The organism is Streptomyces sp. NPDC102441, from assembly GCF_044765585.1.
Lineage (GTDB): Bacteria > Actinomycetota > Actinomycetes > Streptomycetales > Streptomycetaceae > Streptomyces.
The window spans coordinates 1-57,671 of record NZ_JBIWKH010000001.1 but is presented as its reverse complement, the minus strand read 5'-3'; the positions used below and the strand labels follow the sequence as shown (position 1 = coordinate 57,671).

The 57,671-nt window shown below is 69.0% G+C and carries 48 protein-coding genes (1 of these 48 running past the window's edge); 29 read left to right on the top strand and 19 right to left on the bottom strand.

The genetic code is table 11. The features are described 5' to 3' along the window. From nusA to ACIREO_RS00200, 9 genes are all read left to right on the top strand, one after another. A protein-coding gene (nusA, locus tag ACIREO_RS00240; RefSeq protein WP_404102846.1) for a transcription termination factor NusA crosses the window boundary here: on the top strand, window positions 1–404 show its 3' portion. Its footprint begins 637 nt before the window's first position; only the last 404 of its 1,041 coding nucleotides appear in the window; its start codon lies off the left edge, out of view; it ends in the stop codon at window positions 402–404. A gap of 150 nt (window positions 405–554) precedes the next feature. After that, window positions 555–833, top strand: coding sequence for a YlxR family protein (locus tag ACIREO_RS00235; RefSeq protein ID WP_014153747.1), 279 nt, complete (start codon window positions 555–557; stop codon window positions 831–833). Between the two features lie 148 nt (window positions 834–981). After that, a complete protein-coding gene (gene infB / locus ACIREO_RS00230; RefSeq protein ID WP_404102843.1) occupies window positions 982–4,116 on the top strand; it encodes a translation initiation factor IF-2 in 3,135 nt (1,044 codons plus the stop codon). A 201-nt stretch (window positions 4,117–4,317) separates the two neighbouring features. Then, window positions 4,318–4,614 (top strand): DUF503 domain-containing protein, encoded by a 297-nt coding sequence (locus ACIREO_RS00225; RefSeq protein WP_056792835.1) that lies wholly within the window; start codon window positions 4,318–4,320, stop codon window positions 4,612–4,614. Between the two features lie 25 nt (window positions 4,615–4,639). Then, window positions 4,640–5,110, top strand: a complete 471-nt coding sequence (gene rbfA, locus ACIREO_RS00220) for a 30S ribosome-binding factor RbfA (protein WP_404102840.1) — start codon at window positions 4,640–4,642, stop codon at window positions 5,108–5,110. Further along, the gene (gene truB, locus ACIREO_RS00215; RefSeq protein ID WP_404102838.1) at window positions 5,107–6,057 is read left to right on the top strand and encodes a tRNA pseudouridine(55) synthase TruB; all 951 of its coding nucleotides are present in this window, start codon (window positions 5,107–5,109) and stop codon (window positions 6,055–6,057) included. Before rbfA ends, truB begins: the two co-directional genes overlap by 4 nt. A gap of 227 nt (window positions 6,058–6,284) precedes the next feature. Beyond that, window positions 6,285–9,845: a trypsin-like peptidase domain-containing protein gene (locus tag ACIREO_RS00210; RefSeq protein ID WP_404102836.1), complete on the top strand. Its 3,561-nt coding sequence runs from the start codon at window positions 6,285–6,287 to the stop codon at window positions 9,843–9,845. 43 nt (window positions 9,846–9,888) lie between these two features. Next, complete coding sequence (locus ACIREO_RS00205; RefSeq protein ID WP_404102833.1) at window positions 9,889–10,842, top strand: bifunctional riboflavin kinase/FAD synthetase; 954 nt, start codon at window positions 9,889–9,891, stop codon at window positions 10,840–10,842. A gap of 76 nt (window positions 10,843–10,918) precedes the next feature. Next, entirely contained in the window at window positions 10,919–12,022 is a 1,104-nt protein-coding gene (locus ACIREO_RS00200) for an XdhC family protein (protein WP_404102831.1), read from the top strand. A gap of 33 nt (window positions 12,023–12,055) precedes the next feature. Here ACIREO_RS00200 and ACIREO_RS00195 read toward each other — a convergent pair whose 3' ends face one another. The 9 genes from ACIREO_RS00195 to eccE all read right to left on the bottom strand — a co-directional run bounded on the left by ACIREO_RS00195 (window position 12,056) and on the right by eccE (window position 23,872). After that, the gene (locus tag ACIREO_RS00195) at window positions 12,056–13,054 is read right to left on the bottom strand and encodes an oligopeptide/dipeptide ABC transporter ATP-binding protein (protein WP_404102828.1); all 999 of its coding nucleotides are present in this window, start codon (window positions 13,052–13,054) and stop codon (window positions 12,056–12,058) included. Further along, complete coding sequence (locus tag ACIREO_RS00190) at window positions 13,051–14,112, bottom strand: ABC transporter ATP-binding protein (protein ID WP_404102825.1); 1,062 nt, start codon at window positions 14,110–14,112, stop codon at window positions 13,051–13,053. The genes ACIREO_RS00195 and ACIREO_RS00190 overlap by 4 nt, the downstream gene beginning before the upstream one ends. Next, entirely contained in the window at window positions 14,109–15,029 is a 921-nt protein-coding gene (locus tag ACIREO_RS00185; RefSeq protein WP_404102823.1) for an ABC transporter permease, read from the bottom strand. The genes ACIREO_RS00190 and ACIREO_RS00185 overlap by 4 nt, the downstream gene beginning before the upstream one ends. After that, a complete protein-coding gene (locus ACIREO_RS00180) occupies window positions 15,026–16,117 on the bottom strand; it encodes an ABC transporter permease (RefSeq protein ID WP_404102821.1) in 1,092 nt (363 codons plus the stop codon). Before ACIREO_RS00180 ends, ACIREO_RS00185 begins: the two co-directional genes overlap by 4 nt. Window positions 16,118–16,120: 3 nt before the next feature. Then, window positions 16,121–17,995, bottom strand: a complete 1,875-nt coding sequence (locus tag ACIREO_RS00175; RefSeq protein ID WP_404102819.1) for an ABC transporter substrate-binding protein — start codon at window positions 17,993–17,995, stop codon at window positions 16,121–16,123. A 197-nt stretch (window positions 17,996–18,192) separates the two neighbouring features. After that, window positions 18,193–21,174: an SCO5717 family growth-regulating ATPase gene (locus ACIREO_RS00170; protein ID WP_404102816.1), complete on the bottom strand. Its 2,982-nt coding sequence runs from the start codon at window positions 21,172–21,174 to the stop codon at window positions 18,193–18,195. Between the two features lie 332 nt (window positions 21,175–21,506). Then, window positions 21,507–21,740: a DUF397 domain-containing protein gene (locus ACIREO_RS00165; protein ID WP_124274972.1), complete on the bottom strand. Its 234-nt coding sequence runs from the start codon at window positions 21,738–21,740 to the stop codon at window positions 21,507–21,509. 84 nt (window positions 21,741–21,824) lie between these two features. Beyond that, window positions 21,825–22,535 carry a hypothetical protein gene (locus ACIREO_RS00160; protein ID WP_404102814.1) on the bottom strand — a complete coding sequence of 237 codons (711 nt, stop codon included), beginning with the start codon at window positions 22,533–22,535 and terminating at the stop codon, window positions 21,825–21,827. Next, window positions 22,532–23,872, bottom strand: a complete 1,341-nt coding sequence (gene eccE, locus ACIREO_RS00155; protein WP_404102811.1) for a type VII secretion protein EccE — start codon at window positions 23,870–23,872, stop codon at window positions 22,532–22,534. Before eccE ends, ACIREO_RS00160 begins: the two co-directional genes overlap by 4 nt. 183 nt (window positions 23,873–24,055) lie before the next feature. Here eccE and eccB point away from each other — a divergent pair, with 183 nt between their 5' ends. From eccB to ACIREO_RS00115, 8 genes are all read left to right on the top strand, one after another. Next, a complete protein-coding gene (gene eccB, locus ACIREO_RS00150) occupies window positions 24,056–25,585 on the top strand; it encodes a type VII secretion protein EccB (RefSeq protein WP_404102808.1) in 1,530 nt (509 codons plus the stop codon). Between the two features lie 11 nt (window positions 25,586–25,596). Further along, complete coding sequence (gene mycP / locus ACIREO_RS00145) at window positions 25,597–26,844, top strand: type VII secretion-associated serine protease mycosin (protein WP_404102805.1); 1,248 nt, start codon at window positions 25,597–25,599, stop codon at window positions 26,842–26,844. A gap of 164 nt (window positions 26,845–27,008) precedes the next feature. Continuing rightward, window positions 27,009–27,446 (top strand): hypothetical protein, encoded by a 438-nt coding sequence (locus ACIREO_RS00140; RefSeq protein ID WP_404102802.1) that lies wholly within the window; start codon window positions 27,009–27,011, stop codon window positions 27,444–27,446. Then, window positions 27,443–29,167, top strand: coding sequence for a hypothetical protein (locus ACIREO_RS00135; RefSeq protein WP_404102799.1), 1,725 nt, complete (start codon window positions 27,443–27,445; stop codon window positions 29,165–29,167). The genes ACIREO_RS00140 and ACIREO_RS00135 overlap by 4 nt, the downstream gene beginning before the upstream one ends. A 25-nt stretch (window positions 29,168–29,192) precedes the next feature. Then, entirely contained in the window at window positions 29,193–30,449 is a 1,257-nt protein-coding gene (locus ACIREO_RS00130) for a S8 family serine peptidase (RefSeq protein ID WP_404102796.1), read from the top strand. Between the two features lie 76 nt (window positions 30,450–30,525). Then, window positions 30,526–30,879 (top strand): WXG100 family type VII secretion target, encoded by a 354-nt coding sequence (locus tag ACIREO_RS00125; protein WP_404102794.1) that lies wholly within the window; start codon window positions 30,526–30,528, stop codon window positions 30,877–30,879. A gap of 63 nt (window positions 30,880–30,942) precedes the next feature. Next, entirely contained in the window at window positions 30,943–31,242 is a 300-nt protein-coding gene (locus ACIREO_RS00120) for a WXG100 family type VII secretion target (protein ID WP_404102792.1), read from the top strand. Window positions 31,243–31,469: 227 nt separating this feature from the next. Further along, window positions 31,470–31,856, top strand: coding sequence for a hypothetical protein (locus tag ACIREO_RS00115; protein ID WP_404102789.1), 387 nt, complete (start codon window positions 31,470–31,472; stop codon window positions 31,854–31,856). Between the two features lie 27 nt (window positions 31,857–31,883). On the opposite strand, the gene ACIREO_RS00110 is transcribed toward ACIREO_RS00115, so the two are convergent. Further along, window positions 31,884–32,669 carry a helix-turn-helix domain-containing protein gene (locus ACIREO_RS00110; RefSeq protein WP_404102787.1) on the bottom strand — a complete coding sequence of 262 codons (786 nt, stop codon included), beginning with the start codon at window positions 32,667–32,669 and terminating at the stop codon, window positions 31,884–31,886. A gap of 69 nt (window positions 32,670–32,738) precedes the next feature. Here ACIREO_RS00110 and ACIREO_RS00105 point away from each other — a divergent pair, with 69 nt between their 5' ends. The 3 genes from ACIREO_RS00105 (at window position 32,739) to ACIREO_RS00095 (ending at window position 34,846) form a co-directional block, all read left to right on the top strand. Continuing rightward, window positions 32,739–33,548: an SDR family oxidoreductase gene (locus ACIREO_RS00105; RefSeq protein WP_404102784.1), complete on the top strand. Its 810-nt coding sequence runs from the start codon at window positions 32,739–32,741 to the stop codon at window positions 33,546–33,548. Window positions 33,549–33,806: 258 nt separating this feature from the next. Then, a complete protein-coding gene (locus tag ACIREO_RS00100) occupies window positions 33,807–34,658 on the top strand; it encodes a helix-turn-helix domain-containing protein (protein ID WP_404102782.1) in 852 nt (283 codons plus the stop codon). After that, window positions 34,655–34,846, top strand: coding sequence for a DUF397 domain-containing protein (locus tag ACIREO_RS00095; protein ID WP_404102779.1), 192 nt, complete (start codon window positions 34,655–34,657; stop codon window positions 34,844–34,846). The genes ACIREO_RS00100 and ACIREO_RS00095 overlap by 4 nt, the downstream gene beginning before the upstream one ends. Window positions 34,847–34,986: 140 nt before the next feature. Here ACIREO_RS00095 and ACIREO_RS00090 read toward each other — a convergent pair whose 3' ends face one another. The 7 genes from ACIREO_RS00090 to eccCa all read right to left on the bottom strand — a co-directional run bounded on the left by ACIREO_RS00090 (window position 34,987) and on the right by eccCa (window position 45,192). Further along, complete coding sequence (locus ACIREO_RS00090) at window positions 34,987–36,057, bottom strand: (+)-(1(10)E,4E,6S,7R)-germacradien-6-ol synthase (protein WP_404102777.1); 1,071 nt, start codon at window positions 36,055–36,057, stop codon at window positions 34,987–34,989. Window positions 36,058–36,409: 352 nt separating this feature from the next. Next, the gene (locus tag ACIREO_RS00085) at window positions 36,410–36,997 is read right to left on the bottom strand and encodes a hypothetical protein (RefSeq protein WP_404102774.1); all 588 of its coding nucleotides are present in this window, start codon (window positions 36,995–36,997) and stop codon (window positions 36,410–36,412) included. Between the two features lie 106 nt (window positions 36,998–37,103). Further along, window positions 37,104–37,466 carry a hypothetical protein gene (locus ACIREO_RS00080; RefSeq protein ID WP_404102771.1) on the bottom strand — a complete coding sequence of 121 codons (363 nt, stop codon included), beginning with the start codon at window positions 37,464–37,466 and terminating at the stop codon, window positions 37,104–37,106. Window positions 37,467–37,673: 207 nt separating this feature from the next. Then, window positions 37,674–38,219, bottom strand: a complete 546-nt coding sequence (locus ACIREO_RS00075) for a hypothetical protein (protein WP_404102768.1) — start codon at window positions 38,217–38,219, stop codon at window positions 37,674–37,676. A 79-nt stretch (window positions 38,220–38,298) separates the two neighbouring features. Beyond that, entirely contained in the window at window positions 38,299–40,605 is a 2,307-nt protein-coding gene (locus ACIREO_RS00070; protein ID WP_404102765.1) for a hypothetical protein, read from the bottom strand. Next, the gene (locus ACIREO_RS00065; RefSeq protein WP_404102763.1) at window positions 40,605–41,075 is read right to left on the bottom strand and encodes a hypothetical protein; all 471 of its coding nucleotides are present in this window, start codon (window positions 41,073–41,075) and stop codon (window positions 40,605–40,607) included. Before ACIREO_RS00065 ends, ACIREO_RS00070 begins: the two co-directional genes overlap by 1 nt. Window positions 41,076–41,223: 148 nt before the next feature. After that, window positions 41,224–45,192 (bottom strand): type VII secretion protein EccCa, encoded by a 3,969-nt coding sequence (eccCa, locus tag ACIREO_RS00060; protein ID WP_404102760.1) that lies wholly within the window; start codon window positions 45,190–45,192, stop codon window positions 41,224–41,226. Between the two features lie 246 nt (window positions 45,193–45,438). Between eccCa and eccD the strand changes: the two genes are divergently transcribed. From eccD to ACIREO_RS00030, 6 genes are all read left to right on the top strand, one after another. Beyond that, entirely contained in the window at window positions 45,439–46,941 is a 1,503-nt protein-coding gene (gene eccD / locus ACIREO_RS00055) for a type VII secretion integral membrane protein EccD (RefSeq protein WP_404102757.1), read from the top strand. A gap of 176 nt (window positions 46,942–47,117) precedes the next feature. After that, window positions 47,118–47,408, top strand: a complete 291-nt coding sequence (gene rpsO, locus ACIREO_RS00050; protein ID WP_003965855.1) for a 30S ribosomal protein S15 — start codon at window positions 47,118–47,120, stop codon at window positions 47,406–47,408. A 269-nt stretch (window positions 47,409–47,677) separates the two neighbouring features. Beyond that, window positions 47,678–49,891 carry a polyribonucleotide nucleotidyltransferase gene (locus ACIREO_RS00045; protein WP_404104427.1) on the top strand — a complete coding sequence of 738 codons (2,214 nt, stop codon included), beginning with the start codon at window positions 47,678–47,680 and terminating at the stop codon, window positions 49,889–49,891. Further along, the gene (locus ACIREO_RS00040) at window positions 49,888–51,267 is read left to right on the top strand and encodes a M16 family metallopeptidase (RefSeq protein ID WP_404102754.1); all 1,380 of its coding nucleotides are present in this window, start codon (window positions 49,888–49,890) and stop codon (window positions 51,265–51,267) included. The genes ACIREO_RS00045 and ACIREO_RS00040 overlap by 4 nt, the downstream gene beginning before the upstream one ends. Before the next feature lie 23 nt (window positions 51,268–51,290). Further along, a complete protein-coding gene (dapB, locus tag ACIREO_RS00035; protein ID WP_404102751.1) occupies window positions 51,291–52,043 on the top strand; it encodes a 4-hydroxy-tetrahydrodipicolinate reductase in 753 nt (250 codons plus the stop codon). A gap of 14 nt (window positions 52,044–52,057) precedes the next feature. Then, window positions 52,058–52,510, top strand: a complete 453-nt coding sequence (locus tag ACIREO_RS00030; RefSeq protein ID WP_404102749.1) for a hypothetical protein — start codon at window positions 52,058–52,060, stop codon at window positions 52,508–52,510. A 43-nt stretch (window positions 52,511–52,553) separates the two neighbouring features. On the opposite strand, the gene ACIREO_RS00025 is transcribed toward ACIREO_RS00030, so the two are convergent. Together ACIREO_RS00025 and ACIREO_RS00020 are read right to left on the bottom strand one after the other, a co-directional pair. Beyond that, window positions 52,554–53,105: a hypothetical protein gene (locus ACIREO_RS00025; RefSeq protein ID WP_404102746.1), complete on the bottom strand. Its 552-nt coding sequence runs from the start codon at window positions 53,103–53,105 to the stop codon at window positions 52,554–52,556. A gap of 93 nt (window positions 53,106–53,198) precedes the next feature. Then, window positions 53,199–53,438, bottom strand: coding sequence for a hypothetical protein (locus ACIREO_RS00020; protein ID WP_404102743.1), 240 nt, complete (start codon window positions 53,436–53,438; stop codon window positions 53,199–53,201). Between the two features lie 175 nt (window positions 53,439–53,613). On the opposite strand from ACIREO_RS00020, the gene thyX reads away from it, so the two are divergent. The 3 genes from thyX to ACIREO_RS00005 all read left to right on the top strand — a co-directional run bounded on the left by thyX (window position 53,614) and on the right by ACIREO_RS00005 (window position 57,219). Further along, window positions 53,614–54,351: an FAD-dependent thymidylate synthase gene (gene thyX / locus ACIREO_RS00015; RefSeq protein WP_404102740.1), complete on the top strand. Its 738-nt coding sequence runs from the start codon at window positions 53,614–53,616 to the stop codon at window positions 54,349–54,351. A gap of 152 nt (window positions 54,352–54,503) precedes the next feature. Beyond that, entirely contained in the window at window positions 54,504–55,403 is a 900-nt protein-coding gene (gene dapA, locus ACIREO_RS00010) for a 4-hydroxy-tetrahydrodipicolinate synthase (protein ID WP_404102737.1), read from the top strand. Between the two features lie 130 nt (window positions 55,404–55,533). Further along, on the top strand, window positions 55,534–57,219 hold the full coding sequence (locus ACIREO_RS00005; RefSeq protein WP_404102734.1) for a ribonuclease J: 1,686 nt from the start codon (window positions 55,534–55,536) through the stop codon (window positions 57,217–57,219). Window positions 57,220–57,671: the final 452 nt, after the last annotated feature.

The following is a 57,671-nucleotide window of genomic DNA, read 5'->3' as shown; positions in this document are numbered from 1 at the left end:
CCAAGATCGCCGTACGTTCCACCCGGGCCGGTCTCAACCCGAAGGGTGCCTGCATCGGCCCGATGGGCAGCCGTGTGCGCAATGTCATGGCCGAGCTGCACGGCGAGAAGATCGACATCGTGGACTGGTCGGACGACCCTGCCGAGATGGTCGCCAACGCGCTTTCACCCGCACGGGTGAGCGAGGTCGAGGTCGTGGACCTCGGGACGCGCTCCGCCCGGGTGACCGTGCCGGACTACCAGCTGTCGCTGGCGATCGGCAAGGAGGGGCAGAACGCCCGCCTGGCGGCCCGTCTCACCGGCTGGCGCATCGACATCCGTCCGGACACCGAGACGGACGAGGAGCGGGACGTCGCCGACCGCGAGCGCGCCGAGCGCGCCCGGGAGCGTTCCGAGCGCGGCTGACCCCCGGACCTGCGTCGGGGCCCGCCCCGGGCGGGCCCCGGACCGGCTCCGAAGGAATAGATCGAGGCGAATTGCCGCTGAGATCACGACAACATCCGTTCGATTCTTACCCCCATGGGGTGAGGTCGGTGCGGGGAGGTAGACTTAAACGTGTCTGGCCGGACGCACGCCCGCGCTTGCCCCGAGCGAACCTGTGTGGGATGCCGGGAGCGAGCGGCCAAGAGCGAGCTGCTGCGCATCGTGGTGGACGAGGGAGAAGTTGTCCCTGATCCACGCGGTACGCTGCCCGGCCGGGGTGCGTATGTTCACCCCGCCTCTGTCTGTCTCGACCTGGCGGTCCGCCGCCGGGCATTCCCCCGGGCCTTCAAGGCCAAGGGGCCGTTCGATTCCGCGGCACTGCAGCGGTTCGTCGAGCGGGTGACACCGTAAGAAAGTGAACGGCACGGGTCCCCGTGCGGTCAGGTACCTCGCGAGTTGGAAGTAGGTCGAGATTGCGATGAGCACTCGATGAGTACGCGATGAGTACGCCCATGAAGTAGCGACGGTCCGGCGGTAACCCGGACCTAAAAGGAGCGAAGTGGCTAAGGTCCGGGTATACGAACTCGCCAAGGAGTTCGGCGTCGAGAGCAAGGTCGTCATGGCCAAGCTCCAAGAACTCGGTGAATTCGTCCGTTCGGCGTCCTCGACGATCGAGGCGCCGGTTGTACGCAAATTGACTGACGCACTGCAGGGTCCCGGCGGCAACGCCGGCAAGTCCGCTGCCAAGCCTGGCGCGCCTCGCAAGGCCGCCCCCTCGAAGCCCGCAGCGCCCTCCCCGGCCGCTGCGGCACGTCCTGCTGCCCCGAAGCCCGGCGTCCCGGCCCCCAAGCCGGCCGCCGCGGAGACCCCGGAGAGCAGCACCCCCGCAGCAGCGCCTTCCGCGCCGTCGGCGGGCCCCCGTCCGGGCCCCAAGCCCGCGCCGAAGCCCGCCCCGGTCACCCCGGTGCCCGCCGCGGAGTTCTCGGCTCCGGCTCCGGCCCAGCAGCCGGCCGCGCCGCAGCAGCCTGCCGCACCGCAGCAGCCGGCCGCACCGCAGCAGGCCCCGCGTCCCGCGGGTGCCACCCCCGGCCCCCGCCCCGCCCGTCCGGCTCCGGCCGGCGGTCAGCGTGACGGCGGCCGCGACGGTGGCCAGCGTGACGGCGGCCGTGGTGGCGAGCGTGGCGGCGACCGCCCCGCGCGTCCCGGCGGCGCACGTCCGGCCGGTCCCCGTCCGGGCAACAACCCCTTCACCTCCGGCGGTTCCACCGGCATGGCGCGCCCGCAGGCGCCCCGTCCCGGCGGTGCCCCGCGCCCCGGTGGCGGTCAGGAGCGCCCCGGCGCCCCGCGCCCCCAGGGTGGTCCCGGCGGCGCCCCGCGCCCCCAGGGCCAGGGTGGCGCACGTCCGTCTCCGGGCGGCATGCCCCGTCCGCAGGCTCCCCGTCCGGGAGGTGCCCCCTCGGGTAACCGTCCGAACCCCGGCATGATGCCGCAGCGTCCCGCTGCGGGCCCCCGCCCCGGCGGTGGCCCCGGCGGTGGCGGCGGTCGTGGTCCCGGTGGCGGCGGCGGTCGTCCCGGTGGCGGTGGCGGTCGTCCCGGTGGTGGCGGCTTCGCAGGCCGTCCGGCCGGTCCCGGCGGTGGCGGTGGCGGCTTCGCCGGCCGTCCCGGTGGTCCCGGTGGCGGTGGCGCTCCCGGTCGTCCCGGTGGCGGCGGCTTCGGCGGTCGTCCCGGCTTCGGTGGACGTCCCGGCGGCCCGGGTGCCCGTGGTGGCACACAGGGTGCGTTCGGCCGTCCCGGCGGTCCCGCGCGTCGTGGCCGCAAGTCGAAGCGGCAGAGGCGCCAGGAGTACGAGTCCATGCAGGCCCCGTCGGTGGGCGGCGTCATGCTGCCCCGCGGCAACGGGCAGGCTGTGCGGCTGTCCCGCGGTGCCTCCCTCACGGACTTCGCGGAGAAGATCAACGCGAACCCGGCGTCTCTCGTCGGCGTGATGATGAACCTCGGCGAGATGGTCACGGCCACGCAGTCGGTCCCCGACGAGACGCTGAAGCTTCTCGCGGACGAGATGAACTTCGTCCTCGAGATCGTCAGCCCGGAGGAGGAGGACCGCGAGCTGCTCGGGTCCTTCGACATCGAGTTCGGTGAGGACGAGGGCGGCGAAGAGGCCCTGGTCTCCCGTCCGCCGGTCGTGACCGTCATGGGTCACGTCGACCACGGTAAGACCCGGCTGCTGGACGCGATCCGCAAGACGAACGTCGTCGCGGGCGAGGCCGGCGGTATCACGCAGCACATCGGTGCGTACCAGGTCGGCGCCGAGGTCAACGGCGAGGACCGCAGGATCACCTTCATCGACACCCCGGGTCACGAGGCGTTCACCGCCATGCGTGCACGTGGTGCGAAGTCCACCGACATCGCGATCCTCGTGGTGGCGGCGAACGACGGTGTGATGCCCCAGACGATCGAGGCGCTGAACCACGCCAAGGCGGCCGAGGTGCCGATCGTGGTCGCGGTCAACAAGATCGACGTCGAGGGTGCCGACCCGACCAAGGTGCGCGGTCAGCTCACCGAGTTCGGGCTGGTGGCCGAGGAGTACGGCGGCGACACGATGTTCGTCGACATCTCCGCCAAGCAGGGCCTCAACATCGAGTCCCTCCTGGAGGCCGTCGTCCTCACCGCCGACGCCTCGCTCGACCTGCGGGCCAACCCGGAGCAGGACGCGCAGGGTATTGCGATCGAGTCCCACCTCGACCGCGGCCGCGGTGCCGTCTCGACCGTCCTCGTCCAGCGCGGCACGCTGCGCATCGGCGACACGGTGGTCGTCGGCGACGCGTACGGCCGTGTCCGGGCGATGCTCGACGACAACGGTCAGAACGTCGAGGAAGCGGGTCCGTCGACCCCCGTCCTGGTCCTGGGTCTCACCAACGTCCCGGGTGCCGGCGACAACCTCCTGGTTGTCGACGAGGACCGTACGGCCCGTCAGATCGCTGAGAAGCGTGCCGCCCGTGAGCGCAACGCCAACTTCGCCCGCAAGGGTGTCCGGTTCTCCCTGGAGAACCTGGACGAGGCGCTCAAGGCCGGTCTGGTCCAGGAGCTCAACCTCATCATCAAGGGCGACGCGTCCGGTTCGGTGGAGGCTCTCGAGTCCTCGCTGCTCCAGCTCGACGTCGGTGAAGAGGTCGACATCCGGATCCTGCACCGCGGTGTGGGTGCGGTGACCGAGTCGGACATCAACCTGGCGACCGGCTCCGACGCCATCGTGATCGGCTTCAACGTGCGCGCCGCAGGGCGTGCCGCGCAGATGGCCGACCGCGAAGGTGTGGACGTCCGGTACTACTCGGTCATCTACCAGGCGATCGAAGAGATCGAAGCAGCCCTCAAGGGCATGCTCAAGCCGGAGTACGAAGAGGTCGAGCTCGGCACGGCGGAGATCCGCGAGATCTTCCGCTCGTCCAAGCTGGGCAACATCGCCGGTGTGCTGGTCCGCTCCGGCGAGGTCAAGCGCAACACGAAGGCGCGCCTGCTGCGCGATGGCAAGGTCATCGCGGAGAGCCTCAACATCTCGGGTCTGCGTCGCTTCAAGGACGACGTCACCGAGATCCGCGAAGGCTTCGAGGGCGGTATCAACCTCGGAAACTTCAACGACATCAAGATCGACGACGTCATCGCGACGTACGAGATCCGCGAGAAGCCGCGAGGCTGATCCACGGGGAACCCCGGGGGGCGACCCCCGGGCTCTCCAGCACGGTCGGGGCCGGTCGACGGGTCGTTATTTCCGTCGATCGGCCCCGGCCGTTCCGTGTACGGTTCGGATGTCCCGCCGAGTGACGGCGGGGCGTGGCTGTGCCAGCCCGGGGGCGACCCCCGGGCCCCGAACCCGAACCGGCGGGACATCCGGACATACATGTATGTGGGGACTCTGTCCTTCGATCTGCTCCTCGGCGACGTACGGTCGTTGAAGGAGAAACGCTCCATCGTCCGCCCGATCGTCGCGGAGATCCACCGCAAGTTCGCGGTGAGCGTCGCGGAGACGGGCGGCCAGGACCTTTACCGCAGGGCCCAGATCGGTCTTGCCGTGGTCTCCGGGGACACCGGGCACCTCACAGACGTACTCGACCGGTGCGAGCGCATGATCGCGGGCCGGCCGGAGGTGGAGCTGCTGTCCGTACGACGGCGGCTGCACAATGACGAAGAAGACTGAGCATGTTCAAGAAGGAGACGGACCAGTGGCCGACAACGCGCGGGCAAAAAAGCTGGCGGACCTCATCCAGGTGGTGGTCGCCGAGAAACTGCAGCGCGGCATCAAGGACCCGCGTCTGGGCACGCACGTGACCATCACGGACACCCGTGTCACCGGCGACCTGCGGGAGGCCACGGTCTTCTACACGGTCTACGGCGACGACGAGGAGCGGGCCAGTGCGGCCGCCGGCCTGGAGAGCGCCAAGGGCATCCTGCGTTCGGCGGTCGGTGCGGCTGCGGGGACGAAGTTCACCCCGACGCTGGCCTTCGTGGCCGACGCCCTGCCGGACAACGCCAAGGCGATCGAGGACCTGCTCGACCGGGCACGTGCCTCGGACGCCAAGGTCCGCGAGGCGTCCTCGGGTGCCGCGTACGCCGGCGACGCGGACCCGTACCGCAAGCCGGAGGACGAGGACGACGAGTCCGGCGAGAACGGCGAGGGCTCACCTTCCGCATGACGCAGAACAAAACGCAGGATCAGGGCGGTGGGAGCGCAGCGACCTCTGGCAAGGGTGGTGGTGGGCGACGGGAGGGCCTTGTCATCGTCGACAAGCCGTCCGGCTTCACTTCGCACGACGTCGTGGCCAAGATGCGCGGCATCGCCCGCACCCGGCGGGTCGGCCACGCCGGCACGCTGGACCCGATGGCGACCGGTGTCCTCGTACTCGGCGTGGAGCGCGCGACCAAACTGCTCGGTCATCTCGCGCTGACCGAGAAGGAGTACCTGGGAACGATCAGGCTCGGTCAGGACACCGTCACCGACGACGCGGAGGGCGAGATCACCTCGTCCGCCGACGCCTCGGGAGTGACCCGTGAGGGCATCGACGCCGGGGTCGCCGCGCTGAGCGGCGCGATCATGCAGGTGCCGTCCAAGGTCAGCGCCATCAAGATCGACGGCAAGCGGTCCTACGCCCGGGTGCGCGGCGGCGAGGAGTTCGAGATCCCGGCCCGCCCGGTGACCATCTCGTCCTTCCGGGTCCACGACGTCCGCGAAGCGGTCGCGGAGGACGGCACCCCGGTCGTCGACCTGGTCGTGTCCGTCGTGTGCTCCTCGGGTACGTACATCCGGGCCCTGGCCCGTGACCTCGGCGCCGGGCTCGGTGTCGGCGGGCATCTGACCGCGCTGCGGCGCACCCGCGTCGGGCCGTACGGCCTCGACGGGGCGCGCACCCTCGACCAGCACCAACAGGAGCTGACCGTGATGCCGGTGGCCGAGGCGGCCGCCTCGGCGTTCCCGCGCTGGGACGTGGACGAGAAGCGCGCCAAACTGCTGCTCAACGGCGTCCGGCTGGACATGCCGTCGTATCCGCCGGGGCCGGTCGGGGTCTTCGGGCCCGACGGGACCTTCCTCGTGCTCGTCGAGGAGCAGAAGGGCAAGGCCAAGAGCCTCGCCGTCTTCGCCTGACGGAGGCCTCAGTGGGCCGGCCTCCCCGTGTGGCCGGCCCATCGTGGAGCGGGCAGCCCCCCAGGTGCGTGCCCGCTCCACAATCCCCCTCCGGTGACCATCCCTGTCCACGAGGACCCGCCGATTCACCCCAATGGACGGGCGCTCGGAGTGACAGGGGGGTGCGAGGGGGGCGCTTTCGCCCCGTGCGTTTCCCGTGCCGATCACCTGGGACCTACCGTCGGACCATGGGCACCGGGGACCGGTCGAAACTTGTGAGAATCTGCGATCAGGCCGGCCGGCCGCGGGGGACCGGCTTCGTCGCGGACGACCGGGGCACGGTCGTCACCAGCCATCAGGCCGTCGCACGCTCCGTGCCCCTGACGCTGTACTCCGCCGACGGCCGCAGTTGCCCCGTCGGCCCCGACGACATCACCGCGCTGCCCGCTCTCGGCCTCGCCCTGCTGCGCACCGGCGGCCCCGGGACCCTGGGGGTGGAGCCGCTCCCCATCGCCGTACGTGAGGAGATCGGGGCGGGCACCTATGTGCGGATCGCCGCACACGGCTGGCGCGAGGCGCGGGTGCTCGGGACGACTCCCGCGACGTACTCCGAGGACGGACGCGAGCACCACGTGGGCGAGGCGCTGGAGCTGGCGCTCGGTACGGACGGGCGCGACGCGCTGCGCTCCGGCGGAGCCGCTGTCGGCGGGCCCGTGACCGACCCGCGCACCGGAGCCGTCCTGGGGGTTCTCTCGACCGCCCTGAGCGCCGGGCGCGAGACGGCCGGGCTCGCGGTGCCGCTGACCCCCCAGGACGCCCCGGGGCCGCTGGCCGAGGTGCTCCGGCGCAACGCGAGCGCTGTCCCGGGGTACGGCCAGGATCTCAACCTCGCCGGGGCGCTGCAGCTGACCGCCACCTCGCTCGGCCATGCCGACAGCCGGCCCTGTGGCACGGAGGCTGTCGAACGCCCTGACGTCAGCGCGGAGTTCACCGCCTTCGAGACCGGCACGGGGCCCGTGCTCGGCCTGGTCGGCGCCCCCGGGACGGGGCGCACCACGGAGCTCGCGGCCCTGGCCGACCGCAGGGCCCGCGGACCCGTGCCCGCCCTGACGCTCTGGTTGCGCGGAGCCGATCTGCTGGCCGACGACACCTCGGTGACCGACGCGATGACCAGGGCGCTGCAGCGCTCCGGGAGGATCATCACCGCTGCCGGGGCCTGGGGGGAGATGGAGTCCGCCACCCCCGAGCGGGTGGCCCGCCTCGCCGCGGCCTCAGGGAACCCGCTCCTGGTCGTCGTGGACGGCCCGGAGGAGATGCCGCCCCTGCTGGCCCACCGGCTGGCGGCGTGGGCCGGGGCGAGCGCGGAGTGGCTGCCGGCCCACGAGGTGCGGATGGTCGTCGCCTGCCGCCCGGAGCACTGGGAGACCGCCGGCGCCCTGTACCCCCCGGGCGCCCTGCACCGTCCGGAGCGGCCTGCCCGGGGTCTGCCGCCGGCCGTCCGGCTCGGCGACCTCACGGAGGAACAGGCCGAGCGGGCCTGGGAGCGGTACGGCATCCCGCCCGGCACGATCGCGCCGGGCCACGACCGGCACCCCCTCACTCTGCGCCTGCTCGCCGAGGTCCGGGCGGCGCTGCCCCCCGACGTACCCGGCAGGCCCGGCACCGAGGAGGTCTTCGCCGCCCATCTGGACCTCGCCTGCGTCCGGATCGCCGTCCGGATCGGGGCCCAGGCCGAACCCCGGCTCAGGGGCACGGCGGTGCGCAGACTGGCGGCGAAGGTGGCCGGCCAGGTCCACGAGGCGGCCAGGCGCTGCCTCGGACCGGGGCAGGGCGAGCTGGACCGGGCGGCGTTCGAGGAGCTCTTCCCCTGGCGCACGGGCTGGGCGTCGGCCGTACTCACGGAGGGCCTGCTGGTCCCGGCGGGCGCGGGATACAGGTTCGCCCACGAGGAACTGGGCGACTGGGTGCAGGGCGCGCACCTCGACCTGGACGCGGCGCTCCACTCGCTGGTCCACCGCTGGCACGCGGAAGGGGCCTCCGAAGAACCCGCGCCCGCCCCGCAGGATCCGGCGCAACCTCACAACCTTCCTGTGCCGCGCCATCGCATCGGCCCCGTGCTCCAGGCCATGCTCCTGCTGGAGCGGCGGCAGGGGCACGCGGCGCTGGCCCATCGGATGGCGGATCTGATCGAGGCGATGGACCGCCTGCCGACCGGTCCGGGCGCGCAGCGGCGGCTCACCGACGCGGCCTGGTGGGCGGCACACCTGCTGCGGGAGAGCCTGCTCAGGGTGGACGACGCCCGGCCCTGCCTCGGGGTGCTGCGGGTGCTGGCCGGACGGATCACCCGGCGTTCGCTGTCCGGCGGCGGCCCGGCCGTGCTCGGGCCCTACGCCGGATTCGAGCCGTGGTTCTGGCGCCGGATCCGGCTCCCCGAGGACAACCGTATCGATCTCCTGCGCCGCCTCCTGCCCGCGGACGGCACCCCACGCCCGGACGGCGGCGAACGGTATCTGGACGCTGTGTCCCGGCGCCTGGCCGCTCACCCCAGGGCCGTGCAGGTGCTGCTGTGCCGCTGGTTCACCGACGAGAGCCCCCTGCCGGCCGAGGAGGGCCTGCCGATGCGGCTCACCGTGGCCGCCGCCGCCCAGGCACTCCTGTACGCCCGCCGGGACCTCGCCGTCGACGACCTGGCCGAGGCGCTCGTCGACACCGTCCACCCGCGTGCGGCCGAACTCCTCACCACCCTCGCCGAGGACGAGCCGACCGCCCTCTGCAGGGCAGTCGACCGGTGGGCGTGCGACGAGGAGCGGCCCGCGCGGCGCGCCGCCGCGGCCGTCCACGCCGCGCTCGCCGCCGCCCGCACCCTCGCGGCCTCCGACCGCGCCCTGCTGCGCGGGGCGGCGCTCACCCTGCTGGCCCGGCCGGACGACACGGCCCTGCACGCCCAGGCACTCACCGTGCTCGTACGGGACCCGGCCACCGGGGGCCGCTATCTGCCGCAGGCCCTGAGGCTCTTCGCGGCCGGAGACCCCCGGCTGCCGGTGGGGCTGCTCACGAGGGTGTTCCCCGAGCACCCCGAGCCGGTGCTCGCGGCGCTGCGCGCCCGTCTGGCACTGCCGGGGGAGGCCGCCGACGGAGTCCTGCGGGAGCTGGCCTCCCTGGATGCCCCGGCTCTGGCGCTGCACGCCCCGGGGCTCGTACGCGACTACGTCGAGAGCCGCAGCCGCCCCGGTGAGGACGCCGGGGTGCAGGCCGCCGCCTATGTGGACCTGCGGCTGGAGCACAGCCCTGCCGCCCGGGCGCTCCTGCTGCCCCTGATGACCGGGCTGCTGCGGGGCCGCCCCGTGCCACCACCCGTACGCGCCGCGCTGGCCCAGGTGCTCGCCGCTCCCGGAAGCGCGGCTTCGAGGCCGCTGCGGGCCGAGCTGCTGGAGGTTCTGCTGGACTTCGAACAGGAGACCGGGAAGGACCCGGAGGTCCTCGACGCCCTGCTCCGGGCAGCCGCGGCCGGCTCCGGACGCCGCCCCGAAGCCCGCACACGGGCCCTGGTGCACCGCACCGGGATGCTCCTCGTACGCACGCCCGAGGGCGCGGCCCGCTTCGACCGCGGCCTGGTCGAACTCGCCCGGGACGTGCCCGGATTCGCGGCCCTCGTCACCCGCTGGCTGGCGGACGCCCCGCAGGAGTGGGCCGCCGTCGTGGGTCCAGGCGCCCGGCGGACGATGGAGACGCTGGACGGCTCGCGGCCCGGGATCCCGATGCCGATGCAGGCCGCGGGACGTGAGCATGGCAGTCTTAGACCTGCGTAATGGACATACACACGTACACAGGTTCGGGCGAGGAGCGGTCACAGTGCACTGCTGGCGTGGCTTGGAGGACATCCCTGAGGGCTGGGGACGCAGCGTCGTCACCATCGGCTCCTACGACGGGGTGCACCGCGGACACCAGCTGATCATCGGCCGTGCCGTGGAGCGCGCGCGCGAGCTCGGCGTGCCCTCCGTCGTCGTCACCTTCGACCCGCATCCCAGCGAGGTCGTCCGCCCCGGCACGCACCCGCCGCTGCTCGCACCGCACCACAGGCGTGCCGAGCTCATGGCCGGGCTGGGGGTGGACGCGGTGCTGATCCTGCCGTTCACCGCCGAGTTCTCGCAGCTCTCGCCCGAGGACTTCGTCGTGAAGGTGCTCGTCGACAAGCTCCACGCGAAGCTGGTCATCGAGGGCCCCAACTTCCGTTTCGGCCACCGGGCGGCGGGCAACGTCACCTTCCTCGCGGAGCTGGGCCCGACATACGACTTCCAGGTCGAGGTCATCGACCTCTACGTGAGCGGCGACGCGGGCGGCGGCGAGCCGTTCTCCTCCACGCTCACCCGCCGCCTGATCGCCGGGGGCGACGTCGAAGGGGCCGCGGAGATCCTCGGCCGCCCGCACCGCGTCGAGGGCGTCGTCGTGCGCGGAGCCCAGCGGGGCCGCGAGCTCGGCTTCCCCACGGCGAACGTGGAAACCCTTCCGCACACCGCCATCCCCGCCGACGGCGTCTACGCCGGCTGGCTCACGGTGGACGGCGAGGCGATGCCCGCCGCGATCTCCGTGGGCACCAACCCGCAGTTCGACGGCACGGAGCGGACCGTCGAGGCGTACGCCATCGACCGCGTCGGCCTCGACCTGTACGGGCTGCACGTGGCGGTGGACTTCCTGTCGTATGTACGCGGCATGCTGAAGTTCGAGTCGATCGACGACCTCCTCGTGGCGATGGCCGCCGACGTGAAGCGGTCCAGCGAGCTGATCGCGGCGTACGAGCAGGCCTGACGCCTTCCTGTGGTGCGCACGCCGGCACCGGGGCATGGTCGGGGGCAGGAGCCGTCGAGCCGGGAGGACGCCCGCCGTGCGTGAACTGCTGTCGGAACTGCGTGACTGGCACTCCGCCGGTACGCCCTTCGCCCTGGCCACGGTCGTCGCGGTGCGGGGCAGCGCGCCACGGGCCCCCGGCGCCTCGATGGCGGTCACCTCCACGGGAGCGGTGGCGGGCAGTGTCTCCGGGGGGTGCGTGGAGAGCGATGTGTACGAGGTCGCCACCGAGACGCTCACCACCGGCAGGACGGAGCTGCGGACCTACGGCATCAGCGACGACGAGGCCTTCGGCACCGGGCTGACCTGCGGCGGCACCATCGACGTCCTGGTACGGCCCTTCGTCGAGGCGGCCGACCGGGACGGACTGATGGAACTCGCCGGCACCATCGCCGCCGGGGAACCCGTCGCACTCGCCACCGTGGTCTCCGGAGCGGCCCGGCCCGGCGCCCGCAGGATGGTCCTCACCGGCCTTGTCAGCGGTTCGCTCGGCGACGAGGGGCTCGACGCTGCCGTCACCGACGACGCGCGGGGCATGCTGGCCCAGGGAGCCACCGGCAGCATCCGGTACGGCGCGCACGGCGAGCGCCGGATGCAGGACGTCACCGTCTTCGTCCAGACGTACACCCCCGCGCCCCGCATGCTCGTCTTCGGCGCCATCGACCACGCGGCGGCCACCGCGAGGATCGGGTCCTTCCTCGGCTACCGGGTGACGGTGTGCGACGCGCGCTCCGCCTTCGCCACCCGGGAGCGCTTCCCCACGGCCGACGAGGTCATCTGCGCCTGGCCGCACACCTACCTGGAATCGACCCCGGTGGACGCGCGTACCGTCGTCTGCGTCCTGACCCACGACCCTAAGTTCGATGTGCCCCTGCTGGTCGCCGCGCTGCGCACCCCCGCCGCGTACATCGGTGTGATGGGCAGCAGACGCACGCACGCCGACCGGATCGCCCGGCTGCGGGAGGCAGGGGTGGACGAGGCGGAACTGACCCGCCTCGCCTCACCCGTAGGCCTCGACCTCGGAGCCCGTACACCGGAGGAGACGGCCGTCTCCATCGCCGCCGAGATCATCCAGCACCGCTGGGGCGGCACGGGCCGCCCGCTGGGTGAGCTGGCGGGCACGATCCACCACACGTCCTGAGCGCGGGGCAGGCGGGAGTTGGACGACAGGCCCCTAGGAGACGCCGGCCCCCGCCGCCGCCCAGTGGCAGGCGACCTGGGTCCGGTCGCCCCCCTCCAGCACCGGCAGATCCTTCGTGCGGCAAGCGTCCGCGACGCCCGCGCGCTCCGCTTCTCCCGAGGCGAGGATCTGGCACCGGGCATGGAAGCGGCAGCCGGACGGGACCTTCGAGGGGTCCGGCGGTTCACCGGTGAGCAGCACCGGCTCGCCGTCCGCCTCCGGCAGCACGGAGAGCAGCGCCTGGGTGTACGGGTGCTGGGGAGCCGTGAGGATCTGCTCGACGTCACCCGTCTCCACGATCCGGCCGAGATACATCACCGCCACCCGGTCCGCGATGTTCCACGCCAGCCCCAGATCATGCGTCACCACCAGTGCCGACAGGCCCAGTTCGTCACGCAGCCGCAGCAGCAGGGCAAGGATCTCGCCGCGTACCGAGGCGTCCAGCGAGGCCACGGGCTCGTCGGCGACGATCAGCTCCGGCTCCAGGACCAGTGCGCCCGCGATCACCACACGCTGCCGCTGACCGCCCGAAAGCTCATGCGGATACCGCAGGAAGAACCGCTCCGGAGGCCGCAGCCCGGCCCGCGACAGCGCCCCGGACACGGCCTCCCGCTCGTCGCCCGCGTAGCCGTGGATGCGCAGGCCCTCCGCCACCGCGTCGTACACCGTGTGGCGGGGGTTGAGGGATCCACTGGGGTCCTGGAGCACCAGCTGCACCCGCTTGCGGTAGGCCTTGAGCGCCCGGCCCCCGTAGTCCAGGGGCTCGCCACCGAAGGTGACCCGGCCGGCCGTCGGCTCCACGAGGCCCAGCAGGGACCGGGCCAGCGTCGTCTTTCCGCAGCCCGATTCGCCGACCAGGGCGACGATCTCACCGCGGCGGATGTCGAGGTCGACGCCGTCGACCGCCCGTGCGGTCGCCGCCCCGCGCCGGCCGGGGAACGCCACCTTCAGCGCCTGGGCGCTGAGGAGGGAAGCCGGGGGAGTGGTCGTCATGGGGTGCTCCTTGCTTCCTCGGTACCGCCGTGCGGACCGGGCGTCGCGGTGGCTTCCGGCTCGACCAGCACACAGGCCGCCCGCCGGGACGGGCCGGCCGGCCGCAGGTCCTGGTCCTCGGTGGCGCAGGATTCCAGCGCGGCAGGGCAGCGCGGATGGAACGTACAGCCGGAGGGCAGCGCCGACGGGTCCGGGGGATCGCCCGGCAGGCCTCGTGGCGCGTGCCGCGACGAGAGGTCGCCGATGCGCGGGAAGGCAGCCGACAGGGCGCTGCTGTAGGGGTGGCGGGCCTTCTCGTACACCTTCTTGGCGGGGCCCTCCTCGACGACACGGCCCGCGTACATCACCGACAGCCGGTCGCAGGTGTCGGAGAGCACCGCCAGATCGTGGCTGATCATGATCAGCCCGAGGTCCTGGTCGCTGACGAGCTGTTCGATCAGCCGCAGGATCTGCGCCTGGATCATCACGTCGAGCGCCGTGGTGGGTTCGTCGGCGATGATCAGCCGTGGGTCGCAGGCCAGCGCCATCGCGATCATCACGCGCTGGCGCTGACCGCCGGACAGCTCGTGCGGATAGGCGTCCGCGCGCGCGGCCGGAAGCCCCACCTGCTCCAGCAGCTCACGGGCGCGCCTGTGTGCGGCAGCCGGGGTTCCCTTGCCGTGCAGCAGGATCGGCTCGGCGATCTGGTCCCCGACGCGGTGCACCGCGTTCAGTGAGTGCATCGCGCCCTGGAAGACGATCGACGCCCCCGCCCAGCGCACGGCGCGCAGCCGCCCCCACTTCATGGTGAGGATGTCCTCGCCGTCCAGCAGGATCTCGCCGCTCAGGGTCGCGGACGGAGGCAGCAGACGCAGCAGGGCGAGCGCCAGCGTCGACTTCCCGCAGCCGGACTCCCCGGCGATACCCAGCTTCTGGCCCGCCTCGACCCGCAGGTCGACTCCCCGTACGGCGGGGACCGCCGAGGCCCCCGAGCCGTATGTGACATGCAGGTTCCGGACGTCGAGCAGCGGCTGCCCGGTCTCCGGCTTCGGAACGCTCTCGGTCTTCACGGCGGTCAACGGGACACCCCCAGCTTGGGGTTGAGCACGGACTCGATGGTGCGGCCGCAGAGCGTGAACGCGAGGGCGACGACCGCGATGGCGAGTCCGGGCGGAGCGAGGTACCACCAGTTGCCGGAGCTGACCGCTCCGGCCTCACGGGCGTCCTGGAGCAGCCCGCCCCAGGAGACGATCGTGGGATCGCCGAGCCCGAGGAAGGCGAGGGTCGCCTCGGTGAGGATGGCGGTGGAGATCACCAGCGTGGTCTGCGCGAGCACCAGCGGCATCACGTTGGGCAGCACATGACGGGACATGATGTGGCCGTGTCCGCCCCCGAGCGCCTTGGAGCGTTCGATATAGGGGCGGGACTCCACGGACAGCGTCTGCGCACGCACGAGCCGCGCGGTCGTCGGCCAGGTCGTCACTCCGATGGCGAGGACGGTCGTCCAGAGGGACCGCGAGAGCACGGTGGCGAGCGCGATGGCGAGCACTAGCGTCGGCATCACGAGGAACCAGTCGGTGATCCGCATGACGATATTGCCGTACCAGCCCTTGAAGTGACCGGCGGTGATGCCCACCAGGGTCCCGATGGCCACCGAGAGGAACGCGGCGAGCAGTCCGACGGTCAGCGAGACCCGCGTCCCCCACACCAGGAGGGCGAGCAGGCTGCGTCCGAACTGGTCGGTGCCGAGCGGGAACTCGGCGCTCGGCGACTCCAGGGGGCCGCCCGGCGCATTGGTGACGCTCTGCGAGTCCGCGCCGACCAGCAGCGGGGCTGCCAGCGCGGTCAGGGCGATCAGCGCGAGCACGGCGAGGCCGGCCAGGCCGGCGCGGTGGCCGCGGTACTGCCGCCAGAAGCGGGCCGCCGCCTGGCGCCGGCGGGTCCAGGTCAGCGCGCGCGGGCCGATGGGCGGCGCGGCGTCGGTCGTGGTCGTCATCGGCCCACCCGGGGATCGAGGAGCGGATAGATCACATCGGCGAGCGTGTTCATCAGGATCACCGCGGCGGCGAAGATGAAGAACAGCGCCTGCACCAGTGGCAGATCGGGCACGCTCAGCGCCTGGTAGAACAGTCCGCCGAGGCCGGGCCAGGAGAACACCGTCTCCACCAGGATGGCACCGGCCACCGTGTTGCCCAGGTTGACGAAGAGGAGGGTCACCGTCGGCAGCATCGCGTTCGGGACGGCGTGCCGGCGGCGTACGAGATCGTCGCGGAGCCCCTTCGCGCGTGCCGTCGTCAGGTAGTCGCTGCCCATCTCGTCCAGCAGCGACGAGCGCATCACGAGCAGGGTGCGCGCGTACTCGACGGCTACGAGGGTGATGACCGGCAGCACGAGGTGATGGGCCACGTCGAGGACGTAGCCGAAACCGCTCTCGCTGCCGGACTCCATACCCCCCGTCGGGAAGAGACCGGGGATGGGGCCGATGCCGACCGACAGGGTGATGATCAGGAGCAGCCCGAGCCAGAACGAGGGCACCGAGTACAGCGTCAGCGCGAAGGCCGTGTGGAAGCGGTCGCCCGCCGAGCCGTTGCGCCAGGCGGACCTGGCTCCCAGCCAGATGCCGATCGCCGTGTAGATCACGAACGCGGTGCCGGTGAGCAGCAGCGTCGCGGGCAGCGCCTCGGAGATCTTGTCCATGACGGGGGCGCGGAACTGGTACGACGTGCCGAAGTCCCCGGTCAGGGCCTTCCCGCAGTATTCGGTGAACTGCTGCCACATCGGCAGGTCCAGGCCGAATTCCCTGCGCATCGCGGCGATCTGTTCGTTCGACACCTGCCGGCCGCCGGTCATGTGCTTGACCGGGTCGCCGGGGATCAGACGGAACAGGAAGAAGCTGGTGACGAGCACGGCGAACAGCGAGACGGCCGCACCGGCCAGCTTGCCCGCCGCATAGCGGAGGTACGCGGTCGTGCTGCGGGCGCGTGGGCTGCGGGCCGACGGCCCGGCCGGAGCCGGGCCGTCGGTCTGCACAGCGTCCACGCCCGCCGCGCCCTTCAGGAGCGCGGGAGTGCTTTCTGTGCTCATGGACTATTCACGGTCTTCCGCGGTGGAACGACGACGCATGGCGAACAGCAGCCCGCCACCGGCGAGGACGACTACAGCGATCCCGACACCGATGAGGACACCGGTGGAGCTGCCGCTGTCGCCGGACGAGTCGCCCGACGCGCCGGCGGCCGGGACCGCCGACCACCAGCTCCAGTAACCGTCCTGACCGTAGATGTTGCCCGCGTCCGAGGGCATGGTCGTGATGGACTCGATCTGGTCGGTGCGGTAGGCCTCGACGGCATTCGGGTACGCCATGACATTCATGTACCCCGTGTCGTACAGCCGCGACTCCATCTGCTTCACGAGGTCGGCCCGTTTGGCGGGGTCGTATTCGGCCAGCTGCTTCGCGTAGAGCTCGTCGTACTGCTTGTCGCAGATGAAGTTGTCGGTCGCCGCCGTCTGCTTCGCCTTCGCCGGAAGAGCGGCACACGTGTGGATCGACATGACGAAGTCGGGGTCCGGGTTGACGGACCAGCCGTCGAAGGCGAGGTCGTACTCACCGGAGTACCAGGGGTCGGAGACGTTGTCGCGGCAGTCGACCTTCAGGCCGACGCCGAGCTCGCCCCACCACTCCTGGAGGTACTTGCCGACCGCCTTGTCGTTGGGGTCGGTGGCGTGGCACAGGATGCGGAAGTCGAGCGGCTTGCCGTCCTTGCCGGTCCGCTTGCCCGCGCTGTTCTTCTTGTAGCCCGCCTCGTCGAGGAGGGCACCGGCCTTCGCGGGATCGTGGGCGAGCTTCTGCTCGGCCGACGGCTTCCAGAAGTACGAGCCGTAGCGGGGCGGGATGTAGCCCTCGCCCTCTATGGCGTAGCCCTGGAAGACCTTGTCGATGATGGCCGTGCGGTCCACGGCCAGGAACAGCGCCTGGCGGACCTTCTGGTCCTGGAGCGCCGCGTGTCCGTCACCGAACTTCTTGCCGTCCTTGGTCTGCGCGCCGGGGTTGGCGGCCAGCGCGTAGAAACGCCGACCGGGGGCGTCGTTCACCTTGATGTTGTCGGCGGTCTTCAGAGACGCGGCCTGCGCGGGGGTCAGACCCGGACTTCCGGCGACGAAGGAAACTTCACCCTTTCGGAGGGCGGCGACCGCCGCGTCCTGGTCCTTGTAGTACCGGAAGACGATCTCGTCGAACTTGGGCGAGCCCCGCCAGAAGTCCTTGTTGGCCTTCAGCTTCACATAGCTGTCGACCTTGTAGTCCGTCAGGATGAACGGCCCGTTGCCGACGATCGGGAACTTGGTGTCGTTGTTGAACTTCGAGAAGTCGCCGACCTTCTCCCAGACGTGCTTGGGGACGATGGGGACGTCCAGCGCCGTCATCGTGGCCTGAGGCTGCTTCAGCTCTATGACCAGTTTGTCCGGGCTGGGCGCCGTCACCTTCTTGAAGTTGGAGACGAAGCTGCCGTTGGACGTGGCGGCGCCCTCGTCGGTCATCATCTTGTTGAAGGTCCACGCCGCGTCCTCGGCGGTGGCCTTCTCGCCGTCCGACCACTTCGAGTCGTCCCGGATGGTGTACGTCCACGTCAGCTTGTCCGCCGACGGCTCCCACTTCGTGGCGAGGCCCGGGACCGTGTGGTTGTCCTTGGCGTCGTAGTTGGTCAGGAAGTCGTACATCAGCCGGCTGATGCTCGTGGAGACCAGCCGCTGCGCGAGGAACGGGCTCAGGGAGTCGACGCTCTGCGCGACCGCGACCGTGAGGGTCGACTTGCCGTCGGCGGCCTGCGCCTCCTGCGGGGCGGGGCCGAACGGGTTTCCGGGCACGACCGATCCGGCGGCCAGCGCCAGGGCGGCGGCTCCGGAGGCCAGGAGGACACGCAGGCGGCCGCGTGGGCGGTGAGGGCGTGGAGGGAATCTTGTGACCATGGACGTGGACCTCGCGTCATGACTCGCACGGTGAAGGCGGGCAGATCTCTGGTTCGCCAGCTGGTGAAGCGAAGGTTTATCAGCGGCGGTCGAGTCGCGTCAACGGTCCGCCAAACCGCGTGTGGTCTGCGGGAATACGACGAGGGCCCGCACCGTGTGAACGGTGCGGGCCCTCATTGGTTTAGACCTCTACTGCCTTACTGCTGAGGCGCCGACGGCGGCTGCGGGGGGTGCTGCTGCCAGCCGTCGGGCGGAACGGGGCCCTGCAGCTCGGGCTGTCCGGGCTGATGTCCCTGGCCATCGTGGTGCGCGGGCTGCGGAGGCGGTCCGGCCGGGCTGCCGCCGGGCTGCCCCTGGGAGGGCACCGACTGCTGCCATGCGTAGTTCGGCGCACCCTGGCCGGGGGGCGCCGGGTAGGCCTGCTGAGGCGCGGCGGCCTGCTGGGGCGGAGGCTGCTGCCCCCCGTAAGGCTGTTGCCCGCCGTACGGCTGCTGTCCCCCGTACGGCTGCTGGGGCGGATACGGCTGCCCGGGCTGCCCGGGGTAGGGCTGCTGCCCCGGGTACGGCTGACCGGGCTGCGGCTGGGGCGCGTACGGCTGCTGGCCGGGCACCTGCTGACCGGGCGTCTGCTGGCCCGGCATGGGCGGGGCGAACTGCGGCGGCGGGTTGCTGCCGGCCGCCGTCCACAGCCCCTGCTGCTGCTGGGCCCGCTGGAAGTCCTCAGCGACGAGCGCGGAGAGGTTGAAGTAGGCCTCGCGGGTCTTCGGGCGCATCATGTCGAGGTCCACCTCGGCGCCCGCCGACAGATGTTCGTCGAACGGTACGACCACGACGCCGCGGCAGCGGGTCTCGAAGTGCTGCACGATGTCGTCCACCTTGATCATCTTCCCGGTCTCACGGACACCGGAGATGACGGTCAGGGAGCGCTGCACCAGTTCCGCGTAGCCGTGCGCCGACAGCCAGTCCAGGGTGGTGGACGCACTGGAGGCGCCGTCGACCGACGGCGTCGAGATGATGATCAGCTGGTCGGCGAGGTCCAGCACACCGCGCATCGCGCTGTAGAGCAGGCCGGTGCCCGAGTCGGTGAGGATGATCGGGTACTGCTTGCCCAGGACGTCGATCGCCCGGCGGTAGTCCTCGTCGTTGAAGGCCGTGGAGACCGCCGGGTCCACGTCGTTGGCGAGGATCTCCAGACCGGAGGGGGCCTGCGAGGTGAAGCGCCGGATGTCCATGTACGAGTTGAGGTACGGGATCGCCTGGACCAGGTCGCGGATCGTGGCCCCGGTCTCGCGGCGCACGCGTCGGCCGAGCGTGCCGGCGTCCGGGTTGGCGTCGATGGCGAGGATCTTGTCCTGCCGCTCGGTGGCCAGGGTCGAGCCGAGCGCCGTGGTCGTCGTGGTCTTGCCGACGCCGCCCTTGAGGCTGATGACCGCGATCCGGTAGCACGACAGCACCGGCGTACGGATCAGTTCCAGCTTGCGCTGCCGCTCGACCTCCTCCTTCTTCCCGCCCAGCTTGAAGCGGGAGGCGGCGGACGGTGTGCGGCTGCTCTTGGCCTTCTGCTTGCCCCGGACCAGCCGGTCCGACGACAGTTCCACGGCGGCCGTGTATCCGAGCGGGGCGCCCGGCACGGAGCGCTCGCGCTGGTCGTGGGTGACCGGTGTCGGCCAGGCGGCCCCGGTGCGCGGGTCGACGGGCGGAGTCTGGGGCGCGGGCGCCTGGGGCTGGTAAGCCACGGGCTGCTGCTGCTGCTGCTGCTGCTGGGCAGGCAGGTTCGGCGTGCCCTGGGCCGGCGGCTGAGGTGCCTGCGGGGGGAGAGGGGCACCCTGCGCGGGGAACTGCGGCTGCTGGCCGGCCTGGGGAGCCGGGAACCCGTAACCGCCCTGCGGCTGCGCGCCCGGGGGAAGTTGGGGCGCGCCCTGGGCGGGGAACTGCTGCTGCGGTGCCTGGGGGAATCCGTAACCGCCCTGCTGCGGCGCCTGCGGAAAGCCGTAACCACCCTGCGGCGCGGGGGCTTTGGGCTGGACTGGCGGCTGGGGCGCCGGCGGTGCCGGCTGCGGGGCCGATGCCTGAGGGAATCCGTAGCCGCCCGCCGCGTCGGCCGCCGGAGCGGGCGCGGACTGCTGCGCGGGCCACTGCGGTGCGGGCTGAGGCGCGCTCGGCTGCGGCGCGGCCGGCTGAAAGGCGGGCGGCAGGGGAGGGAGCGCACCCTGCGGGGGCGGCGCCGGTGACCACGGAGCCGGTGCGTTCGAAGGCACGGCGCCCTGAGGCGGTGCGTCGGCGGGCGGTGCGTCGGCGGGCGGCGCACCGTCGGACGGTGTGCCCCCCGGCGGTGTACCTGCCGGAGGTGTGTCCTGGGGCGCCGCGTCCGGCACGGAGTCCGAGGGCTCGTCGGTCTCCTCGTCGTCCGTCTCCGCCCGGCCGCCGGCGTCCCCTACGGGAGCCTGCGCCACGTCCGCCCCCGGGGTGCCGGTCTCACCGGCGTCTTCTTCGGAGTCCTCGGACGCTCCGGGCGCTCCGGACGTCTCGGGTTCCTCGTCGGATGCTGCGGAGTCCTGCTCCTTCACGGGGCCGTCCGGGGCCGAACCGCCGGCATCGGACGGGGCGGAGCCAGGCGCGGATCCGGCGGAACCGGAGCCCGTGGGCTCGGCCTCCGCACCGGCCTTGGCCGCCTCGCGCTCGGCGATCTCCTGCTTCAGCGCGGCAGGTGAGAACCGCATGGTGGCGCCGCTCTCCACATCGCCGCCACCGAAGGGGTCCGGCGCGGCGGCAGGCTCCTCGGAACCCGCTGCGGGGGAAGCCGACGCCGTCTTCGGGGGCGCGGGCTCGTAGGAGGACGCCTGCACCGGTGCCCGGGGAGCGGGCTCGTAGGAAGGCGAGGGCGGCTCGGACGAGGCGGGCGACGCCGCCTCGGACGGTGCGGCCGGAACCGGCGGCCAGCCGTATCCGCCGGAAGCCTGCGGCCCCGGCACGGGCAACGGCGCGCCCTGCGGCGGCGGGGGCGGCGCCAGGTGCGACCCCGTACCGCCCGAGGGGTCACCCGGCGCGTTCTGCGTGTACCAGGCGGGCGGGGTGTAGTCGATGGTGAACTCACCCGTCATCTCGGCGGGATCCGCGTCGGACGACTCGTCGACGGGCGTGTTCCATCCCCCGTTGATCTCGTCCCGATCGCCGTTCACTTTGCCTCCTGGTGTGGTCGAGCACCCTTGTGCCGTGGTGGGTGGGGGCGACCGTTCCCGTTTTGTCCGGTCCGCCCGGCTCTCCCCCTTGCGACGCGCAGTGCCTGCCCGCAGGTTCCTCTGCCGTGCCCCCACCCACCCTAATCGCCATGGGGCGCACTACGGCAGGCCGTATCGCTCGCGACAACTGTCCAGTAGGTCACGCGCGGCTCCCGCACGGAGCGAGCGCGGCAGAACATGAAGGAACGGGCCAATTGTCGCGCACCGGGATATGGCCGGACACGGCGGGAGGGCGGCAGTCACGGACAGCCGCCCCCGCACCGTGCGGTTGCCTACTTGAGGTCGAACTCCCCGTCCCGGGCGCCCAGCACGAACGCGCGCCACTCGGCCTCCGTGTAGCGCAGTACGGTCTCCGGATCCAGCGACGAGCGCATGGCGACCGCACCTCCCGGGAGGTGCGCGATCTCGACGCGTTCCTCCACATTCTCCGTACCGGGTGCGCTCAGCCACTCCACATCCGAGATGTCGAGAGCGTAGAGCTCGTCCTTTTCCTGCTGGGTGCCCATGCGCACGTCCCTTCGGTCGAACTGTGTCGTTCCCCCGCCATGATCCTGAAAATCGGCCGGTCCGGGGAGCGAACGGGACAGGATTCAGTCCATCCTGCGAGCGGTGCCCAGCAGTCCGGTCTCCACGTCCGTCGCACTGGTCATCACCCAGTGGTGCTCACGGCCCGCAACCCACAGCGTGACACCGTCCGCGAGGGTGGGCAGCGCCTCGCTCTCGGCCCGTGCCAGACCCAGGATCCGGCCGATCTGCTCCGCCTCCGTCGGCGACACCCGCTGCACACCCACGAGCGTCGCCGCCCGCATCAACCGGGGTGCCACGGGGCTCAGATAGGGCAGCAGTGTCAGCACCGACTGCCACGGCGAGGACACCACCCGGCCGCGCGGCGGGCGCATACCGCAGTCGCGTACGACCACCACGGGGCTGCCGACCGTCGCGCCGGTCGGCGGAACCCGGCCCACGTCATGGAGCGAGATGCACTCGAGACCGGCGCCGGCAGCCTGCGCCAGCGTGGTCCACGCCTGGGTACGGCCCGTCTCGACCGCGACCCGCGCCCCGGTACCGGCCGCGCGCAGCGCCAGAACCTGCGCCGTCCACAGACCGCCGATCAGCAGCACGTCGTACGGTGCCGGCCGGTGGAACCCGATCATCTGCGGGCGTCCTTCGGCGTCGTCGCCGATGATCACGCCGTCGTCCCCCACCGGCAGCGACAGTGCGCCCAGATGGTCCGCCGCCAGGGTGTGGCCGGCATGGCGGGGACCGAGGAGCCCCCGCCTCGGAGCGATGTGCTTCGTCACCGCGCGCCTCCCAGCGGGAGCGTGGCCAGGACACCCGGCAGCTGTTCGCGGTCCAGCCGTACGAGACCGACCTCCGCGTGCCGGGCGGCTTGCTCCAATATCCTTCGTACTCCGACCAGTTCGGTGTCGGAGCCGCCGGTGATCCGCACATGGCCACGCACGGACATGTGCCCCTGGTGTGCACCACGGCGCACCGTCAGGCTGAACGTCGTCGCGTATGCGGGCACCGAGGTCAGCAGCGCGACGAGCCGCGGGAGCGGAGTCGCCCCCCGGCCCAGCTCGGGCCAGCGGTCCACCGCGTAGGTCGTGTGCCAGCGGTCGTCGCAGCGCCAGACGCGCGTGGTCTCCGTCGTCCGCCGCTGCGGCGCGGCATCCGGACGCCCGGCGCGCGCCGACAGGATGGGGTTCGCACACGCGGACGTGGCGACGGCGGAGTTCAGCTCGTCCTGGTCCAGCACCGATGCACGGAACCCCGCGCCGGTGATCCGGCTCGCCACATGGTCCGCGACCCGCACCAGGCAGCGCTGCGCTCCTCCGATCCCGCCACCACGGGCCTCGACGGCCTCCCGGCACAGCTCCGGATCCAGCTTCACCGCCACCCAGGTCATCCGCAGCGCGGGCGCCCCGGTCCGGTCCTGAAGGGGGGCGTACGAGAGCCTGGCCACCGACCGCTCCGGCAGATGCGGCGCCGGAGCGGGCCGTACCTGCTGCACGAGCTGCGCCGACTCCAGCACGATGTCGTCCACGGCGAGCGCGTCACCCAGGAGGGACAGCGGAAGCGACCGGGCGCCCATGGCCTGGCGGAGCGACTCACCGCTCGCCTCCACCCGCACGACCGCCGTCAGGAACGTGCCGTCCCCGATCATGCCCACCGTGCGGCGGGAACCGTCCACATAGATGTAGGGAGCGAACCCCGGAACGTTCTCCGTCACAGGAGCCAACTGCGGCTCCGTCTCGGCGGGGGACGCCACGGCGGTCCGCCTGCGGCGGCGGAGGGACGACACGGTCGACAGCCAGTCCTGCACTGCCCTGCCCCGGCGGCGTACCACCGCGAGAAGGATCAGCAGAGCGGCGATCACGCCGGCGGGAATCATCCAGGCGCCGCCGAGCGCGGCACCCACCACGGCGACTGCCAGGGCCGCCTCGACCAGCACCATCTGCCGCAGCGCGGGTCCGACGCGGCCGGTCCTGGAGATCGAATGGAGGGTGGTCGCAGCAGGGGTGCCCGCCGACTGACGGGGAGCCGGTCCGTCCGGCCCGTTGCTGCGTTGCCGCCGGGAAGGGCCGGGCGTTTGCCGGGTGGACCGTCTGGTGCGTTCGCCCGTCGCTGCAGCCATCGCCGCGTTGCCCCCTCGTGTCCGTATTCACCGTTTTTTTCACGGGCGTTGATCGGGCGATCACCCTACCTGAGGGGTGAGAGCCAAGTGCCAACAGGCATAGTAGGGGTCCCGGTCGGCGGCAGCGGTCCACGGCGGGTGTGGGAACCTGGTCGCCCACAGGGGAGAAGGGGCAGCGCGCACATGGCATCACGGCGGGACGAACTCAATGCCTACACCTTCGCGAAGCGGAGGTTGGTCGCACAGTTCCTGCAGCCCCACCCGTCCGGCTCGGAAGAGGGGGCGCCGCGTCCTCTTCGCGCGGTGGTGCCCGGAGCGATCGTCGGCGTGGTCGTCCTGGCGGTGTTCGGAGCCTGGGGGATGTTCAAGCCGGTGGCGCCCCAGAAGTGGGACACCCCGTACGAGAACGTCATCATCGCCAGCAAATCCACCACCCGCTACGTGGTGTTGGTGACAGACGGCAAGAAGCAGCTCCACCCCGTCCTGAACATGTCCAGCGCCAAGCTCCTCCTCGCCCCGGACAAGGGCACCGTCGTCAACGTCGACGAATCGGTCCTCGACGGCGGCAAGATCCCGCACGGGGCGACCATCGGCATCCCGTACGCCCCGGACCGTCTGCCCGACGCGAAGGAAGCCGGCTCCACCAAGCGGTGGGCCGTCTGCGAGCGGCCCGGTGAAGGCGGCAGGGCCATCCAGAAGGCGGCGTTCGTCTTCGCCGAGCGCGAGCAGCAGAAGACCGAGGGCACAGGCAAGCTGCGGGGCGGCGAGGTGACGTACGTCGAGGGCCCGGGACCCGACAAGACCCGCTACATCGTGGACGCCACGGGCACGGCGTACCCGGTGGAGAAGGACGAGCTGCTGCTGCGCGCCCTGTTCGACCGGAACGCCCCCCAGCGGGTGTCCGCCGACTGGCTCGCCACGCTGCACAAGGGCGACGCGGTGAACTTCCCCACCATCGAGGGATCGCCCGGTGACGCAGCGGGTGTCCCCGGGGTGCTTCAGGACGAGGACAACAGGGTGGGCATGGTCCTCGCGGCGACCGCCGGCACCAGGACCCAGCAGTACGTCGTCCTGCCGGGCCGGGTCGCCCCGGTGTCGGACTTCGTTGCCAAGCTCCTGCTCAACAGTCGCGCCCTGGTCGGCCTCGACCAGGACGGCAAGACGAAGCACGTCAGCGCCGGAGCGTTCAAGCCCGGTGCGGCCTTCGGGCAGAAGTGGAACTGGCCCACGAGCGAGTCGAAGGCCGTCAACTCGGCGAGCACGGCGAGCGGAAGCCGTAACACCGTCTGCAACGTCCTGCGCGGAGTCTCCGACAAGGGCGGTGCCAGCACGCTCAGCACCTGGGCGGGCACAAGCTTCCCCGCGACGCTCCCCACCGGCTCCAGCAGCGCCTACGTCACCCCCGGATCCGGGCAGCTCTTCCGGCAGTTCAAGGGGGCCAGCCCCGAATCCGGTCCTCTCTTCCTGGTGACCGACACCGGGCTGCGCTATGCGATGCAGTCCAACGGCGACAGCGTGGAGGACGACTCCGGAATCGGTGAGTCCGGCACGAAGGAGGAGAGGGAGCAGAGCCAGCAGGAGGCGCAGCAGGCGCAGAACCATCTCGGGTACAAGGACGTCGAGCCCGCGCCCGTTCCTGCCGTCTGGTCCGCCTTCCTGCCGACGGGACCCCGCCTCTCGACCGGCGCAGCCCGCCAGCCGCAGGGTTCGTGAGGAGCGACCAGGTGACCACGCACCCCTCGTACCGGCGGCGCCTCCTGACAGCCGCAGCCGCCACCGCCGTCGTCCTCGTCACGCTGCCTGTGCTCCCCGCAGCCGCGGAGGACTCCACCCAGTGCACCTTCCCCTCGAAGAAGTACGCGGGGCGTCCCTGGGCACTGCAACGCGTGCTGATGGACGAACTGTGGGAGCAGTCCACCGGCAAGGGCGTACGGGTGGCGGTCATCGACACCGGCGTCGACGTCAAGAACCCGCAGCTCACGAAGGCCGTGGATGCCGGGAGCGGGCGTAACTACCTGCCGAAGAACCTCAAGGACGACAACGGCACCAAGATCGAACGTGGCAACGAGAAGGGCACCACCGACGTCGTCGGCCACGGCACCAAGGTCGCCGGCATCATCGCCGCCCGAGAGGTGAAGGGCACCGGCTTCACCGGCCTCGCTCCGGACGCGACGATCATCCCGATCCAGCAGAACGACGCCGAGGGACACGGCACGGCGGAGACGCTGGCAGAGTCCATCCGCTACGCCGCCAACGAGGCGAACGCGGACATCATCAACATCTCCCAGGACACGGCCAACGCCGTGAAGCCCGCCCCTGTCCTGCAGCAGGAGGTGAACGCCGCTCTGGCCAAGGACATCGTGGTCGTCGCCTCGGCGGGCAACGACGGGCTGGGCGGAAACGTCAAGGAGACCTACCCGGCCTCCTTCGACGGTGTCCTGGCCGTCGCCTCCTCGGACCGCAACAACGAACGAGCAGCCTTCTCCCAGTCCGGCGAATTCGTGGGCGTCGCAGCACCTGGCGTAGACATGATCTCCACCGTTCCCGGCGGGGGACACTGCTCCGACAACGGCACCAGCTTCTCGGCCCCGTACGTCGCTGGGGTCGCGGCCCTGGTCAAGGCCAAGCACAAGGACTGGACACAGGAGCAAATCGTCGCCCAGATCGAGCAGACTGCGGAACGCTCGATCGCGGGCCACGACCACCTGGTCGGCTGGGGCGTCGTCGACCCCGTGCGCGCCCTGACCGAGGACGACAAGCCCCTTGAGGAGCCGGTGGCACACGAGGGCGTGAGCAAGGGCGAGGCACCGGTCCCGGCCGCCCTCCAACTGGGCGAGACCGCCGACGAACGCAACGCGCGACTGGCGACCTATGTCGTGGTGGGCGGGGGCGTCCTGGTGGCCGCCATCGCGGGCGCGGCAGTGGCCGTACGCGACAGGCGAAGGCGGCTGGGGCGACCGGGCGGTGCGTGAGGGCCGGCGGCAGGTGGCGTCCGGGAAGTTACGTGACGGACAAGACGGTTGGCCCTGTCAGTGCCATTGGCTACAGTGATGCTATGGGGTCAGTGCTGTTCACGCGCGTGCGATAGCAACGCGAAACGGCCTGAGCAAACGGGGAAACGGGGAAGGGCAGCAACGTGGCCAAAGGAAAGGGAGATCTCCGGCGCGGGGTAGGCGCATTGGAGCAGTTCCAGAAGCGAGTGAACGCGTTGCTGGCAGACCTCGAGGGTTCGCCGGCCGGCAAGTCGAAGGTCGCGGCACAGACGGTGTCGCGTAACGCCCTGAGCGGCGGCAATACAAACTTCGCGGAAGCGGACGGGCTCTACACCCAGTACAACCGCGTCCACGATTCTCTCGTCACGCTCTCGAAGTCGCTGGGCGACCAGATCGAATACCTGAGCCTGGGCGTGCACGCGGCGGCGGTCGGCTTCGACAACGTGGACGACGACACGCGGCGGCGGTTCTACGCGATCGAGACGCGTCTGAACGCGGAGCACGACAAGGCGCGGGCGGACAAGCCTGGCAAGCCTGAGAACGCTGACAAGCAGAGCGACGCGGGGTGGGCAGCCGAATGAGTGAACCGAACAAGCCGGAACTGACCCCCGCAGAACAGCAGCAGCAGGACACGGAACGGGTCCAGGGGCAGTTGATCGTCACGGACGTCCAACGCCAGATGCAGGGCATGATGGAGGCGTTCGGCTTCGGGAGCCCCGGCCCCTCGGGGCGGACGTCCTTCGAGGGCCATGACCTCAACGCGATGATCGACCTGATCGAGAACTCCAACCCGGAGCATCTCGAGGAGGCCGGCAAGGCGCTGCTGAAGGCGCGGACCGCGATCAGTGACGCAGCAAAAGAGCTGGGCGACTTCATCGCGGAGGTGGACTGGGAGGGTGAGTCCGGAATCGCCTTCCAGGGCTGGGGTAAGGGCTTGGTCGCTCATGCCGAGAAGCTGGGCGACTTCGCGCAGGCGGCCGGCACGCAGATCACGGTCGCGGGCACGGGCCTCGCCTCGGTGCGGAATTCCCTTCCGCCCAGGGACAGCCGCTTCATCCGCAAGTCCCCGGACGATATCGAGAGCCCGGCGCGGGTCGAGACGAACCCGGAGTACGCGGCGGCGCTGAAGGTCGAGAAGGACCGCCAGGAGGCCATCAACCAGGCGAACCGGCTGGCCTCGTACTACGCGGTCGCGGGGGAGACGCTGGCGGGGCAGGAGCCGCCGCGGTTCGACAAGAAGCTTGATGTGGCGATGCCTCGGCCGGGTGGATACATCAATCCCACGACCGGCTCGGAAAGCTCATCAGCGGGTCCCGGAGCGGCGGGAAACGGCGTGTCACAGGAGGCCGCGAGCCATGCTTCCGCAAGCAGAGCGGAATCTAGTGGCACCGGCGGCCAAGCAGCGATCGAGCCTCGTGTAACACCGCCCGTCCTGGACAAGGGTGTTTCGACAGAGATCAATAGCGTCTACACCGCGCCGCCGCCGGTGACCTCTCCAAACACACCTTCTCCCGTACCGACTACCGGTCCGGCCGTGTTTGGGGGAGGACCGAACCTTCCCATGGGGCCTGGCTTTGTGAACCCCGCCACGAGTAGTTCGCGGGGGCCTCAGGGCACTACAGGTGCGCCCAGAGCTGTTGGCCAGCCAGGGGCCGGTGGTACCCGAGCAGGTAGCGGTCCAGCGGCAAACGGTCGCACTGCGCCTCCGGTGGGGCGTCCATCGCCCATGAGCGGGGGCTCGGCCTCCGGCGGACGCGGAGGCGGCGGGCCACAGTCCCCCGCTGCTGGCCGGTCCGGCGTCACCGGCGGTAGGCCCACAGCAACAAGCCGCACAGGTACGCCCGGAGCCACCGGCCCGCGTGCCGGCCGAGGCGGCATCGTCGGCGGGAACCCTCAGCGTGCCGCTCCCGGCGCGGGGGCACCCGGGAGCACTCGTGGTGTCCCGCGCGGCACGGTTATCGGAGCCGGAGGAACGTCCAAGACAGGTGGCCCTGTCGGCGGCGTCGGCCAGCGGGGTGTAGTCGGAGCCACCGGAACGGGCAACACATCGCGTCCCGGTGGGCGAGGCACCCCCAGCACTAAGGGAGTTGTTGGCACGCCTCGTGGAGGCGCTGCAGGGCCAGGCGCGGGCGCGAAAGGCTTCACCGCCGGAGGCGCAGGGCTCGTGCGCGGCCCGGCGGGTCGGAAGGATTCCCGCGACGAGGACCAGGACGACGGCACGCCGCGCCCGGACTACCTGACGGAAGACAGAGAGACATGGGAGGCGGGCCGGCGTGGAACCGCACCGCCGGTGATCGAGTAGGTACAGGGAAGGTTCGGAAGTCAGGATGACAGCAGGAATGAGCCAGACCCGGAAGCGCGGTATGCCTCTCGGATTGAGAGGGCGCCTGCTCGGCACGTTGACTGTGGCCGCCGCCTGGAGTGTGGGATTCGCGGGGGCCGCTCCCTCTGCCTTTGCCGCAGATGTGCAGTCGAAGCAGTGGTACCTCAGCGCGATGCAGGCCGAGGAGATGTGGAAGACAGCCACGGGTGAAGGCGTCAAGGTTGCTGTCATCGACTCTGGCGTTAACTCGTCGTCACCCTCTTTGAAGGGGCAGGTCCTCGAAGGCTTTGATGCTACGGGAGCCGATGGCGATGAGCATGACGATTATCGCGGGCATGGCACGACCATGGCTGAGCTAATTGCTGGAACTGGCGCAGGCGGTGGTCTGCAAGGTCTTGCCCCCGACGTCAAGATCATCCCCTTGCGGATCACTGATACGGAGTTCCAGAACCAACACTCGGTTAATGCGCATGACACCGAGGACGCTATCCATGCAGCTGCTGACAGTGACGCGAAGATCATTAGCATGTCCTTCGCTAGCGATTTCCCGACTGATGGTGAGCGTGGGGCCGTCGAGTATGCGCAGAGTAAAGGGAAGCTATTTTTCGCTGGTGTGGGAAATAATGCCAAAGAAAATAACAAGGAGCAGTACCCCGCTGCATACCCGCAGGTAGTGGGTGTGTCCTCTGCTGATCGTGAAGGCAAAGTGGCCGAGTACTCGCAAAGCGGCAACATTGTGGATATTGCGGCTCCGGGTAACGATATCCCTCGCTGGTGTGATTCGACCTTCCAGAGCTATTGCGATGGAGATGGTGGCACCAGCGCAGCCACCGCGATCGCCTCTGCCTCGGCAGCCCTGCTATGGTCCGCGCACCCCGACTGGACTGCGAACCAAGTCCTCAACGTACTTTTTGACACTGCCAGCCGGGACTGGGACAAGGGCACGCTCAGCAAGTACCTCGGCCACGGCCTGATTCGCCCTTCTATGAACATCCTGAAGGGTAAGGGGGCGCCTGGCGACCCGGACATCAGCCCTCTCACCAACGAGAAGACGTCCGGCTCCACAGGCTCACCCGCCGCATCCGCATCAGCTTCGTCACAGCCTGAGAAGAAGGAGAAGGCTGAGGACGCCGCTATGGCAGGCTCCAGCACGGAGAAGGATGACGACAGTCAACTCGGCCTGATCCTCGGCGGAGTGGCAGTAGTGCTCGTGCTCGGCGGAGGCGCCTTCGCGCTGGTTCGCAAGCGCCGTACCGCCTGACCGACCGTAGTTCCTCGTATGTACCCCCGGCGGGAACGCCGGACCGAACAAGAGCACCAGAAAGGAAGCCAGAACTATGGCAGATCAGAAGCTTTCAGATGACGCGCTCCTCAAGCTCGAGGGTGAGCTCGGCAGGCGATTCGAGTCGGTGAGGGGCCAGCTGAAGACGCTGAACGCGACGATCGACAGTCTGGAAGGTGCCTGGAAGGGCATCGGGGCCAACGCCTTCAACGCCAAGCAGAATGACATCAACCTGCGGATGAACGGCATCGCCGTCCGCCTGACCAACTTCCAGGAATCCATCAAGGCGGCCAGGACCATCTCGGGCAACAACGAAGACGAGATCAGGCAGGCTCTCCAGGGCGTGGACGTCGTCCCCGGCCACTCGGGCGGCCAGGAGGCCAAGACCTCCGCTCTCAACTCTCTCTGAGCCTCGCTCTGCCCGTACGCCGTGCGGGCAATCACACCGAACTAGATTGAACTGGAGGACCGTATGCCGACCGACGACGGCACGATGGTTGTCACCTACGCGAGCCTGGAGCAGGCAGCCGGGGACATCGACCGGCAGAGCAAGCAGCTTCAGGAAGACCTTGCGGCGATCAAGCGGATGATCGCCAACGTCTCCGAGCTCTGGCAGGGTGAGGCCAAGTCTGCATACGACACGGCGCAGGCCGGCTGGGACAGCGAAGCCACGGGGATCCACACCGCCCTTTCCGAGATCTCTCGCAAGGTGCGCGACGCAGGTGCTGCTTACCACGCTGGCGACAAGCGGGCGCGGGCCAACTTCGAGTAGAAGTCGGCAGAGAACAAACAGATCAGGGTGGGCACGCACGGGAGGTGCCCACCCTGACGTGCGTCGTGAGACCGTCCTGACTGCCGGCTCTGCTGATGGTCGAAGTAGGTACAGGGAAGGTTCGGAAGCCGGGATGACAGCAGGAATGAGCCAGACCCGGAGGCGCCGCATGTCTCTCGGAATGCGAGGACGCCTGCTCGGCACGATGGTTGTGACCGCTGTGCTGAGTGTGGGCCTCGCGGGGACCGCTCCCACCGCGGTCGCCGCAGACGCGCAGTCGAAGCAGTGGTAAGGGCACACTCAGCAACTACATCGGGCACGGCATCATTCGCCCGGCCGTCAACATCCTCAGGGGCACGGGAACTCCCGGCGCCCCGGACATCAGCCCTCTCACCAACGAGAAGACGTCCGGCTCCACAGCCTCACCCGCCCCGTCCGCCTCACCTTCGGCCAAGCCTGAGAAGACAGCGAAGGCTGACGACGCCGTCGCGGCAGGCGCCAGCTCGGACAAGGGCGACGACAACCAACTGGTCTTCATCCTCGGCGGAGTAGCAGCGGTACTCGTGCTCGGCGCCACCGCTCTAGCCCTCGCCCGCCAGCGCCGCAGAACCTGAACACCTCGCGGCGGCCGTTGGCCTCCGTCACGGAAGCCGGGCGAGCGCGGCCTCGGAGGGACTCCCGGGCAACGCCTGGTAGACGATGACGACTTGCTCCTCGGCGCCGCCCACAGTGAGCGCCTGCCGGCGCAGGGACAGCTCCCCGACGACCGGATGCGCGAACCGTTTGAGCTCGTCGCGCGAGGGCCGCGCCTCGTGCCGCGCCCACAGGCGGCGGAAGTCCTCGTTCGCCTCCAGCTCGGCGACGAGCGCCATGGTCCTGGGATCGCGTGGGTCTGCCTCGGCACGCAGAGCCGCTGCGGTCTGTGCAGCGATCTCTGCCCAGTCCGTGAGCAGTTGACGGACCTCGAGGGCGAGGAACATGTCCCGGGCCAGGTTGTGCCCGGGTTCATACATCGGGGCGAGTGCGCGTGCGCGCTTGTTCGCGGCCAGCACGTCGAAGCGCCGGTTGCGTACGTACGCGGGGCTGTCCACCCAGGCGTCGAGCAACTGGTGCACGTCCCGGGTGACCTCGGTCTCCGAAGGCCGTACAGGGTCCGGGGCGGCGAGCGCCAGGACGTACGCCGTGGCGTCGGCGTCCAGTTCCAGCGCCCGCGCGAGCGCCCGCAGGACCTGTGGTGACGGGTGTCGGTCGATGCCCTGTTCCAGCCTGGTCAGGTACGGCTCGCTGATACCGGCCAGCCGGGCCAGCTCCTCCCGGCGCAGCCCCGCGACCCGGCGTCGGCCAGAGGTGGGCAGGTCCGCGTGCGAGGGCGGAACCTGCCCCCGCCGGGCCTTCAGGAACTTCCCCAGGACGTTGTCGGTCGCCATAGCCGGGAGGGTAACCGTAACCCTCCCGGGGTGCTGGCTGCGGACCGGCGGAGGGCGCAGGGTCGAGGCATGAAGAAGACCTGGTTCATCACCGGCGCGTCCCGCGGCTTCGGCAGGATCTGGGCCGAAGCCGCCCTCGCCCGCGGCGACCGCGTCGCCGCCACGGCCCGCCGCCCCGAGTCCCTGCGCCCCCTCGTCGACGCCTACGGGGACAGCGTCCTGGCGCTCCGTCTCGACGTCACCGACCGGGCCGCTGTCACCGCCGCCGTGCAGTGCGCGGCCGACACCTTCGGCCACCTCGACGTGGTCGTCAACAACGCGGGCTACGGTCTGTTCGGCATGGTCGAGGAGACCACCGAGGAACAGGCCCGCGCCCAGATCGACACCAATCTGTTCGGTCCACTGTGGGTGACGCAGGCCGCGCTGCCGCTCCTGCGTGCCCGGGGGAGTGGGCACATCGTGCAGGTGTCCAGCATCGGCGGTCTCGCCGCCTTCCCCACCCTCGGGCTGTACAACGCGTCCAAGTGGGCACTGGAGGGAATGAGCGAGGCGCTCGCCCAGGAAGTCGGTCCGCTCGGCATCCACGTCACGATCGTCGAACCCGGCCCCTACGGCACCGACTGGTCCGGCGCATCAGCGGTGCACACAGAGCCCATCGCCGCCTACGAACCCATCCGCGAGGCCCGCCGGGCCGGCGCCACCGCCCGCGCACCTCAGGATCCGCAGTCGACCGCCGACGTCATCCTCGAACTGGTCGACACCGACGAGCCGCCTCTGCGGCTCTTCCTCGGTGAATATCCCTATCCCGTGGTCGAGGCCGCCTACCGACAGCGACTCGACACCTGGAATGCCTGGCGGCCTCTCGCCAGTCGGGCTTGAGAGGCGTTACGGCGAATCAAGCGGGCAACGGCAGTTCGCGCCGAAGACGCACCAGCGCGAAGCCCCACACCGGCTGGGTGACTCGGACGCAACCGAAGGTCCACAGGGCCCGCGCTGATACAGAATCCGTTGTATTGGTCGACCCTGTGGACTGGGTGGGTAACTGCCCGTGACCGCAGGCGGCGTCAGCGTTGTACCAGGCAGCACGGTCGGGTCCAGCACTGAGCGGGCACGGGCACGGAAAGGTGGACGGTGGCTATGCGGGCGGACAACGGGGCCGGGGACGCGGCCAACAACGAGCCGGAGTTGTCGGACAGCCTCAAGACATTCGGGGCGGTACTGAAGGCGCTACGGGACGAGGCCCACCTCACCCAGGAGCAGTTCGCGCCGCTGGTCCAGTACTCGGCGGCGTACATCGCCAAGATTGAGCAGGGGAAGAGGTTCCCGCCGAGGGACCTGCTGGACCGCTCGGAGGGGGTGTTGGGAGCGACGGCTGCGCGGGTGCTCGCGGCGGCGGCGAGGAGCCTCACGCGGAAGGTGGGGCTGGCGTCGTGGTTCCGGCAGTGGGCGGGGATCGAGGAGGAGGCGATCACCCTGTACGCGTACGAGTGCCGGGCGATCCCAGGGTTGTTGCAGCCGGAGGCGTACATCCGGGCGATCTTCGAACGACGGTTGCCACCCCTGTCCGGTGAGCAGATCGAGGATCAGGTGACCGCCCGGCTGGAACGACAGCAACTCCTGACCGACAGGCCGAACACTGCATTCAGCTTCATCATCGAACAGGCGCTGCTGGAAAGGCACATGGGCGGACCCGATGTCATCCGCGAACTTTTGGAGCATCTGCTTGAACAGAGCATGCGGCGAAACGTCGAGATCCAGGTGATGCCCCTGCGCCAGTACGACCACGCTGGTATCGATGGCCTGATGTACCTGGCCGAGACCCAGCAGCACGAGTGGGTGGGCTACTCCGAGGGTCAGCAGTCCAGCATTCTCATCACGTCACCGAAAGACGTGAGCGCCATGCTCCAGCGCTATGGCAAGCTGCGCTCGCAGGCCCTCGGCCGCGAAGCCACCGTAAGCCTGCTGGAGCAGATGCGAGGAGCACTATGAGTACTACAGAGCCGGCCTGGTTCAAGAGCAGCTACAGCGGCAGCTCCGGCGACAACTGCGTCGAAGTGGCGGCACACCACGCGACCGTCCTCGTCCGGGACTCGAAGTGCACGCAGAAGCGTCCACTGAGCGTGTCCCTGGGTGCCTGGTCGGCATTCACCACGCTTGCAGCTGGCTCATCGGTCTGAACGAGTCTGGTGGGGCAGCCCCTTGACCTGCTCCCCGCCACCGCCCACGGTGGTGCCTGCCGAGGAAGCCCCCCAACCCATCCGGTACGGCCGACAGCCTGCTGGCCGTACCGAACGAGATGACGTCGAACCCGTGGTGACTAGTCCTTTACGAGATTCCACCACCAGGCGATGCTGGCGATCGGCAGAGGCTGGTCCGCTTCCCGTTCCTGGAAGGGGGACGTGGCGCTGCCGGCGGGCAGGTCGGCAGGGTTCTCCGGATTGACGTAGCGATTGGTGGTGAGGGACCAGTCGTAGTCGGCGCGGATCCAGGAGTCGCAGTCCGCGATCCACCGACGGAGGTCGGGACCGGCGTCGCGCAGGATCTGGTCACGGAGGCGGAGGTAGAGGGCCATGGCACGGGTGTGCATCATGGCGGTCTCGCTCACCGCCTCGTCGAGCGTGCACTTCCGCTCGTACGCGATCAGGTCGACGATGTTCCCGTATCCCTCCTGACTGCGTTGACGCTCCTTGTGGTACGAGACCAGGTCGTTGGACCAGCCGATGATCGAGGCGAAGATCTCGACGAACCCCCGGACATCGTGGCGTTCGTAGTCGGCCGCAGGGAGGTCGTATCCGTGGATGATCTCGCTGAGGGTCGAGAAGATCTTGACTCCGGAGGAGTCGAGCCGGACCGCCAGGTGGTCGGAGAGGGTGGGAATCCGCCCTGCTGCGCTGTTGGCGGCCATCCAGATCTGGCCTTGGAGGTAGGCGCGGAAACTGGCCGCCCAGCGGGCGGTCTGCACGGGTGTGGTGAAGTCGTCCAGCCGCAGGCGCAGTTCACGTAACGCGGCGCTGTAGTTGTCGTCAGCGGGTGCTGCCCAGGGGACGTCCACGATGCGTTGGAGTTTGGTGATGATGAGCAGGGTTGCATCAGGGGACGCCGCGACCGGCCCCTCGTCGCAGAACTCGTCGTCGAACGCGAAGAGCCACATCAGGAAGTCCGAGGTCCACTGCAAGGCCGCGACGCGACCGGAGGGGGCGCCGCGGCTGGTTATCTCGCCTACGGAGATACGAGTCAGCCGTTCGCGCTGCGCTCGGTCGGAGAAGAGGCCGAACCGATCGAGCCAGGCGGCCGAGCGTTCGTCGATCTCACGCCAACTCGGGTGGATCCCCGAGGGGAGCGGAACCCACAGTTGCGGGATCTTCGGCGCTGGAGCTGGGGAGGTCATGTACCGCCCTTTCACATGTGCTTTTCAATGCCTCTGAGACCCGGAAGTTAGCAAGGTGTACGGGGAACGGGTACAGCCGTTTCCAGCCTGGTTGGCCGGTGGGCCCCTGCCGTTTTCAGCCTGGGGTCAGGCATCCGGACGCGTCTCCGGCGCCCTTGAGAGGTGCGAAAGCGGTCGATCGCGCATCGTTTGCGGCTGATGGGCTTCGGCGCGCAGTTGGCCCGAAAGTGCCTCTTGTCAGTTCGGGTTTCACCGATTCGGTGGTGGAGTACCCGGTTCCGCCTGCGCGGGAGCGCCGACGACGTGGCGCGGGGACGGCCTGGCGGGAGGCGCCGCTTCGAAGGAGACGTCGTCAGCACTCACCCTCGCGGCTCGTCACCGCGAAGTCGAAATTCGGGACGGTCACCGTGCCCGGGTTTCCTGCGATGCCAGGGGGCTTGTAGTCCCCGTCCTTCGACGGCGTGCGTACGACGTGTACACAGAAGGCCGCGTCCGTGCCCGCGGCCTGGACCGTGTAGTCGGCGTCGGAGGGCTTGTTCGCGGCTGCGCCGCTGGCCCCCACACCATCCTGCGGGGCACCACCGCCGCCGTTCTCGACGACCTCTTCCTCGATCATCGTCGAGAACTCCTCGTCGAAGCCGCTGTCGTCACCGAAGATGTCGCCGAAGCGCGAAGTACCGTCCAGCTCTGCCGTGGCCTGGCTGACCGCGCTGGACAGTTCGTCATCGCTCCACTCCCCATTGGCGACCACGGCCATGAACCGGAACCCCGAAAAGATGCCGATGCCCGCCATGCCGAAGAGGACGACGCGAGCCGCGACGAAGGCGGAATCGGGGAGCTCGGGCGCCGATGGATTGAACGACTCTCGCCACCCGCGGACTCGGTCCGCCTTGACGCACCCCATGGCGATGAGTCCGGCAGCCAGCACAAAAACAACCACATTCAAAGCATTCAACGCCCAGATTTCCTTTACGCCCGGACCGTAGATTCAAGGAGTGCAGCTGTCATGGCGCTCGGCCTTTGCGTCGCACGATCGCAACATTGGTTCAATCGCTGCCTGTGCACTTATTCGAGGAGCTCAGAGCTGTGCTGAATTCCGCGATGATCTTCTTCACTGCGGTTTCATTTGCTCTTCCGGATTCGGGTACCTGAACTACGGCGAACAATTCGTTCCCCGGGCGGATCGGTTTTGCGCACTCTACTTTTCCTACCGCGCCCCGTTTGGAGTAGATGTACATCCCGTCTTTCGAAAAATTCTCAGGCTCTACATAAGCCTGGCCCTGTGCTATTTCTGTCAGATTCGGCTTGTCATTCCACCACTCTTGACTCGCCACTAGTGCAACCTTGTTGTCCACCAAGACTTGACAGCGCTCGACCCCGTCAGCAGGTGATTCGGACTTCTCCGACACCTCTTCGCCTCCGGGGAGTACAGGGGACAGCAGTCCCGCGGGAATGGATGTGCCGCACAGAGCAGTCGGTACGCTGTAATTAGGCTCGGCTCCCTCTGAGCAACTCACGAGTGCGACGGCCAGAGCTGCTGCAAGGGCGAAAATTAGAGGCACTCGCTTACGAGGAGAGGAATCTGCTTCATGATTTGGGTGGATCATAAGTGCCCGCTATGAGCAATGGTCGGAATTTGCAAGCTTCTCGGAATATTCGCGAATAAGATTCTTGAGGGCTTCCGCGTCGGGCTTACCTCCTGAAATTCTAATACTTGCAAATACTCTTTCATTGGGCGTGGGGGGAGGTTGGCATGTCACCGTTCCGATGGCACCCGTCTTTGAGTATATATACCTACCGTCTTTTGTTTTTTTGTCGCCGGGATCGACGCTGTTGTACGCCATAGCGGCTACTTCGAGCAAGGACGTATCCCTGCTAATCCACAAGGTGCTGGCTGATAGAATTTCCTTGTCGTCTACGTATAGGCGGCACCTCCTAATGCCTTCTGTTTCGCTACGTGATACTGTTGATACCTTCTTCCCTGGCGTCATGAAGGGATCTAGGAGCTTAGAAGGAACAGGTGTCCCGCAGAGTGATTCCGGAGTCTCGTACGACTTCGCGTCCGCCGCGCAGGCTGAGCTGATGACCGCCAAGATCATCACCCCGACAATCGAGGGAAGAAGCCTTCGGTCAGCGTTTCCCGTCAGTGCTGATCGTTTCATATTGTTCCTCTTGGGTGGCATATTCTCCGGCGGCAGGTGTGCGTGCTCGCTCGTTGGCTGCGTGCGCTATTCCTTCCAGTTACGTCGGAATCTCAGTCTCAAGGTCGTCGGCCATCTGTTGGCCTGCTGTAGAGGCGTCATTGAACCCGTCCCGGGTTCCGTCCCGTGTCCATTCCTCGAATTTTTCTACGTCTGGGGAGCTGTGTGTTCTTCCGGCTCCATCTGCCGCAATCCTGGCAAGCTCAATATTCCTTTCCGAGCTATCCTCCCAAAGCTCGCCTACAGTTTTTCCTGCCTGGTTTACCTTTTCAGGTTCCGTGTCTTTGAAAAGCTGTTCCAGGACGGCACCGCTCACGGTGCCGGCAACGCCGCCCACCGCAGCGCCTACCAGGGGACTGGCGATGAAACTGGTGCCAATACCCACACCTGTTCCAATAATCCCCGAAGAGATACCCTTCTTCTGGTTCACGGCGTTCTCGAAGTTATCGTCGTCCTCCTTGGCCTCCCCCAAAACTGCTTCCTGGCGTCCGATCGCAAGAGTTCCACCGACTTCGCCTGATCTGCGAGTAATTTCCTTGACGGTGTCTTCGGTTGAGTGGGGGTACTTCTGGTCGTCGGGAAGGTTTGGGTTGAGGTGGTAATCCAGGAGGCTGGCCATGTACGATTTTTGACCCACTTCGACGGCGCTGTAGCCCTCTGGGTTCTGGCCTAGGCTCACGAGTAGACGAGTTACATCTGTATGTTCCAGGTCAGCTACGTGGCCAGCAATCGGGAAGAGTTTGGGTACGCTCCTATTCTGTTCGCCGGCATCGGTGGTGGCTCTGTTGATGTCAGGCAGATACTCGGAGGTAATCTGACCGATACTGTCAGACATGTATCCGTGATCGGTGAGGCGCCCGGGGTCTTCCGAGATGGAAGCTGTGAGGCTTTCCATGAGTTTTGCCTGGCCTGCGTTATGAGCCGGCAGGCCCTCTGCTGGGATTTCCCCCGCCGGGTGCCCGGTGGTTGCCGCTTCCAGAGCCAAGGCCATGGCATTCCGGCCGGAGACGCTGTCCTCGCCCTTGTCGGTCTGGTCCTCCGGCCAGTCCCGCTCCTCGAAGAGGTAGTCGAAGTTGCTGAGCTCCCTCATCTCCCTCTTGCCGTTCCCGTCGGTGTCTTCCTTGAATTCGTGGTCCTCATCCTTCGTCAGGAAGGTGTCGCTGAAGAACTCCGTCGCAGCGTCAGGGCTGCTCGAAAGTGCCTTCATGAAGCCGGTCATCGGGTCGGTCCCAGAATCCGAACCCGTACGGTTGAGGACTGGGTCCATGGGGCTGCCGACGCGCCAGGCCCCATGCCGCCCGTTGTCGGTGCGTTCCTTCTCGGTCTTGATCAGTTCGTTCCCGTAGTCGTCGAGGAACTTGTTGTCGAAGTTCCCCCATCGCATGAGGTTGCTCATCACCTGGAATCCCACGGTGTTCGAGCTCTTCGCGAGGGGCTGGCTGCCGAGATCCACCATCTCGCGCTTCCAGTTCGTCATCTCGTACGAGTCGCTGTGGCTGGCAGTGGCCAGGGTGAGACTCAGGTTCTTCTGCAGTTCGTCGAACTGGTCGCCTCGGGCCCTCTGCAGGTCGGTAGGCCTCGGGGTGTTCAGCTCCGACCAGAAGTCCAACGTCCCCTGCGCTTCCAGCTTCTCCGCGAAGCGGGCGCTGAACAGCTCGTCGCCCGACATCTTCTTGAGCCCGGCGTTGAGCTTGTCGAACTCCTTGGCCGTGAGGTCCTCGGGGTCCTTCTTCGCGAGCGCCGACAGCTCGTCGGCCTGCTTGATCGCGTTGGCCGCGGAGTCCCGGTCCTTGTACTCGGCACCGGCGAATCCGAGTTCGGCTTGGTCCGCAAGAGCACGGAGGGTGACAGAGCCCGTGTGGTCGCTCTCGGTCGCCTTGTCGAGGATCTTCTGGAGCTCGCCGCGGAGGGCGTCGACATCATGCTGGCTCTCGCTGGGGGCGGGCGCGCTGGGGCCCATGGTCGGGGCGACAAAGGGGGAACCCGTCGTGACTATGAATCCCCCTCCGGTGGTCGTGGTAACCCTGAGGTTCTTCGCCGACCCGCGTGCCAAGGCCTCGTTGAGCTCCCCCTGGTACGCCTTCAACTCGCTGCGCGTGTCCTTCAGGATGTTCCACAGGGATTTGGCCTGTTTGTGGGCGTCAGCGAACTCTCGCACCGTCTTGTCGACGACCCCTTTGGTGACGTTGGCGTTGTCGCCCGACCAGTCCGCCTTGTCGGCCTTTGCCTTGAGACCGTCGCGGGCATCCTTTTCCAGGGTGGCGAGATTGGTCACCATGGTCGACCAGTCGGTGACGGCCTCGTCCAGCTGCCCGAAGGTGGCGAAGCGCAGGGTTTCCAGGTCCATCAGTTGTCCGCCTTGTTCTTCTCACCCTTTGGCGCGTTGTCGTCGTCGAAGGCCTCGCCGAGCAACGTGATACTGCTGACCCTGCTTCTCACGTACTGGTCGTCTCCACCGTGCACGTACTTCGTGAAGTCCATGTGGTTCGCGATGTGCCCACAGGCATCCAGGAGGGACTTGAGCTGGATGTCCCATTTGCTGGCCACGTGCCGGAGAGCACCGCCGAGTTCGAAGCCCTGAGTGGTGAGATTGCCTGCCGCCGATTCGCTCGTGGGCACTGCGACGCGGGCCTCCTTCCACAGGCGGGAATTCAGCTTCGAGGCCTCGTCACGGACGCCCGACAGGTCTGTCTGATTGATTGCAAGGTCGCCCTTCTTGCCCCCGCTGCCCCCAGGCTCGGCCTTGTTGAGCCGCATCTGCGTGCCGCTCCTGCCGGCTGCATCCGCCTTCAACTGCTCCCACTCGGCCCATGCCATGCGTGGAGCCCCCCTCAATCAGTACTCGGAATGCCGGAATTCGGAATCTATTCTGCTCGCCGCCCGCCCTCACACGCCGAAGCGGGCGGCAACAGTGGCGAGAATCCGCCCGCTGTCACCGCCCGCCCGGGTACCGCCGTAGGTAGGCCTACCGCTCCCCGTCCATGAGACCCGACTGCACCAGCGGGTTCCCGCGGCGGCGGGTGACGAAGACCCCGCGCCCCGGGGGCATCGGGCGCGGTCGTACGCCTCCGAGTACGTCTCCCTCGATGGGGTCGCCCGAGAGCATCAGACCCTGCGCGCCGAGCTCCAGGATGCGCTGCATGAAGGGCTCGTACAGGGCGCGGCCCGCCCCCGCCGTGCTGCGGGCGATGATGAACCGCACGCCGACGTCGCGGGAGAACGGCAGCATCTCCGTGAGCTTCGACAGCGGGTTGCCGCTCGACGTCGAGACCAGGTCGTAGTCGTCGACGACCACGAACACCATCGGGCCGCTCCACCAGCTGCGGTCGCGCAGCTCCTGGGCCGTGACATCGGGCGAGGGCGTACGGCGCTTCATCAGGTCGTACAGCGCGTCCGCGTGGTGCTCCATGTTGTTGGACATGGGCACGTACTCCGCCAGGTGCGTCGCGGGCGTGACGTCCAGGAGCGCTCGCCGGTTGTCGATGACGAAGAACTTGGCGGCGTTCCCGTCGTACCTCTCGGTCAGCTGCTTGATGAGCAGGCGCAGCAGATTGGACTTGCCGGACTCGCTCTCGCCGAACACCAGGAAGAACGGGTCCCGCTCGAAGTCGAGGAAGACCGGCTCCAGGTTGTTCTCGTCGATACCGAACGCGATGCCCCGCTCCGGCCGCGCGTAGCCCGCGGGCAGTTCGTGGACGGGGAGTTCGCGGGGCAGCAGCCGGACCGCCGGGGCGGGCGCCGCGGTCCAGTGCCGGGCGACCTCCTGGTTCATGGCGGCCGTGGCCTCGGACAGGTCGCTGTCGGAGTTGATGCCGTCGATCCGCGGTACCGCGGCCATGAAGTGCAGCTTCTCCGGGGTGAGACCGCGCCCGGGTACGCCGGCGGGCACGTTGACCGCGGCCTTGCGGTCCAGCTCGGAGTCCATGACGTCACCGAGCCGCAGTTCCAGCCGGTTCACCAGGTGGTCCTTGAGGTTCGCCCGGACCTCCATGGAACGCGACGCGGTGACGACCAGGTGGATGCCGTAACCGAGGCCGCGTTGCGCGACGTCGATGGCCGCGGCTTCCAGGGCCTCGTAGTCCGTCCGGAAGTTGCCCCAGCCGTCGATGAGCAGGAAGACATCGCCCCACGGCTGGTCCGTCACCGAGATCTCACCGCGGGCCCGAAGCCTGCGGAATGTGGCGATGGAGTCGATGCCCGCGCTGCGGAAGTACTCCTCGCGGCGCGCCATGATCCCGTACACCTCGGCGACCGTACGACGTACCCGTTCCGGGTCGAGCCGCGACGCGATCCCGCCGACGTGGGGGAGCCCGGAGACCGAGGACAGGCCGCCGCCGCCGAAGTCGAGGCCGTAGAACTGGACCTCCTGGGGCGTATGCGTGAGGGCGAAGCCCGCGATCAGCGTGCGCAGCATCGTGGACTTGCCCGACTGCGGACCACCGGTGATCTGCATGTGGCCGGCCGCGCCGGAGAAGTCCCGGTAGAGCGTGTCCCGGCGCTGCTCGTACGGCTTGTCGACCACACCCAGCGGCACGACGAGGCGCCCCGCGCCTTCGAAGCCGGGCTGGGTCAGCCCACGGCCCTCCACCGGGGAGAGCCCCGGCAGGAGCTCGTCCAGCGACGGCGGATTGTCCAGCGGAGGCAGCCACACCTGGTGTGCGGAGGCCCCCCGGCCCTCCAGGCGGCGCACGATCACGTCGAGCACCGTGTCGGCCAGGGCGTCGTCCTCCGACCTGCGGGCGTCGGGTACCCCGGCCTGCCCCGTCGGCTGTACGTAGCGGACCGGCACCGGGGCCGCGGTGAACACCACGGGCCTGCGGTCCACCGGCAGAGGACCGGCGGACACGGCGGGCTGGGCGCCCGAGCGGTACACCCCGGAGACGTACGCCGCCTTGAAGCGCACCATCTCGTCCGTGCCGTACTTCAGATACCCCGAACCGGGGACATTGGGCAGGTGGTAGGCGTCGGGCACGCCCAGCGCGGCCCGGGACTCGCCCGCGGAGAACGTACGCAGACCGACCCGGTACGACAGATAGGTCTCCAGGCCGCGCAGACGCCCCTCCTCGAGGCGCTGCGAGGCCAGCAGCAGATGTACGCCCAGCGAACGGCCGATACGCCCGATCTGCACGAACATCTCGATGAAGTCCGGCTTCGCGGAGAGCAGCTCGCTGAACTCGTCGATGACCAGGACGAGGGAGGGAATGGGCTGCAGCGGGGCGCCCGCGGCCCGCGCCTTCTCGTAGTCGTGGATGTTGGCGTAGTTGCCCGCGTCGCGCAGCATCTCCTGGCGGCGGTTGAGCTCACCGCTGATGGAGTCGCCCATGCGGTCCACCAGCGTCAGGTCGTCCGCGAGGTTGGTGATCACCGCTGCGACGTGCGGCATCTGTGCCATACCGGCGAAGGTGGCGCCACCCTTGAAGTCCGCGAGGACGAAGTTCAGCGTCTCCGACGTGTGAGTGACGGCCAGGCCCAGCACGAGCGTGCGGAGCAGCTCGGACTTGCCGGAACCGGTGGCGCCGACACACAGGCCGTGCGGGCCCATGCCCTCCTGCGCCGCCTCCTTCAGGTCCAGCATCACGGGGGCGCCGTCCTCGCCCACGCCGATGGGTACCCGGAGCCGCTCCGCCTGCGAGCGGGCCCGCCAGGTCCGGCTGACGTCGACCGAGGCGGCGTCACCGAGGTTCAGCAGATCGGTGAACTCCAGATTGGCGAGCAGCGGTTCGTCGTCGTCCCCGCCCGAGGCCACATGGAGGGGGGCCAGCTGCCGCGCCAGCGCCTCCGCGGCCTCGTGGCTCAGCAGGTCGGGGACGCCGTCGTACACCAGGCCGTGCCCCGACTCCAGCTGCAGCGAGTGGGGATCGACCACGATGGAGAGGCCGCCGCGCGCTCCGTTGACCTGGCCCGTCACGATCTCGACGACCGTCACGCCCTGAAGGCCCTCCGCCGAGGCGAGCGCCGACGTCGCCGGTACGGACTCGCCGTCGAGCACCACGACGACGTGCGGCTGGTCGAGGATCGGCTGGCCACCCGGCTGGAAACGGGGACGGCCGTCGAGGCGTCCCGCGAGCATCTCCTCCAGCTCCGCGACCTTCGTGGTGATCAGGCGGCGGCTGCCGGCACCGTCGATGGAGCCCTGTGCCTGGACATGCGGGAGCCACTTCGTCCACTCCCAGCGCGGAGCGGCGTCGCGGCTGGTCGCGACGGCGATGATCAGGTCCTCGGGGGAGTGCAGCGAGGCGAGCGCCCCGACCATCGCGCGGGCCGTGGCACGCGCGGACTCCGACTCACCGCTGATCGTCAGGTGGTAGAAGGCGCGGAGCGAGACCGCCATCGGCAGCCCGTCCAGCGTGCTGTGGGTCGTCAGGAACTGCTGCATCGCCCCGGCGGTCAGCGGCTCCAGCTCATCGACCGGCGCGGTGTCGGGTGCGACGAGCGGCGTGGCGAGTTCCTGGCTGCCCAGACCGATGCGTACGTGCGCGAAGTCCGCGTCCCCCACACGGCGCTCCCACACCCGGCTGCCCTCGGCGACGAGCGCCCACAGCTGCTCCGGTGAGGGGTGGAGGTAGAACTGCGCGTCGCGCTGCTTCCGGGCGGTCCGCAGCACAGCGCGTCTGGTCTGTGTCAGATACTTCAGATAGTCGCGCCGCATGTCCGCGAGCTGGCCCTGGGTGCCGCGCCGGAAGCGGATGATCATCGAGATCGCCATCGCGACCGTCGACGCAATCATGACCATGCCCATGATCCGCATGATCGGGTTCGGCGTCATGAAGAAGAAGACGACGGAACCACCCATGCCGAGCATCGGCAGGAGCTGCATCATCACCCCCTCCTGCTGCCCCCGAGGCAACTCGGGCGGAGGTTGCAACTGCACCTGCTCGCCCGGAACTTCGGAGGGGAGGGCCCGCGGTGGGCGCTTGACGACAATCTGGCTCACAGCTCACCAATTCCCTTGCCGGACGGAACTGTTCCTATCGGCGCCCCCGTGGCGACGGGTTCCGTCCGCGGGAGGATCCTACTGGCGTACCCGCCGACCCGAGGGCGGTAGGGTGTCGCGACGCGTGTACGCATCCGCTAACTACCGCAAAAAAATGGGTCATTCGGGACGCAGCGGGAGCCCGTGGTCCAGGGGTGCGTTCCACAGGAGATCCAGGAGAAGCATGAGGGGGAGCAGCAGGTGACTATGACGGCCCAAACGGCGGCTACCGGATCCGGTCGGCCGGGTCCCGGAGTTCCGGCCGGCAACGCAACCGGCTTCTGCCGGGTCACGGTCGTCGCGCCCGACAGCCGCGTCGACGTGGCGCTGCCCGAGGACATCCCCGTCGCCGACCTCTACCCGGAGATTCTCCGGCTGTCGGGACAGAGCCCCGCCCAGGGCGCCCCGGTCGGCTACCACCTGGTGCGCCGTGACGGCACCGTGCTCGACAGCGGACGCACGCTGGCCGGTCTGCGCATCCTCGACGGGGAGCTGCTGTCCCTGCGGCCCTTCTCGGAGTCGCTGCCCCCCGCGGTCTTCGACGACGTCTCCGACGCAGTCGCCACCGCCGTCGCCCGGGACCGCACTCTCTGGGGCGACAGCCTCATGCGCTCGGCCGGCCTCTTCGGCGGGTCGGTCCTGCTGGTCCTTCTCGGCTTCGTGCTGTGGACCTCCGACGTACGGCACGACATGCACGGGCTGCCGGGCATCCTGGCCGCCGTCACCGCCCTGCTCCTTCTCGCGCTGGCGTGCGTGCGCGCGCGTGTCTACGCGGACCGCGGTTCATCCATCGCGCTGGGGATCGGGGCGCTCACCAGCGCCGCGGTCGGCGGTGCCGGGCTCCTGCCGCTCAGCCAGGGACAGGGCGTCGGCAGGCTCCAGTTCCTGCTCGCCTGCGCAGCCGTGCTGGTGCTGTCGGTGATCCTCATGATCGCCGCCCCCGAAGGTGACGGCACCTTCGTCGCGTTCGTGTTCGCCTCCGCCATCGGCGTACTGGTCACCTTCATCGCGATCATGACCGGCATGGAGCCGTCCGAGACCGCGGCCGTCTGCGCGCCCCTCTCCGTGGGGCTCCTCGGTTTCCTGCCGGGGCTCTCCACCCGCTTCGCCCGCCTCCCGATCGGCTTCGAGCCGCCCCGCACCACCGCCGGTGACTACGGGACGTCCGACCCGGCACCGCAGGGCCCGGTCGACGCCGGCCGCATCGCAGCCCAGGCGCGACGCGGCCACGAACTGCTCCTCGGCCTCGTCGGCGGATGCGCGCTGGTGGCTGTCGGGGCCGCTGCGGTGCTCGGCTTCTCGGACAGTGTCTGGGGCCAGCTGCTGGCGCTCGCCATCGGAGCCGCGATGCTGATGCGCGCCCACCTGTTCCGCTACACGGCCCAGGTCGGCTGCGCCCTGGGGGCCGGCCTCGCCGCACTCGTGCTCCTCGGCCTCGGACTGTCGCTCAACCCGCCGACCGAGCTGATCCTGGAAGCGCTCAAGGGTGACGGTGCGGGACTCGACATCCGTACGATCTGGCTCACCGCCGCGGTCGCCGGCGTCGCGGCGCTGATCACCGCCATCGGGCTGATCGTGCCGCGCAAGGGCGTCACACCGTTCTGGGGGCGCTTCCTCGAGGTCGCCGAGGCCTGCGTACTCCTGACGCTGCTGCCGCTGTGCCTCGCCGTTTTCGACGTCTACCACTCGATCCGCGCCCTCACCAGCTGACACCCGTCGGGGGCGCGCCGAACGACTGGTACTCTGGCCAGTGGCCGTTTGTGTACGCGTCCCCGGATCATCCTGGGGGCTGCGCTCATCGGACCTTCGCCTCCGAGTCATGGAAGCTCCCCTGAGATCAAGACCAGGGGCACTCGTGGGCGCATCGAACATCAAGAGGAGTACGCGTGCCGCTCGACGCCGCTACGAAGAAGCAGATCATGTCCGAGTTCGCCCAGAAGGAGGGTGACACCGGATCCCCCGAGGTCCAGGTCGCCATGCTCTCCCGCCGGATCTCGGACCTGACGGAGCACCTCAAGACGCACAAGCACGACCACCACTCCCGTCGTGGTCTGCTGATCCTGGTCGGCCAGCGTCGCCGCCTCCTGCAGTACCTTGCCAAGAAGGACATCCAGCGCTTCCGTGCGCTCGTCGACCGCCTCGGCATCCGCCGTGGCGCGGCCGGCGGCGCCAAGTAAAGACGCTGTTAAAGGGAGCGGTACCCACTTCCAGGGGACCGCTCCCTTTGCCGTACGTGCGGTACCGGGCCCCGGCTCAGTAACCTGGACGTACAACACCAGACGAGGAGAGGCGCCCCACGGCCGCCGCCGGTCCTCGGTAGTGGCCCCCGGGACAACGCCCGGGAGCTTCGATCGAAGACCGGCCCGCACACACGGTGCGCCTCTCCGCACCGTCCTCCGCCACACGGGCGGCAGGACGAAAGACGACGAGTATGGAGAAATCACTAGTGGAGAACGAGACCCACTACGCCGAAGCCGTGATCGACAACGGTACCTTCGGCACCCGCACCATCCGCTTCGAGACGGGCCGCCTGGCCAAGCAGGCCGCAGGCTCCGCCGTCGCGTACCTGGACGACGACACCATGGTGCTGTCGGCCACCACCGCTTCCAAGCGGCCCAAGGACCAGCTCGACTTCTTCCCCCTCACGGTGGACGTCGAGGAGCGGCAGTACGCGGCCGGCAAGATCCCCGGCTCCTTCTTCCGCCGTGAAGGCCGGCCCTCCGAGGACGCGATCCTCACCTGCCGCCTGATCGACCGGCCGCTGCGCCCCTCCTTCAAGAAGGGCCTGCGCAACGAGATCCAGATCGTCGAGACGATCATGGCGCTCAACCCCGACCACCTGTACGACGTGGTCGCGATCAACGCCGCCTCCGCCTCCACGATCCTGGCGGGCCTGCCCTTCTCCGGCCCGATCGGCGCCACCCGCGTCGCCCTGATCAAGGGCCAGTGGGTCGCCTTCCCGACGCACACCGAGCTCGAGGACGCCGTCTTCGACATGGTCGTCGCCGGTCGCGTCCTCGAGGACGGTGACGTCGCGATCATGATGGTCGAGGCCGAGGCCACCGAGAAGACCATCCAGCTCGTCAAGGACGGCGCCGAGGCCCCGACCGAAGAGGTCGTCGCCGCCGGTCTGGAAGCTGCGAAGCCCTTCATCAAGGCGCTCTGCAAGGCCCAGTCCGACCTCGCCTCCAAGGCTGCCAAGCCCACCGGCGAGTTCCCGGTCTTCCTCGACTACCAGGACGACGTCCTGGAGGCGCTCACCGGCGCCGTCAGCACCGAGCTCGCCAAGGCGCTCACCATCGCCGGCAAGCAGGAGCGCGAGGCGGAGCTGGACCGCATCAAGGAGATCGCGGGCGAGAAGCTCCTCCCGGCCTTCGAGGGCCGCGAGAAGGAGATCTCGGGTGCCTACCGCGCGCTGACCAAGAAGCTGGTCCGCGAGCGCGTCATCAAGGACAAGGTCCGCATCGACGGCCGTGGCGTCACGGACATCCGTACGCTCGCCGCCGAGGTCGAGGCCATCCCGCGTGTGCACGGCTCGGCGCTGTTCGAGCGTGGCGAGACCCAGATCCTGGGCGTCACCACCCTCAACATGCTCCGCATGGAACAGCAGCTGGACACCCTCTCCCCGGTGACCCGCAAGCGCTACATGCACAACTACAACTTCCCGCCGTACTCCGTCGGCGAGACCGGCCGCGTGGGCTCGCCCAAGCGCCGCGAGATCGGCCACGGAGCGCTCGCCGAGCGCGCCATCGTGCCGGTGCTGCCGTCGCGCGAGGAGTTCCCCTACGCGATCCGCCAGGTCTCCGAGGCGCTGGGCTCCAACGGCTCGACGTCCATGGGCTCGGTCTGCGCCTCCACCATGTCGCTGCTGAACGCCGGTGTGCCCCTCAAGGCCGCCGTCGCCGGTATCGCCATGGGCCTGATCTCGCAGGAGATCGACGGCAAGACCCACTACGTCGCCCTCACCGACATCCTCGGTGCGGAGGACGCCTTCGGCGACATGGACTTCAAGGTCGCCGGTACGAAGCAGTTCGTGACCGCGCTCCAGCTCGACACCAAGCTCGACGGCATCCCCGCCTCGGTCCTGGCCGCCGCGCTGAAGCAGGCCCGTGACGCGCGTCTGCACATCCTGGACGTCATGAACGAGGCCATCGACGTCCCGGACGAGATGTCCCCGAACGCCCCGCGGATCATCACGGTCAAGATCCCGGTGGACAAGATCGGTGAGGTCATCGGCCCGAAGGGCAAGATGATCAACCAGATCCAGGAGGACACCGGCGCCGACATCACGATCGAGGACGACGGCACCATCTACATCGGTGCCCAGCAGGGTTCGCAGGCCGAGGCCGCCCGCGCCACGATCAACGCCATCGCCAACCCGACCATGCCGGAGGTCGGCGAGCGTTACCTGGGTACGGTCGTCAAGACCACCACCTTCGGTGCGTTCGTCTCCCTGATGCCCGGCAAGGACGGCCTGCTGCACATCTCGCAGATCCGCAAGCTCGCCGGTGGCAAGCGTGTGGAGAACGTCGAGGACGTGCTCGGCGTCGGCGCCAAGGTGCAGGTCGAGATCGCTGAGATCGACTCCCGCGGCAAGCTCTCCCTCATCCCCGTCATCGAGGGTGAAGAAGACGAGAAGAAGGACGACACCGACAAGTGACGTCCCGTAGTCCCGTGACGACGGCCCGCCCCTCCTCGGAGGGGCGGGCCGTCGCCCGTACCCAAACGCTTCTCAAGGGCAGCAACGGCATCGGAACCGTCCGCCGCACCGTGCTCCCCGGCGGCCTCCGGGTCGTCACGGAGACCCTGCCCTCCGTCCGCTCCGCCACCTTCGGGATCTGGGCCAACGTCGGTTCACGCGACGAGACGCCCACCCTGAACGGCGCGACGCACTACCTCGAACATCTCCTCTTCAAGGGCACGGCCAAGCGCAGTGCCCTCGACATCTCGTCCGCGATCGACGCGGTCGGCGGCGAGATGAACGCCTTCACGGCGAAGGAGTACACCTGCTACTACGCGCGGGTCCTGGACACGGATCTGCCGCTGGCCATCGATGTCGTCTGCGACATGCTGACCGGCTCACTGATCGCACCCGAGGACGTCGACGCCGAGCGCGGCGTCATCCTCGAGGAGATCGCCATGACGGAGGACGACCCGGGCGACTGCGTGCACGACCTGTTCGCGCACACGATGCTCGGTGACACCCCGCTGGGCCGCCCCGTGCTCGGCACCGTCGACACGGTCAACGCCCTGAACCGCGGCCAGATCGCCCGCTTCTACAAGAAGCACTACGACCCCACGCACCTGGTCGTCGCCGCCGCCGGCAACGTCGACCACGCCACGGTCGTGCGACAGGTCCGCAAGGCGTTCGAGCGCGCCGGCGCCCTGGGCCGTACCGACGCCGTCCCCACGGCGCCCCGCGAAGGCTCCCGAACGCTGCGCGCCACGGGCCGCGTCGACCTGCTGAACCGCAAGTCCGAGCAGGCCCATGTCGTCCTCGGCATGCCCGGCCTGGCCAGGACCGACGAGCGCCGCTGGGCGCTCGGTGTCCTGAACACCGCGCTCGGCGGCGGCATGAGCTCCCGCCTCTTCCAGGAGGTCCGGGAGAAGCGCGGCCTCGCCTACAGCGTGTACTCGTACACCTCGGGCTTCGCCGACTGCGGGCTCTTCGGCGTGTACGCGGGCTGCCGCCCCAGCCAGGTGCACGACGTCCTCAAGATCTGCCGCGACGAACTCGACCGCGCGGCGACGGACGGCCTGGGCGACGAGGAGATCGGCCGCGCCGTCGGCCAGCTCGCCGGTTCCACCGTCCTCGGCCTGGAGGACACGGGCGCGCTCATGAACCGCATCGGCAAGAGCGAGCTCTGCTGGGGCGAACAGATGTCCGTCGATGACATGCTGGCGAAGATCGCGGCGGTCACCCCCGACGAGGTCCGGGCCGTCGCGGCCGACGTCCTCGGACAGCGGCCCTCGCTCTCGGTCATCGGCCCGCTGAAGGACAAGCAGGCCGACCGCCTCCAGGAAGCGGTCTCCTAACCACCCCGTAAGGAAAACAACACATGAGCAAGCTGCGCGTGGCCGTTCTCGGCGCCCAGGGACGCATCGGGTCCGAGGCGGTACGAGCCGTGGAGGCCGCCGAGGACATGGAGCTGGTGGCCGCGCTCGGCCGCGGCGACACGCTGGATACCCTCACGGACAGCGGTGCCCAGGCCGTCGTCGAGCTGACCACACCCGCGTCGGTGATGGACAACCTCGACTTCTGTGTCCGGCACGGGATCCATGCCGCCGTCGGCACCACGGGCTGGACCGACGAACGGCTCGCGCAGCTGAACACCTGGCTCTCCGCCTCCCCGGAGACCGGCGTGCTCATCGCGCCGAACTTCTCCATCGGAGCGGTGCTCACCATGAAGTTCGCGGAGCAGGCCGCCCGCTACTTCGAGTCGGTGGAGGTCATCGAGCTCCACCATCCGAACAAGGCCGACGCACCCTCCGGCACTGCCACCCGCACCGCCCAGCTCATCGCGGCGGCCCGCGAGAAGGCCGGGGCGGCGCCGCAGCCCGACGCCACCGCCACCGCACTGGACGGAGCGCGCGGCGCGGACGTCGACGGGGTCCCGGTGCACTCGGTCCGGCTCCGCGGCCTCCTGGCCCACCAGGAGGTCCTGCTGGGCAGCGAGGGCGAGACCCTCACCCTGCGCCATGACTCGCTGCACCACAGCAGCTTCATGCCGGGCATCCTGCTCGGCACCCGCCGCGTGGTGACCACTCCCGGCCTCACCTTCGGCCTGGAACACTTCCTCGACCTGAACTGACTGGGCCCAACCCCATGCGCGCAAAGCTCACCTACGTCGTCACCGCTGCCGTCCTGGTCTTCTACTTCGTCCTGGCCGGCAGCCGGGGCGTCCTGCTCATCCGGCACGGCACACTGCTCACGGTCACCTTCGGTGTGGCGGTGCTGATCCTGCCGGTGATCGGCGTCTGGTTCCTCTGGAAGAACACCCAGTTCGTCCGCAGGGCCAACGCCCTGGCGGCCGAGCTGGACTCGGAGGACGGCCTCCCCGTCGACGAGCTGGTGCGCACCCCGTCCGGTCGTATCGACCGGGACTCCGCCGACGCCGTTTTCGCGCGGCGCCGGGAGGAGACCGAGGACAGCCCGGACGACTGGCGCTGCTGGTTCCGGCTTGCGGTCGCCTACCAGGACGCGAGGGACACCCCCCGCGCCCGTAAGGCGATGCAGCGTGCCATCGCCCTTCACATGGGCAAGCCGGTACGCGCCTGAACGGCGCCGTACCGGCTTGCAAGGTGGCTCCGGGGCTCTTCCGTCAGTCCCTGCGGTATTCGTCGCCCCAGGCCTCGATCGAGTCCGTGGCACGCTCGAACGCCTCGGCACGGGCCAGGAAGTCCGCGTTGTGGTCGGTGACCAGAGGAGCCAACGGGGCGCCGCCCTTACGCTCCACGATCAGGGCCTGTCCCTGGACGGTGCGCGGGAGACCGAGCCACTTGACCGGCTGCTGCACCGTGCGCACGGCTGCGGCGTCCCCCCACCGCACAGTGGTCGTGAGGAAGAAGCCCACCCGGCGTACGCCGTGCCGGCTCACCCAGGCGCCGACCCGCAGCAGCCGCAGCGCAGAGGTGATCACCACGGCGGCGAGCACGAAACACGCGGTGGCGCCGGACAGCGATCCGGCAAACGTGATGATCATCGCGGCGAGCAGAACGAAGGACGCCAGCAGCAGCAGGGTGGCTGCCGCCGCGACCCGCCACGGGCCGGGGCGGTAGGGCCGCCGCCAGCTGTCGTGGTCGTCGAACGGCAGTGCGATGTCCTCTGCGTCCGCGTCGAATGCGCGGTCGGCCGTCAGAAAGGGCAGGGGCACGACTGATCCTCACTCACAAGCACGCTCGATTGCTGTGCCCGGTGAGGCTACCGAGCAGCCCTCCGGCCGACCACCCCAGGGGGCCCGTACGGGTCAGCGGTGCTGCGCGGCCTCGGACGTCTGGCTGTGCGACGGCGTCCGGTCGGTGTCGAGAGCGGGCAGGCCGAAGAGCAGTGAACCGGCGAAGCCGGCGACCAGCGTCAGCCCTACGAGGGAATGGGCGGCCAGCTGGGAGCGGCTGGCGCGCCGACGGGGAGGCGGAGTGACATTACTGCGGAATCGGTCGGCCTCGGCAACGAACGAGAACGGGACGGATTCACGCCGGCGGAACATGAGGAAGCTCTCCTTGAACTCTGTGACGGGTGCTGCTAATGAGTCAGACGTACGAGAGGCGTCATCGGTGCCCCGAATCGCCGAACCCGTCCAAAATTTCCTGCTGACGGAGGCCGGCCCCGAGGCCCGTAGAGTGGACGCCGCCCGAGCGACGCCATTGGAAGGACCCCCGCCGGTGACCGACACCCCCGAGCCCACGAAGGCCCACTTCCGCAGCGATGTCACCGTTGACCTGGTGAAATCCGCCGCCGGCGACTCCGACGTGCTGTTCGCAGCCCGGGTGTCCACGGCCGGTGAGCAGTCCCTGGAAGAGGTCACCAAGGACCCCGAGCGCTCCAAGGGGCTCATCAACTACCTGATGCGGGACCGGCACGGCAGCCCGTTCGAGCACAACTCGATGACCTTCTTCATCAGCGCCCCGATCTTCGTGTTCCGCGAATTCATGCGGCACCGGGTGGGCTGGTCGTACAACGAGGAATCGGGCCGCTACAGGGAGCTCGAACCCGTCTTCTACGTCCCGGGCGAGTCCCGCAAGCTGATTCAGCAGGGCCGCCCCGGCAAGTACGAGTTCGTCGAGGGAACCCCGGAGCAGCACCAGCTGACCAGCCGCGCCATGGAGGACTCGTACCGCCAGGCGTACGACGCCTACCAGGAGATGCTCGCCGCAGGCGTCGCCCGTGAGGTAGCCCGCGCGGTGCTCCCCGTCGGCCTGTTCTCCACGATGTACGCCACCTGCAACGCCCGCTCGCTGATGCACTTCCTCGGCCTGCGTACCCAGCACGAGCTGGCCAAGGTGCCGTCCTTCCCGCAGCGCGAGATCGAAATGGTCGGCGAACAGATGGAACAGCACTGGCAGAGCCTGATGCCGCTCACTCATGCCGCCTTCAACAAAAACGGACGGGTAGCCCCGTAGGCGGTGTCCGTATTGCGACGTTTCGTGAAGTTCATCTAGGCTGATCAAACGGACCCGGCACTGCTTGAACCCCCGAGCAGGCAGTGCCGGGCTCCTCTTCCTCGTCCCCCCGAGGGGACACGGCGCTCCGAGCAACGAGTAGCGTGTTACCCATGGCTCCGATCTCCACTCCGCAGACCCCCTTCGGGAGGGTCCTCACCGCTATGGTCACGCCCTTCACGGCGGACGGTGCACTCGACCTCGACGGTGCCCAGCGGCTCGCCGCCCATCTGGTGGACGCAGGCAACGACGGCCTGGTCATCAACGGCACCACCGGCGAGTCCCCGACCACCAGCGACGCGGAGAAAGACCAGCTCGTAAGGGCTGTGCTGGAAGCCGTAGGAGACCGGGCCCACGTCATCGCGGGCATCGGCACCAACGACACACGGCACAGCATCGAGCTGGCACGCACCGCCGAGCGCACCGGTGCGCACGGCCTCCTCGCGGTCACGCCGTACTACAACAAGCCGCCGCAGGAGGGCCTCCTCCGCCACTTCGGCGCCATCGCGGACTCCACGGAGCTCCCGGTCATGCTGTACGACATTCCGGGCCGCAGCGGTGTGCCGATCGACACAGAGACGCTCGTACGCCTCGCCGAACACCCCCGGATCGTCGCCAACAAGGACGCCAAGGGAGATCTGGGCCGCTCCAGCTGGGCCATCGCCCAGTCCGGTCTCGCCTGGTACTCCGGTGACGACATGCTCAACCTCCCGCTGCTCTCGGTCGGCGCCGTCGGTTTCGTCTCCGTCGTCGGCCATGTGGTCACCCCGGAACTGCGCGCGCTCATCGAGGCCCACCTCGGCGGCGACGTACAGAAGGCCACGGAGATCCACCAGAAGCTGCTCCCGGTCTTCACGGGGATGTTCCGCACCCAGGGCGTGATCACCACCAAGGCCGCGCTCACCCTCCAGGGCCTGCCCGCCGGCCCGCTGCGCCTCCCCCTGGTGGAACTCACCGCCCAGGAGACGGCCCAGCTCAAGATCGATCTGGCCGCCGGTGGGGTACAGCTCTAACCACGGACTTCACAACTGAATAAGCGAGGAGACTCGCGACGGAAACACCACCTGACAACAGCAAGTGCACGAATGACATGCGCGCCACGTGCCCTCAGCGGTACGTGGCGCGCGTGGTAAGGAGAGTCTTTTGAGTCATCCGCATCCTGAACTCGGTACCCCGCCGAAGCTCCCCAAGGGCGGCCTGCGGGTCACCCCGCTGGGCGGCCTGGGCGAGATCGGCCGCAACATGACGGTCTTCGAGTACGGCGGCCGTCTGCTCATCGTCGACTGCGGTGTGCTCTTCCCGGAGGAGGAGCAGCCCGGCATCGACCTGATCCTTCCGGACTTCACCACCATCAGGGACCGCCTGGACGACGTCGAGGGCATCGTCCTCACGCACGGCCACGAGGACCACATCGGTGCCGTCCCGTATCTGCTCCGGCTGAAGCCGGACATCCCGCTCATCGGCTCCAAGCTGACCCTCGCGCTCATCGAGGCCAAGCTCCAGGAGCACCGGATCCGTCCCTACACCCTTGAGGTGACCGAGGGACAGCGTGAGCGCATCGGCGTGTTCGACTGCGAGTTCGTCGCGGTCAACCACTCCATCCCGGACGCCCTCGCGGTCGCCATCCGCACCCCTGCGGGTATGGCTGTCGTGACCGGCGACTTCAAGATGGACCAGCTGCCGCTGGACGGGCGCCTCACCGACCTGCACGCGTTCGCCCGGCTGAGCGAGGAGGGCATCGACCTCCTTCTCTCCGACTCGACGAACGCCGAGGTCCCCGGCTTCGTGCCGCCGGAGCGGGACATCTCCAACGTCCTGCGCACGGTCTTCGCGAACGCCCAGAAGCGCATCATCGTGGCCAGCTTCGCCAGCCACGTCCACCGCATCCAGCAGATCCTGGACGCCGCCCACGAGTACGGCCGCCGGGTCGCCTTCGTCGGACGCTCCATGGTCCGGAACATGGGCATCGCCCGTGACCTGGGCTATCTGAAGGTGCCCGCGGGCCTGGTCGTCGACGTCAAGACGCTGGACGACCTGCCGGACGACGAGGTCGTGCTGGTCTGCACGGGCTCGCAGGGCGAGCCGATGGCCGCGCTCTCCCGCATGGCCAACCGTGACCACCAGATCCGGATCGTTCCGGGCGACACCGTGATCCTGGCGTCGTCCCTGATCCCCGGTAACGAGAACGCGGTCTACCGCGTGATCAACGGCCTGACCCGCTGGGGTGCGAACGTCATCCACAAGGGCAACGCCAAGGTCCACGTCTCGGGCCACGCCTCGGCCGGCGAGCTGCTGTACTTCTACAACATCTGCAAGCCGAAGAACCTGATGCCGGTGCACGGCGAATGGCGCCACCTCAGGGCCAACGCCGAACTCGGTGCGCTGACCGGCGTGCCGAAGGACCACATCGTCATCGCCGAGGACGGCGTCGTCGTCGACCTCATCGACGGCAAGGCCAAGATCGTCGGCAAGGTCCAGGCCGGCTACGTGTACGTCGACGGCCTCTCCGTCGGTGACGTCACGGAGACCTCCCTCAAGGACCGGCGCATCCTCGGTGACGAGGGGATCATCTCGGTCTTCATCGTGGTCGACAGCTCGTCGGGCAAGATCGTGGGCGGCCCCCATATCCAGGCCCGCGGCTCAGGCATCGACGACAGCGCGTTCACCGCGGTGGTGCCCAGGGTCGAGGAGGCGCTCAACAAGTCGGCGCAGGACGGCGTGATGGAGCCTCACCAGCTTCAGCAGCTGGTCCGGCGCACGGTGGGCAAGTGGGTGTCGGACACCTACCGCCGGCGTCCGATGATCCTTCCGGTCGTCGTCGAGGTCTGATCTCGACGGCTGCCGTCAGGTCGCCAACCAGGAGCGGGGCGCCTCGATTTGCATCGGGGCGCCCCGCTCCAGTACGTTTGCCATTCCGCCTGAACGGGAAGCACCTCGCGCACATGTGCGCCTGGAGCCCTTCGATGAGGCGGGAAATCCGGCTCAGAATCTCTGATAAAGTCGGACGCGCCGAAAGGCAAAAGCCACTCCGCAGGCCGCTGGAATCAAATTCGGACCGGAAACGGGACGGAAAAGAGTCTGGTAAAGTCGGAACCGCCGGAAAGGGAAGCGCGAAAGCGAAGAACTGGAAAGCACGGTAGTGATTTAACTACCTAGTGAGATCCCGCTTCGGCCGGGAATCGGACACGAAAGAGTCTGATAGAGTCGGAAACGCAAGAACGAAGGGAAGCGCCCGGAGGGCCCCGGTGAAACGGGACCGAAGGAAGCGTCCGTTCCTTGAG

Bases quoted from the DNA above. Each gene is read 5' to 3' on its own strand.
- ACIREO_RS00165 (WP_124274972.1), bottom strand. From the start codon at position 21,740: ATGGGCACCCAGCAGGAAAAGGACGAGCTCTACGCTCTCGACATCTCG.
- eccE (WP_404102811.1), bottom strand. From the start codon at position 23,872: ATGGCTGCAGCGACGGGCGAACGCACCAGACGGTCCACCCGGCAAACG.
- ACIREO_RS00110 (WP_404102787.1), bottom strand. From the start codon at position 32,669: ATGGCGACCGACAACGTCCTGGGGAAGTTCCTGAAGGCCCGGCGGGGG.
- eccD (WP_404102757.1), top strand. From the start codon at position 45,439: ATGACGGCCCAAACGGCGGCTACCGGATCCGGTCGGCCGGGTCCCGGA.
- ACIREO_RS00180 (WP_404102821.1), bottom strand. From the start codon at position 16,117: ATGAGCACAGAAAGCACTCCCGCGCTCCTGAAGGGCGCGGCGGGCGTG.
- ACIREO_RS00105 (WP_404102784.1), top strand. From the start codon at position 32,739: ATGAAGAAGACCTGGTTCATCACCGGCGCGTCCCGCGGCTTCGGCAGG.
- ACIREO_RS00210 (WP_404102836.1), top strand. From the start codon at position 6,285: ATGGGCACCGGGGACCGGTCGAAACTTGTGAGAATCTGCGATCAGGCC.
- ACIREO_RS00090 (WP_404102777.1), bottom strand. From the start codon at position 36,057: ATGACCTCCCCAGCTCCAGCGCCGAAGATCCCGCAACTGTGGGTTCCG.
- ACIREO_RS00130 (WP_404102796.1), top strand. From the start codon at position 29,193: ATGACAGCAGGAATGAGCCAGACCCGGAAGCGCGGTATGCCTCTCGGA.
- ACIREO_RS00030 (WP_404102749.1), top strand. From the start codon at position 52,058: ATGCGCGCAAAGCTCACCTACGTCGTCACCGCTGCCGTCCTGGTCTTC.
- eccB (WP_404102808.1), top strand. From the start codon at position 24,056: ATGGCATCACGGCGGGACGAACTCAATGCCTACACCTTCGCGAAGCGG.
- ACIREO_RS00120 (WP_404102792.1), top strand. From the start codon at position 30,943: ATGCCGACCGACGACGGCACGATGGTTGTCACCTACGCGAGCCTGGAG.
- dapB (WP_404102751.1), top strand. From the start codon at position 51,291: ATGAGCAAGCTGCGCGTGGCCGTTCTCGGCGCCCAGGGACGCATCGGG.
- ACIREO_RS00065 (WP_404102763.1), bottom strand. From the start codon at position 41,075: ATGGCATGGGCCGAGTGGGAGCAGTTGAAGGCGGATGCAGCCGGCAGG.
- ACIREO_RS00100 (WP_404102782.1), top strand. From the start codon at position 33,807: ATGCGGGCGGACAACGGGGCCGGGGACGCGGCCAACAACGAGCCGGAG.
- truB (WP_404102838.1), top strand. From the start codon at position 5,107: ATGACGCAGAACAAAACGCAGGATCAGGGCGGTGGGAGCGCAGCGACC.
- dapA (WP_404102737.1), top strand. From the start codon at position 54,504: ATGGCTCCGATCTCCACTCCGCAGACCCCCTTCGGGAGGGTCCTCACC.
- ACIREO_RS00185 (WP_404102823.1), bottom strand. From the start codon at position 15,029: ATGACGACCACGACCGACGCCGCGCCGCCCATCGGCCCGCGCGCGCTG.
- ACIREO_RS00075 (WP_404102768.1), bottom strand. From the start codon at position 38,219: ATGAAACGATCAGCACTGACGGGAAACGCTGACCGAAGGCTTCTTCCC.
- ACIREO_RS00070 (WP_404102765.1), bottom strand. From the start codon at position 40,605: ATGGACCTGGAAACCCTGCGCTTCGCCACCTTCGGGCAGCTGGACGAG.
- ACIREO_RS00020 (WP_404102743.1), bottom strand. From the start codon at position 53,438: ATGTTCCGCCGGCGTGAATCCGTCCCGTTCTCGTTCGTTGCCGAGGCC.
- ACIREO_RS00125 (WP_404102794.1), top strand. From the start codon at position 30,526: ATGGCAGATCAGAAGCTTTCAGATGACGCGCTCCTCAAGCTCGAGGGT.
- ACIREO_RS00175 (WP_404102819.1), bottom strand. From the start codon at position 17,995: ATGGTCACAAGATTCCCTCCACGCCCTCACCGCCCACGCGGCCGCCTG.
- ACIREO_RS00135 (WP_404102799.1), top strand. From the start codon at position 27,443: ATGAGTGAACCGAACAAGCCGGAACTGACCCCCGCAGAACAGCAGCAG.
- ACIREO_RS00095 (WP_404102779.1), top strand. From the start codon at position 34,655: ATGAGTACTACAGAGCCGGCCTGGTTCAAGAGCAGCTACAGCGGCAGC.
- ACIREO_RS00195 (WP_404102828.1), bottom strand. From the start codon at position 13,054: ATGACGACCACTCCCCCGGCTTCCCTCCTCAGCGCCCAGGCGCTGAAG.
- ACIREO_RS00225 (WP_056792835.1), top strand. From the start codon at position 4,318: ATGTATGTGGGGACTCTGTCCTTCGATCTGCTCCTCGGCGACGTACGG.